The organism is Streptomyces globisporus C-1027, from assembly GCF_000261345.2.
Lineage (GTDB): Bacteria > Actinomycetota > Actinomycetes > Streptomycetales > Streptomycetaceae > Streptomyces > Streptomyces pakalii.
Window position 1 is genome coordinate 6,731,933 of the sequence record NZ_CP013738.1, and the last position, 57,671, is coordinate 6,789,603.

The following is a 57,671-nucleotide window of genomic DNA, read 5'->3' on the forward strand; positions in this document are numbered from 1 at the left end:
GCGCGCGGCCCGGTTGGGCACATAGCCGGTGGTCGCCACCGCCTGCTCGACGACGGTGCGCAGGGCCGGGTCCACCGTGGTCGCCCCGTTGATCACCCGGGACACGGTCGCCCGTGACACACCGGCCACGGCCGCCACGTCCTCCAGGGTCGTGGGGCGTACGGGCTGCGGCACTTCGGCTGTCATGCAGCCCTTTATACCCGCAGGCAGGCCGCCCTGTTCAGCCGAGGGCCCGCACCGCGCCCGGCAGCCGTTCCAGCTCGGCGAGGGACGTCTCGCGCTCCGTCACGAGGGCGGCGGCCAGCTCGCGGGCGTCCGCCCGGCCGCCCGAGGTGATCTCGGAACGCGACACCTGCGCGGACTGCCGCAGATGGTCCCGGATCTGGACGAGGACGAGCCGGTCGAAGGCGGACCCCTCGGCGGCGCGCGCCGCCGCCAGGTCCCGTGCCGTCACCATGCCGGGCATGTCGTGCCCCGCGTGCACATCGGTCCCGGGCAGCCCCAAGTGGGTCAACAGGCGTCTCAGACGGACGAGTTCGGCCTCCTGCCCGGTGCGCAGCCGCACCGCGAAGTCACGCACCCGCGGTTCGGCCGCCCGCTCGGCGGCCAGGGCCAGGAGCTTCACGGCCTGCTGGTTCATGGGAGTCATCAGCTGGACCCAGCCGACATCGGTGGCGGTCGAGGTGGAGAGTGAGGTGGCTGCGGGGGTGCCGGCCGGTGGGGACTCGCGCGCCTGTGCCGTACGGGGCGTGGACTCCGCCGCCGGGGAGCAGCCGGCCGTGCCGCCGACAGCCAGCGCGCCGAGCAGGACGAGGGCGGCGGCCCGGTGGAGCGGCGGAAGCGTGAGGTCGATGGGGTTCATGGCGTGTCCTCGTACGGGGAGGGGGAGGGTCTCCGCCCCGGAGCCGACGCCCCGGGGCGGACACGGTGGTGCGTGGGGGGTGGGTCGAGCGCGGTGGTGACGGCCGGTCAGGGCTTGCCGTCGGAGCCGCACTTGATGATTGCGTTGATGCAGTCGCGGACGCGCTGCGCCATCTCCTCCTCCGGCCATACGTTGAAGAAGTCGCCGTGCATGGTGTAGCCGGGCCCGGACGCCAGCCGGAAGCGGGCCGGGTCACCGTTCACCGGGTAGCGCAGCACCTGCCGGAGCTTGGGCACCGGCACCGGGTGGGTGGACGGGCAGCCGCCGTTCACCGGGTACGCCATGTGGCTCTTGTGGTCGGGGGAGTCGAGGTCCGTACCGTTCCAGCACTGCGGGAAGTCCAGGTAGGACTCCATCATCGTGCCGGGCGGACAGTTCACGAAGTTCTGCGAGGGGTTCACCTCACCGGCGTGCAGGCACGACCAGCGGGCGATCGTGTTGTCCTGCGGGCCGGTCGCCTTCGCGTTGCCCGCCACGATGCGCAGGCCCCGGGGGAAGGGCTTGATCTGGCGGATGACGTCGTCGCGCACGCCCTCGCCCAGGTAGTAGAAGGTGGTCCCGGTGGGCTCCACCTCCTTGTCGCCGTCGTAGAGGGTGGGCACCCAGTACGACGACAGGTCGGTGTCGGGGGAGCACGACGTACGGCCCTTCTCCAGGGAGGCCAGGTCGGAGCCGGCGTGCGTGGTGTCGTTGCCGAAGAAGCTGTGCATGTGGGAGGCGCCCGGCAGCCCGGGGAAGACGATCGGGTCGTCGGGGAGCCGGTGGGTGTACGGGCACTCGGCGAGGAACTCGGCCACCCGCACGACATCCGCGGCGGCCTTCGGCGCGGCGTCGGCGGCGGCCCGCTCGCCCGCGGCGTTGCCGACGTTGCTCTGGAGGAAGGAGAGGGCGAGGGCCGCCGCGGCGAGCCCGGCGATTCTGTACCGCCAGGGCGGCAGGGACCGTTGGCGGCGGTGGTCGGGGTTGCGTCGGTGACGGAAGAGCACGGCACTCCTGTTCGGGGAAGTGGGGGATTCCTGGGTCAGTCAGAGAGCGCTCTCTCGAAGGAACGTAGAAGTGCCTCCTGTGCATGTCAAGGGATCGCGCAGGCTCGATAAATCAGCGCGAAGAAGGGCGAGTTGTATTCCATGGCGAGGGAGAGCGCTCTCCCTGAAGGGGGGCGGGAAGGTGATCGGGGCCGTTGTCAGTGGTGGGCGGAAGAATGGTGGCCATGACGAACTCAGCTGCTGTGCTCGCCGATGCCGCCGCCTACGCCGCCGCCGTGGAACAGGCCTCCGTCGCCGCCGCCGCGTACTACGCCACGGGCGAGAGCGCGTTGGACGACGACGCCTACGACCGGCTGGCGCGCGGCATAGCCGCTTACGAGGCGGACCATCCGGAGGAGGTGCTCGCCGCCTCGCCGACCGGCAAGGTCGCGGGCGGGGCCGCCGTCGGCGACGTGCCGCACACGGTTCCCATGCTCTCGCTGGACAACGTGTTCTCGGCCGAGCAGTTCGCGACCTGGACCGCTTCGCTGGAGCGGCGCATCGGCAGACCGGTGACCGCGTGGAGCGTCGAGCCGAAGCTCGACGGCCTGGCGGTCGCCGCGCGCTACCGCGACGGCCGGTTCGAACGTCTCATCACGCGGGGCGACGGCACGGCGGGCGAGGACGTCTCGCATGCGGCGGGCGCCGTCGTCGGACTGCCGGAGCGGCTGGCCGAACCGGTCACCATCGAGGTGCGCGGCGAGATCCTCATGACGAACGACCAGTTCGACCAGGGCAACGCGATCCGTACGGAACACGGCGGCGCCCCCTTCGCCAACCCGCGCAACGGGGCGGCCGGCACCCTGCGGGCCAAGGACCGCGCCTACCGGGTGGAGACGACCTTCTTCGCCTACGGCGCGCTGCCGCTGCCCGATTCCGGGGAGCTGGGCGAAACCCTCGCCGAACTGCCCCACGGCGAGGTCCTGTCGTACGTCGCCGGCCTCGGCGTGCACACGGCCGCGGGCACCGACGTCGCGCCGGTCCTGGCCGCCACGGTCGAGGAGGTCCAGGCGCGGGTGGACGCCATAGGCTCCCTGCGCGCGACGCTGCCGTTCGGCATCGACGGGATCGTGATCAAGGCCGACCTGGCGGCCGACCAGCGCGAGGCGGGCTCCGGCACCCGCGCGCCCCGCTGGGCCATCGCCTACAAGCTGCCCGCCGTGGAGAAGATCACCCGCCTGCTGTCCGTCGAGTGGAACGTCGGGCGCACGGGCATCATCGCGCCGCGTGCCGTCCTGGAGCCCGTGGTGATCGACGGCTCCACCGTCGGGTACGCCACCCTGCACAACCCGGCCGACATCACCCGGCGCGACCTGCGGCTGGGGGACCGGGTCATGGTCTACAAGGCCGGCGACATCATCCCGCGCATCGAGGCCCCCGTCGTCCACCTGCGCACCGGCGACGAGACGCCCATCGACTTCCCCGAGAGCTGTCCGCAGTGCGGCTCCGACATCGACACGAGCGAACAGCGCTGGCGCTGCACCCGGGGCCGCAACTGCCGTCTCGTCGCCTCCGTCTCGTATGCGGCGGGCCGCGACCAGCTCGACATCGAGGGCCTCGGCGCCACCCGGGTCGTCCAGCTCGTCGACGCGGGGCTCGTCGCGGACTTCGCCGATCTCTTCACCCTGGAGCGCGAGCAGTTGCTCGCCCTCGACCGGATGGGCCAGACCTCCACGGACAATCTCCTGGCGGCCATCGAGACCGCCCGTACCCGGCCGCTCTCCCGGGTCTTCTGCGCCTTGGGCGTACGGGGCACGGGACGCTCCATGTCACGCCGGATCGCCCGGTATTTCGCCACGATGGACCGGATCGTCGCCGCCGACGTCGAGACGCTCCAGCGGGTGGACGGCATCGGCAAGGAGAAGGCCGCAGCGGTGGTTGCCGAGCTGGCGGAGCTCGCTCCGCTGATCGACAAGCTCGTCACGGCCGGGGTGTCGATGACCGAGCCGGGCGCCACCCCGCCCCCGGAGCCCGGGACGGAGGAGGAAGCGGCGGCAGGGGCAGGCGCGGAGGCCGTCGGTGACGCCGGCACCGGCTCCACGCTGCCGCTGGCAGGGATGACCGTGGTGGTGACGGGCGCGATGTCCGGAGCGCTGGAGAAGCTGTCGCGCAACCAGATGAACGAGCTGATCGAGCGAGCGGGCGGCAAGTCGTCCTCCAGCGTCTCCAAGCGCACGAGCCTGCTGGTCGCCGGGGACAAGGCCGGATCCAAGCGCACCAAGGCGGAGGACCTGGGGGTCCGGATCGCGGTGCCGGAGGAGTTCGCGGAGCTGGTCGGCGCGTTCCTGGCGGCGAGGGAGGACGCCTGAGCCGTTGACGGCCGCACAGGGCGTGTCGGCGCGCCTGTGAATCAGCGAGGAAGTGGCGTTCCACCACCCCGTATTGCATAGTGAGGGCTCGGTCGTGCCTCACTATCAGTGGGCCGACGGGTGCGTGGGCGGCGGAGACGGCCGACCGGGGGTGAGGGACGATGCGTTCTGTGCACGACGGACAGCGACCGGCTCGCGCCGTCTCCCCGTGGTCCGGACCCGCCCGGAACGTTCCGGCCCTGAGTGCCGCTGTCCTCTCCGCGCCCCATCGTGAGCCTGCTCCGACTCCTGCTCCGGCCGTCCCGATCACTTCCGCAACCGGCGAGCGGCGAGGGCCGTTCCGCCCGGGGGCGGGCCCATGGGGGAAGGGCCCCGGACCGCTTCGTGACGGAAGCGGTGCCGGGGCGTTCGGGGCGGGACGTTCCCGGGATTCCCGAGGCGATCTCCGGACGCGTCACCAGCACGAGCGACGGCCTCAGTACGGTGCGGGAAACGGCGCCCCGGTCGCGCGGGGACTGGCCCTGGACCTCGGCAGCTCCCGCACCCGGGCCTGGGTGCCCGGCCGGGGGCTGCTCCTCGACCCGTTGCCCGGCTCCGGCCCCGACGGGGGTGCCGAGCGACCGGTCCGGCGCGGGCGCATCGTCGACCCCGAGTCCTGCGGCCGGCTGCTCGGCCGGATCGCCGACGCGGCCCTGGGGCCCGACCGCAGCGACAGCGTGATCGTGCTCAGCCACCCCGTGCTCGCCGGCGCCGAACACCGCACCGCCGCGCGCGCCCTGCTCGCCGGTCTCGGGACGACGCGCGTCCTGGTCCTCAGCAGCGCCCGGGCAGCCGCCGCGTATGCGGGACCGAGGGAGACGGGCCCCCTTCTCGTCGTCGACATGGGAGCCGAACTGACCGAGGTCACGCTCCTCGTGGGCGGCCTGGTCGCCGACGCCCGGCAGGCCGAGAGCGGACTCGACGACCTCGACGGCCTCGATCCGGCGATGCTCCCGACTGTCCTCGGCCGCACGGTGCTCGACATGATCACGTCCATGTGGCGGCACGACCGGCACGGCGCGATCCGGGGAGCCCTGCGCAAGGGGCCCGTGCTCGCGGGCGGCGGCGCGCTGCGGTCCGACGTCACCGATCACCTCGCCCGCTGCCTCGGCACCCGGGTGCGGCTGGCCGACGACCCGTCGACCACGGTCGTCCGGGGCGCCGGACAGATCCTCAGCTCCGTGCTCCGCCACCGGCCGACGCCGCCCGAGCGATCCGGCCACCCGAGGTGACGCCGTACCGGGGACGGCCCCGGGTGCGGTGTGTGGTGGCCGCGCTGCTCCTCGCCGTGCTCACCCTGGTCGGCGGTACGGCCACGGCGAACGGGGCGGCACCCGCCGCTCTGGCCACCCGAAGCCTCCCGCCCGCCGTCGCGGTCGCCACCGCTCCGCCGCCCGCCGCACCCCAGATCCACCGGACCGCGCATCGAGTGGGGTACGACAGCGCACCGGCGTCCCGGCACCGCACCTGCTTTGGCGGCGCACTCGACTCCCGGCACCAGGCCGGTCACGACGTCCGGCACCAGGCCGGTCACGGCATCGCACACGACGTCCGGCACCAGGCCGGTCACGGCACCGAGCACGACGTCCGGCATCTCGTGGCGCAGGCCACGCACGAGCAGCCCACGGCGGCGGCCGATCCGGCGCAGGCTCCCCGGGCGGGCACCGGCCGGGCGTATCTGCTCCTCCACGCGCCACCGCCTCCGCACGACGCGCTGACCCCCGCTCCGCCGGGGACGGCCGAGCCGCGCGGCGGCGTCCAGTACGTCGCCGCGGACTCCTTCGACGCACCGGGCAGCCGCCGGGGCGCGCTTCCCGGCGTCCGGGGACCTCCGGGCAGGACCACCGGTCCCACGACCGGTCATCCGCCGTCCTGTTCTGCCGTTCCGGCGTCGCGTCCTCGCTGAGGTGAGGGCGCTCGACGCCCCACCGGAGGATTTCCATGACTCGCGCCACCGCGGTGCGGGCGGTTCTGGCTGTCGCCGTGCTGCTCGCCTCCGTCTTCATCACCCTGACCATGTCGCCCAGACTCGGCCTCGATCTCCAGGGCGGCACCCGTATCGTGCTCCAGGCCCGGGACACCGCCACCGTCGAGGCGGACCGGGAGACCACCGACCGCACCCTGGAGGTGCTGCGGCAGCGGATCGACTCGCTGGGCGTCTCCGAACCGACGCTGACCCGTTCCGGCGAGGACCGGATCATCGTCGAACTGCCCGACGTACAGGATCCGCGCCAGGCCGCCGAGGTGATCGGCAGGACCGCCCAACTCACCTTCCACGCGGTGGAGGGCGAGGGGACGGACCAACCGGGGAAGAAGACCCCGGCTCCCGAATCCACCACCGCCCCCGACTCCACCCCCGAGCCCGCCCCCGACTCCACCACCGACCCCGACCCTGGTCCGGACTCGAACCGGCTGACGCTCCCTGACGAGCAGGGCCGTCTCCTCGCCCTCGGCGAACCCCGGCTCTCCGGCGCGGGCGTCGAGGACGCCACCGCCGCGTTCGACTCGCAGGGGGGAGCGGGCTGGACCGTCTCGCTGGAGTTCCGCAAGGGCGCCGGGCAGGACTGGAAGAAGCTCACCGGCGAGGCCGCCTGCCACCCCGCCGGGGACGACCGGCGGAGGGTCGCCATCGTCCTCGACGAGAAGGTCATCTCCTCGCCGCAGGTCGACCCCTCGGTCGGCTGCCGGGCCGGACTGCCGTCCGGGGCCACCCAGATCACCGGATCGTTCAGCGCGGACGAGGCGCGTGACCTGGCGCTGCTCATCAAGGGCGGGGCCCTGCCCGTGCCCGTCGAGATCGTCGAGCAGCGGACCGTCGGCCCGACGCTCGGCGCGGCGGCCATCGAAGCGAGCGCGCAGGCCGCCCTCATCGGAGCCGCCGCCACCGCGCTCTTCATCACCGTCGTCTACCGCCTCTTCGGCGCGCTGGCCGCCGTGGCGCTCGGTGCGTACGGAGTGATCTCGTACGCCGCGCTCGTCGCCCTCGGCGTCACCCTGACCCTTCCCGGGCTCGCCGGGTTCGTCCTCGCGATCGGGATGGCGGTCGACGCCAACGTCCTGGTCTTCGAACGGGCCAGGGAGGAATGCGCCGACCGGCCGGCACGCTCCCTGCGCTCCGCGCTGACCACCGGGTTCCGGAAGGCGTGGAGCGCGGTCGCCGACTCCAACGCGACCACGCTGATCGCGGCCGGACTGCTCTTCTTCCTGGGCTCGGGCCCGGTCAAGGGCTTCGGCGTCACGCTCGCCATCGGGGTCGTCGCCTCGATGTTCTCCGCCCTGGTCATCGCCCGCGCGCTCACCGAGATCGCGGCGAACTCCCGCTTCGTCAGCGACTACCGGGGCGTCAACGGCATCGGGCGACCCGGGGCCGTACGCACATGGCTGGTCCGCAGGGACCCGAAGCTCCTCCGGAGGTCGGCCCGATGGCTCGTCGTCTCGGCGGCGCTGGTCGTCGTCGCGGTGGCCGGGATCGTGGTGCGCGGGGTCGATCTGGGCGTCGAGTTCACCGGGGGCCGGCTGGTCGAGTACTCCACCAGCCGCCCGGTCGACGTCGAGACGGCCCGGGACAGCATCGCCGCCGCCGGGTTCGGGGACGCCGAGGTCACCACGGCGGGCGACGGCGACCTGTCCGTCCGCACGGGGAAGCTCGACAACGACGGCGAACACGCCCTGCGCGCCGCCCTCGCCGAGGAGGGCGGTGAGACGACGAAGGTACGGGACGAGCTGATCGGCCCGAGCCTCGGCGACGAACTGCGCCGCAACGCGCTGATCGCCCTGGGCGTCGCGGTGGCCGTGCAGTTGGCCTACCTGGCGGTCCGGTTCCGCTGGACGTTCGCGGTGGCGTCCGTCGTGGCGATGGTGCACGACGTGATCCTGGTGGTGGGGGCCTTCGCCTGGCTGGGGCGGCCGGTGGACGGCATTTTCCTGGCCGCCCTGCTCACCGTGATCGGCTACTCGGTCAACGACTCGGTGGTGGTCTTCGACCGGGTCCGGGAGCTGTGGGGGGCGAACCGGCGGACCCCGCTGGACACCATCGCCCGCCGGGCCGTCCTGCAGACCGTCCCCCGTACGGTGAACACCGGCATGGGCGCCCTGTTCATCCTGGCCGCCCTCGCGGTGCTGGGTGGCGATTCGCTGGCTGACTTCGCGCTCGCCCTCCTCATCGGCATCGTCGTCGGCACCTGGTCCTCGGTGTTCACCGCCGTACCCGGGGCCCTCGCCCTGGAGCGCAGCGCCAAGGCCCCGCCGCCGCCCGCACCGGGGAAGGGGAAGGGCACACCGCGCGGAAAGGCCCGTGCGGCACGCCGCGACCCGCTCGACAACGGAGCCCGCGTCTAGGGAGAGGGAGGGGAGCGGGAAGGGGCCGGGTCAGGACGGGACGCGGGCGTGCAGATAGGCGGCGGTCTCCCGGTCCGCCGGGAGGAACGTCTCGATGGCCAGCTCGGCCACCGTCACGTCCATCGGCGTGTTGAACGTCGCGATCGACGACACGAACGACAGGACCCGGCCCCCGTGTTCGAGCAGCATCGGCAGCGCGAACGCGGCGGCCCGGTCCCGCTCCCGCCCCGCCCCGTCCGCCCGGTCGGCGGCGGGGACCGCACCGCCCGTTCCCTCGGCGGTGCGGTCCGTGCCGTCGGCCCGGGCGGGGGGCGGATAGGCGGCCACCTCGTCGTACAGCTCGCGCAGGGCCGGTGAGCGTACGAGGGCGATCTGACGGTCCATCTGCGCCAGCAGGTCCGCCCGCCACTCGGGGAGGTTCAGGATGCGCGGGGCGAGCCCCTCCGGGTGGAGGGTGAGCCGCATGGCGTTCAGCGGCGGGGTCAGCAGCTTCTCCGGTACGCCTTCCAGCAGCAGCGCGACCCCGCGGTTGGCCGCCACCACCCCGTAGGTGCCGTCCACCACGAGGGCCGGATACGGCTCGTACGCCGCGAGCAGGCGCTCCAGGCTCTCGCGGAGGGAGGCCATCGCGGGGTCGTCGAGGGACGTCTGCGGGTAGCGGGGCGCGTAACCGGCGATCACGAGGAGGGCGTTGCGTTCCCGGACCGGGATGTCCAGCTGTTCGGCCAGCCGCAGGACCATGTCCTCGCTGGGCCGGGAGCGGCCCGTCTCGATGAACGAGATGTGGCGGGCCGAGGAGTCCGCGCGCAGGGCCAGCTCCAACTGGCTGATGCGCCGCTGTTCCCGCCAGTCCCGCAGCAGCGGTCCCACTTCCGTGTCGGGCAAGACAGTCGTCATGCTCAGACCGTAACGTCACCGGCGGGCCGGTCACGGTGCCGGTACGGGCCGCCCGGCCTTCGTGACGCCTACGCCGATCCACCGAGACCCACGGGAGCCGTCCCATGAGCGCCGAACCGCTGTCGCCGTCCGAGACCGAGATCCGGCTGGATAGCCTGCCCGGCTGGGCGCTGGAAGGGGACCGGATCACCCGGACCTTCCGGCTGCCCTCCCACTTCGCCGCCGCCGCGCTGACGGTCCACATCGCGCAGATCCAGGACGAGCTGAACCACCACTCCGATCTGACGCTCGGCTACAACACGGTGGCCCTCGCCGTCCACACCCACTCCGCGGGCGGCGCCATCACCGAGAAGGACCTGACGCTCGCCGCCCGGGTGGCGGCCGCCGCCCCGGCCCACGGAGCCGAATAGCCACCGGCCCACGGAGCGGAACAGCCACCGGCCCCACGGGGCCGAACAGCCACCGCCCACAGAGTCGAACAGCCACCGGTCCCCGGAGCCCAACAGCCACCGGTTCGCGGAGCCCAACAGCCGCCGGTCGGCGGAACGGCCCACCCGCCCCTTCCCGCTCAGGCCACCGTGCCGAACCGCGGGTGCGCGCCGAGCCACCGCGCGTAGCTCGGGCTGCGCGACACCGCCTCCGCGTACGCCTCGCGGGTCGCCCCCGCCACCGTCCCCGCCGCCGCGTCGGCGGCGGGGGAGTGCGGATGCCAGCCCACCAGATGACGCCAGCTGAGCGGGGCGCCCGCCAGCGGTCGGGTCACCACGCCCGGCGCCGGCGGGAACGTCGCCCGGCACAGCCCGATCGCCCGCCCCACCTGCACCAGATGGACGACGGACGAGGTGTCCGTCTCGAAAACCGACACCGGGGTGAAGCCCGACCGCGCGCAGGCCGCGGTGAAGCAGTCCGCGAAGCAGCCGTCGCCCGGCACATCCGCCCAGCTCTCGTCCGCGAGGGCGGCCAGATCCAATTCCGCTTCAGCGGTCAGGGGGTGGTTCTCCGGCAGCATCACGAAGACCGGGTCCACCCCGACGACCTCCCAGACCAGCCGGTCCGCCAGCGGCGGCGGGCTCTCGCCGCACGTCCCGATCAGCGCGAAGTCCAGCCGCCCGTCGACCACCAGCGAGGCGATCTCGTCGACCGACCACGAGGTGTACGTCGACACCGCCGCCGACGGGTGCGCGGCCGCCATCCGGTCCACCAGACCGCCGAGCAGCGGACCGTGCGTGCCGCCCAGCCGGAACCGGTCCAGCGCCCCCCGGGCATTGGCGAACCGCACGGCCTCGGCCTGCAGTTCACTGACCGCGGGCAGCACCACCCGGGCCCGCTCCAGCACCAGTTCGCCGAGCGGCGTGGCACGGGCTCCGGTGTGGTCGCGGTCGAAGAGAGCGCCGCCGAGGGCCTTCTCGATCCGCCGCAGCTGAGCGCTGAGAGCGGGCTGGGCGAGCCCCAGCGTGGCGGCGGCCTTGGTGAGGCTGCCCGTGTCGGCTATCGCACGGACCGTTCGCAGATGGCGCAACTCCAGCTCCATAAGGGCAAGTTATGGCCCCCAAGGCACCCCGGCAATACACGTGCTCCGCCTACCGTTCGGTCGGTGTACACGGCCCGTACGCCGCCGGGCCCGAGCGGCCCGGCGCGACGTTCCGTTTCAGCCGTGCCAGGCCCCGTCACCGGCACGTACCGCACCGGCCTGCCCGCCGCCCGGCCCAGCTGCTCCAGGACGACCCGGCGCACCCCTGGACCGTCGCCTCGCTCGCCGCCCGCGCGGGGGTGTCCCGGGCCGGCCTGGCCCGCCGGTTCGCCGAACTGGTCGGGGAGCCGCCGATGGCGTGCCTCACCGGCTGGCGGCTCGCCGTCGCGGCCGACCTGCTGCGCGAGAGCGATGCCACGGTGGAGGCCGTGGCCCGGAAGGTCGGCTACAGCGCCCCCTTCGCCTTCAGCGCCGCGTTCAAGCGGGTGAGGGGGGTGGGCCCGCAGGAGTACCTCGGCGGTACGCCGGGGGACCCGCTGGGCACGCCGGGGGACTCCCTCGGTCCGCCGTAGGACCCCCTCGATTTGCCGGATCGGCAACGAACCTTGCCGCACGACCGGCCCGTGAGGAGGCTGGCCCCATGAGCAGCCACGCCGGTCACGGCCACCACGACACGCACACCGCCGACATCGACTGGGACGTCCTGGGTCCCCTGTTGGAGCAGGAAGCCGAACTCAACGGTACGCAGTACGAGGAGGCGGCCCGCTGGATCGCCGCCCTGCCCACCGCGCCCGAGGTCCGCCGGGTCCTCGACATCGGCAGCGGCCCCGGGGTCGTCTCCTGTCTGCTGGCGGAGGTCTTTCCGGAGGCCGAGGTGGTGGCCGTCGACGCCACGCCCGCGCTCCTGGAACGCGCGAGCAACCGTGCGCGCCGCCTCGGGGTGATCGACCGCTTCCGGACTCTTGAGGCCGAACTCCCCGCAGACGTCGACCGGTTGGGCGAGGCCGATCTGATCTGGGCGGGCAACTCCCTGCATCACCTGGGCGACCAGCGCGCGGCGCTGGCGGGCTTCGCCGGGCTCCTGCGGGCCGGCGGAACGGTCGCGCTCGTCGAAGGCGGCCTGCCCACCCGGCGGTTGCCCCGCGACATCGGTATCGGAGAGCCCGGGCTGGAGGCCCGCATGGGCGCGGCCGCCGCTACCCGATTCGAGCACATGCGGTCCGAACTCCCGGGCGCGAAGCGGGAGACCGAGGACTGGGCCGCGCTCTTCACCGCGGTCGGCCTCGCCCCGCAGGGCACCCGCAGCTTCCTCCTCGACCTGCCTGCTCCCGTCTCCCGCCCGGTCCGCGACCACGTCGTCGCGAGCATCACCCGGGAGCGCGAGGTGCTCGGCGACCTGCTGACGGCCGAGGACAGCGCCGTACTGGACCGGCTGCTGGACCCCGAGGACCCCGAAGGGCTTCACCACCGCCCCGACGTCCACCTGCTCGCCGCCCGCACGGTGCACCTCGGCCGCCGCGGCTGAGCGGGCGACCTGGCCCCGGGCCGCTCAGCCGGACCTACGCCACTGGCTTCCCCCGACCTACGCCACCGGCTCCAACTGCCACCACTGGAAGGGGGAGTCGGTGTCCTCCCACTGCTGAACCGTGCCCCCGGCCTCGGTGGAACCGTCCGCGACCTCCATGACGAGCCCGCTGATGAAACTCACCAGTGTCACCGTCCCGGGAGTCTCCGGATGCTGTTCGATCAGCCACTCCTGGGCGCCGAAGTTGTTGGCCTTCCACTGCTGGATCCGGGTGCCGTTCGACGTGTCGGCGTTCGCCACGTCCAGCCGCTTACCGCTGTGCTCGTTGACCAGGTGGAAGAGGGCCGCGCCCTCGTGCACCGGGGACAGCCGCCACACCTGCGCGGCCGTCCCGTCGTCCGCGCCCTGCTGGACCCGGGCCCCGCTGCCCTTCGCCGCGCTGTACACCTCCAGCACCAGCTTGCTGCCGACGTTGCGCAGGCGGTACGGGCCCGCCTCGACGACGGGCGCGAGTTCGCCGCTCATGTTTCCAGTCTCCCCGATGGATGCGTGATGCGGGCTGCCGCCCGTCCGGGTGCCGACGACGGCGCCCCTACCATGATCGCGGTGGGGGCGCCGTCGTCGGCCGGGCGCGCTCAGGCGCCGGCGTTGAACTCCGCCGGGTCCGGGCCGAGGCGCTTGCCCTCGTCCAGGGCCGCGAAGGCGGCGAGGTCGTCGGCGTCCAGTTCGAAGTCGAACACGTCCAGGTTCTCCCTGATCCGCGACGGGGTCACGGACTTCGGGATCACGATGTTGCCGGTCTGCAGATGCCAGCGCAGCACCACCTGGGCGGGGGTGCGGCCGTGCTTCTGGGAGACGGCGACGACCGTCGGCACCTCCAGCAGGCCCTTGCCCTGGCCCAGCGGCGACCAGGCCTCGGTGGCGATGCCGTGTTCGGCGTGGAAGGCCCGGGCCTCGGCCTGCTGGAGCTGCGGGTGCAGCTCGATCTGGTTGACGGCGGGGACCACGGAGGTCTCGGCGAGCAGCCGCTTCAGGTGCTCGGGGTGGAAGTTCGACACGCCGATGGCCTTCGCGCGGCCGTCCGCGAGGATCTTCTCGAACGCCTTGTACGTGTCGGTGTACGCGTCCTTCGCCGGGACCGGCCAGTGGATCAGATACAGGTCGACGTAGTCCAGGCCGAGCTTGTCGAGCGAGGCGTCGAAGGCGCGCAGCGTGCTGTCGTGGCCCTGCTCGCTGTTCCACAGCTTCGTGGTGACGAAGAGCTCGTCACGCGCGACACCGGAGGCGGCGATGGCCTTGCCGGTGCCCTTCTCGTTCTCGTAGATCGCGGCGGTGTCGATGCTCCGGTACCCGGTCTCGATGGCCGTGGCCACCGCCTTCTCCGCCTCGTCGTCCGGCACCTGCCAGACGCCGAAACCGAGCTGCGGCATGTCAAGGCCGTTGTTGAGGGTGAGGGAGGGGACCTTGCTCACGAGCGGTCGATCCTAACGTCGTCGGTTGATAACTCCCCACGACAACGACCGGGCGGGTCCAGGCATTCCCGTTGTCGCCGGTCAGTGGTAGAGCGCGTCGACCTCGACCGCGTACGCCGTCTCGATCGCCTTCCGCTTCAGCTTCAGCGAAGGCGTCAGCAGCCCGAGGTCCTCGGTGAAGGGATGGGCCAGGATCCGGAACGTACGGATGGACTCGGCCTGGGACACGGCCGTGTTGGCGGCCACCACCGCCCGGCGGACCTCCATCTCCAGGTCCGGGTCCCGCACCAGCTCGGCCGGGCCGAGTGGGGAGCGGCCCTGCATCGACAGCCAGTGGTCCACGGACTCCTGGTCCACGGTGACGAGCGCCGCGATGTACGGGCGGTCGTTGCCGACGACGATGCACTGCGCCACCAGCGGATGCGCCCGTACGCGCTCCTCCAGACCGGCCGGGGAGACGCTCTTGCCGCCGGACGTCACCAGGATCTCCTTCTTCCGTCCGGTGATCGTCAGATAGCCGTCCTCGTCCAGCGCACCGAGATCCCCGGTCGCCAGCCAGCCGTCCTGGAGCACCGCCCGGGTGGCCTCGGGGTTGCCGAGGTAGCCGGAGAACACGTTCGGCCCGTGCACCCACACCTCGCCGTCGTCCGCGATGTGCACCGACGTCCCCGGAATCGGCTGCCCGACCGTCCCGTACCGGGTGCGCTCGGGCGGGTTCGCCGTCGCCGCCGCGGTCGACTCGGTCAGCCCGTACCCCTCGAAGACCGTCACCCCGGCGCCCGCGAAGAACAGCCCGAGCCGGCGGTCCATGCCGGAGCCGCCCGACATCGCGTGCCGCACCCGGCCGCCCATCGCGTCGCGGACCTTCTTGTACACGACCTTGTCGAAGAACTGGTGCTGCATCCGCAGCCCGGCCGACGGGCCGGGACCGTCCCCGAACGCCTTGAGCTCCATGGCCTCGGCGTACTTCACCGCGATGTCGACGGCCTTGTCGAACGGCCCCGACCTGCCCTCCGTCTCGGCCTTGCGCCGGGCCCCGTTGAACACCTTCTCGAAGATGTACGGAACCGCCAGGATGAACGTCGGCCGGAACGACATCAGATCCGGCATCAGCGCGTTCGCGGACGGCTCCGGCTGATGGCCGAGCTTGACCCGGCCACGGATCGCGGCGATCTCCACCATCCGCCCGAAGACATGGGCCAGCGGCAGGAAGAGGAGGGTGGCCGCCTCGTCGCCCGGCTTGGAGTGGAACACCGGCTCCCAGCGGCCCACCATCGTGTCGCTCTCGAACATGAAGCTCGCGTGGGTGATCACGCATCCCTTGGGGCGGCCCGTCGTTCCCGAGGTGTAGATGACGGTCGCCACGGAGTCGGGCGTCACCGCGCGCCGGTGCCGCTGCACCACCTCGTCGTCGATGTCCACGCCTGCCCCGAGCAGCTCGTCCACCGCCCCGGCGTCCAGCTGCCACAGCCGCTTCAGATGCGGCAGCCGGTCGATCACCGAGCCGACCGTCATCGCGTGGTCCTCGTGCTCGACCATCACCGCCACCGCCTCGGCGTCGTGCAGCATCCACAGGACCTGCTCGGCGGAGGAGGTCGGGTAGATCGGCACCGACTGGGCCCCGACGGTCCAGAGCGCGAAGTCGAAGAGCGTCCACTCGTACCGCGTACGGGACATCAGCGCGACCCGGTCGCCGAACCGCACGCCGTGCGCGATCAGCCCCTTGGCCAGGGCCAGCACAGCATCGCGGAACTCCCCGGAGGTCACATCGCGCCACTGGCCCCCGGCGTCCTTGCGGCCGAGCGCGACGTGGTGCGGATCATCCTCCGCGTGGTCGAAGACCACATCGGCCAGACCGCCGACCTGAGGCGGCGCCGCCATGGGTGGGACAGTGAATTCGCGCAATGACATGCTCCTCGTGGCGCTCCGCACAGCGCCGCGACGCTACCCCAAGCGGGGGCCCGGCGGGAGAGGTCCGGAACCTCCGCACACCAGGACAAGCCCCCAGGTCAACCGTCGAAATCCGGCCAGATGGGCAAGGCTCGGGCGCACGGGGGCCCAGTTCTGCCGGAGGGGTAAGCGGCTCGCGCCGGAATCTCCACCGAATCCGACCCCCGCGAGCACCGGGGCCGATGCAGGCCCGCGGAGCGGCCGGGGGCCTGGCCGCGCCGGGCTGGGCCGGGCTGCGTCACCGCCGGCCCCGCCACGGCAGCCACCAGCGGTCCGGCGACCCGCTACGGTCCGTCCGCGCCGCTACGGCACCTCCGCACCGCCCGTACCGCGGTGCAGCCGGTCGCCGCCCGCCAGGATCGCCGAGGCCAGCGCGTCGGCCGCCTCCTGGGCCGCGCCCCGCCGGTCCCCGTGCAGCAGGACGAAGTCGACCCCGCCGAGCTCCGGCAGCCCCGCCCTGGCCGGAACCGGCACCAGACCCGGCGGGATCATCCCACGGGAGTGCGCCATCACCCCCAGGCCCGCCCGCGCCGCCGCGACCAGGCCGCTCAGGCTCGTACTCGTACAGGCGATCCGCCAGGCCCGCCCGTGCTCCTCCAGCACCTCCAGGGCGCGGGCCCGCGTGATGGCCGGCGGCGGAAAGACGACCAGCGGTACGGGGCGCTCCGGATCGATGCGCAGCTGCGGCGCGCCGATCCAGTCCAGGGCGTCCTGCCACATCAGTTCTCCGTGGGTGTCCCCGGTCCGCCGCTTGGCCAGCACCAGGTCCAGCCGGCCCGCTGCGAGCTGCCGGTGCAGCGTCCCCGACAGCTCCACGGTGAGCTGGAGCTCGACCTCGGGGTGGTCGCGGCGGAAGGACTCCAGGATCTCGGGGAGCCGGGTCAGCACGAAGTCCTCGGAGGCCCCGAACCGCAGCCGCCCGCGCAGCCGGGTGCCCGCGAAGAACGCCGCGGCCCGCTCGTGGGCCGACAGGATCGACCCCGCGAAGCCGAGCATCGCCTCTCCGTCGTCCGTGAGGTCGACGCGATGGGTGTCCCGGGCGAACAACTGCCGCCCGGTCGCCTCCTCCAGCCGGCGTACATGCTGGCTGACCGTGGACTGACGGATCCCGAGTCTGCGCGCCGCCTGCGTGAAGCTCAGCGTCTGGGCGACGGCGAGGAAGGTCCGCAGCTGGGCGGGGTCGTACGTGGCGTCCGTCCGGTGCACGATCATCCGGTCCGCGCTCGCCCTGTCCGCGTTGTCCATGGCTGCACGTTATCGGGAAGTGTGATGACAGTCAGAGCGGTGTGCGGGATTCCCGATGGTGCCGTACGGGAGCAGGATGGACGCCGAAACGGATCCCCGACCGCCGGAGCGCCCCCGCACATGTCCCGCCGTATCCCGCGTCTGCCGTCCTGGCTGCCGTTCGACGCCTACCTCCTGGCGCTGGCCGCCACCGTGGCCCTCGCGGCACTGCTGCCCGCCCGCGGCACCGCCGCCGACGTGGCGGGCGGGGCCTCCACCGGCGCCGTCGCCCTGCTGTTCTTCCTCTACGGGGCGCGGCTCTCCACCGCCGAGGCGCTCGACGGGCTCAAGCACTGGCGCCTCCACCTCACCGTCCTGGCCTGCACCTTCGTCGTCTTCCCGCTGCTGGGGCTGGCGAGCGGCGGGCTGGTGCCGTACGTGCTGACGCCCGAGCTCCAGGCGGGCTTCCTCTTCCTGTGCCTGGTCCCGTCCACGATCCAGTCCTCCATCGCCTTCACCTCGATCGCCCGGGGCAACGTGCCCGCCGCGATCTGCGCCGGGTCCTTCTCCAGCCTCGCCGGGATCCTGGTGACCCCGCTGCTCGCCGCCCTGCTCCTCGGATCCACCGGGGGCGGGTTCTCCGTGGACTCCCTGCTGAAGATCGTGTTCCAGCTGCTCGTCCCGTTCCTGGCCGGACAGCTCCTGCGCCGCTGGGTCGGCGGTTTCCTCACCCGGCACAAGAAGGTGCTCGGCCTGGTCGACCGGGGGTCGATCCTGCTCGTCGTCTACACCGCGTTCAGCGAGGGGATGGTCGCCGGTGTCTGGCACCAGGTCACCCCCGCCCGGCTCGGCGCGCTGCTCGCCGCCGAGGCGGTCCTGCTGGCGCTGATGCTCACCCTGAGCTGGTACGGGGCACGGAAGCTCGGGTTCGGCCGGGCGGACCGGATCGCCATCCAGTTCGCCGGGTCGAAGAAGAGCCTGGCGGCCGGGCTGCCGATGGCGAGCGTGATCTTCGGGGCGCACACGAGCCTGGCCGTGCTGCCGCTCATGCTGTTCCACCAGATGCAGCTGATGGTCTGCGCGGTGATCGCCAAGCGCCGTGCGCGTGACCCCGAGGAGCCGCCGGCCCGGGACGACTCGGCAGGGGCCGCCGCCTCCGGCCCCCTGTCCGACCCGGCCGTTACGGTTGGCCGGTAGCGGGTAGCCCAGGTGGAGCCACAGCGAGGACGTGTCATGAGTGACCAGGGTGGGACGCCTGCCGACGACTTTCCGCACGGGGCGGGCAACCCGGCCCGCGGCGCTCTGCGCGCGGCGGGCTACACCCGCCTCGCCCAGCTCACCACCGTGACCGCTGCCGAGGTGCTCGCCCTCCACGGGGTCGGCCCGAAGGCGATCCGGGTGCTCCGCGAGGCGCTGGCCGCCGAGGGCCTGGCCTTCGCGGGGGAGTGAGCGAGGGACCCGTACGACGCCCCGCGTGCGAGCGGCCTTGGGCTCAGCCCCGCGGGGCCGCCGCCTCCAGCGCGATCCGGTGCTCACCGGCGTACACGTTCATCGAGGGGCCGCGCAGGAAGCCGACCAGCGTCAGTCCGCTCTCCGCCGCCAGGTCCACGGCGAGCGACGACGGTGCGGAGACCGCCGCGAGCACCGGGATGCCCGCCATCACGGCCTTCTGCGCCAGCTCGAACGAGGCCCGCCCCGACACCAGCAGCACCGCCCGGGACAGGGGCAGCCGCCCGTCCGTCAGCGCCCGGCCCACCAGCTTGTCGACCGCGTTGTGCCGGCCGACGTCCTCCCGTACGTCCAGCAGCTCGCCCTCCTCGGAGAACAGGGCCGCGGCGTGCAGGCCGCCTGTCCGGTCGAACACCCGCTGCGAGGCCCGCAGCCGGTCCGGGAGCGCGGACAGCAGCTCGGGCGTGATCCGCACCGGCGGAGCGTCGGCCACCGGGTGCCGGGTCGTGGTACGCACCGCGTCCAGGCTGGCCTTGCCGCACAGGCCGCACGAGGAGGTCGTGTAGACGTTGCGCTCCAGCGTGATGTCGGGGACCTCGACCCCGGGCGCGAGCTTCACGTCCACCACGTTGTAGGTGTTCACGCCGTCCGCCGTCGCCCCGGCGCAGTAGACGATCGACTGGACCTCGTCCCCCTCGGCTATCACCCCCTCGCTGACCAGGAAGCCCGCGGCCAGCGCGAAGTCGTCGCCCGGCGTCCGCATGGTGATGGCCAGCGGCTTGCCGTTCAGCCGGATCTCCAGGGGCTCCTCCGCCACCAGTGTGTCCGGCCGGGAGGAGACGGCACCGTCCCGGATACGGAGGGTGCGGCGGCGTTCGGTGACCCGTCCCATAAAACTGAACCCGATTCTGTCCGTGTGCGGCTGTTCGTTTCCCCCGGGTCATTGTCCGGCACGCGCACCGGCGTGTCGCAGCGAGCTGTTCAGCACGCTGACCAGGCTGTTGTCAATGCTCCAACGTGTGGGCCCGATTCCTGTGGGATCACGTGCCCTCGTACCCGGCGGTAGCGACCAAGACTGTGTTTGTTTCCTGCCCCCACCCGACGATGGGAACCCGTATGACCGGCTCACGTGTCGTGGCGCTCGGCCACTACCAGCCCGCCAAGGTGCTCACCAACGACGATCTCGCGGCGATGGTCGACACCAGCGACGAGTGGATCACCAGCCGGGTCGGCATCAAGACCCGTCACGTGGGTGGACCCGACGAGCCGGTGGACGAGATGGCCGCGCACGCGGGAGCCAAGGCGCTGGCCACGGCCGGTCTCGGGGCCTCGGACATCGATCTGGTCCTCGTGGCCACCTCCACCGCCATGGACCGGTCCCCGAGCATGGCGGCCCGGGTCGCGGCCCGGCTCGGCATGGGCTCGCCCGCCGTCATGGACATCAACGTCGTCTGCTCCGGCTTCACGCACGCGCTGGCCACCGCCGACCACGCGATCCGGGCCGGTGCGGCGACCCGGGCGCTGGTCATCGGCGCCGACAAGATGGCCGACATCGCGGACTGGACCGACCGCTCCACCTGCGTCCTGCTCGGCGACGGCGCGGGCGCCGCGGTCGTCACCGCCGACCCGTCCGCCGACGACGCCCCGGGCGGGCCCGGCATCGGACCGGTGCTGTGGGGTTCCGTACCGGAGATGGGCAACGCCGTCCGGATCGAGGGGACGCCGCCGCGCTTCGCGCAGGAGGGGCAGTCCGTCTACCGCTGGGCCACCACCCAGCTCCCCCCGATCGCCCGCCGGGTCTGCGAGAAGGCGGGCATCGCCCCGGAGGACCTGGGAGCGGTCGTCCTGCACCAGGCCAACCTGCGGATCATCGAGCCGGTCGCCCGCAAGATCGGCGCGGTCAACGCCGTCATCGCCCGGGACGTCGTGGACTCCGGCAACACCTCCGCCGCCTCCATCCCGATGGCCCTGTCCAAGCTGGTCGAGCGCGGCGAGATCGTCTCCGGCGCGCCCGTCCTGCTCTTCGGATTCGGCGGCAACCTCTCCTACGCGGGCCAGGTCATCCGCTGCCCCTGACCACCCTCCGGGGATCTCCGTGACCCCTTCCCGCCGGTCTCCGTGACACCTCCCTGCCGGGTCCCGTGACACCTCCCTGCCGACCTTTGTCCTGAGTGTGGAAAAAGTTGGGGCGGATTCCTGCGCAACTTCTTCCCACTCCGGGAAAGCGCTGCTACGTTCCCCTCGAAAGCCCGACGGACTGGCCGATGTGGCGGGGAGGGACGCGTGAGACGTATGACGGCACGACCCGCGAACGCGCATCAGGCGCGGCTGCTCCGGCTGTTGCGCGACGGGGGTCCCAACTCCCGCGCACAGCTGGGCGATCAGGTCGATCTGTCGCGCTCGAAGCTCGCCGTCGAGGTGGACCGGCTCCTGGAGACCGGTCTGGTGGTGGCCGACGGACTCGCCGCATCGCGCGGCGGGCGCCGCTCGCACAACATCCGGCTCGCCCCCGAACTGCGCTTCCTCGGCGTCGACATCGGCGCCACCTCGGTCGATGTGGCCGTCACCAACGCGGAGCTGGAGGTACTGGGACACCTCAACCACCCGATGGACGTGCGTGAAGGGCCTGTCGCCGTCTTCGAGCAGGTCCTGTCACTCGCCGCCAAACTGCGGGCCTCCGGGCTCGCCGAAGGCTTCGACGGCGCGGGCATCGGGGTCCCCGGCCCCGTCCGCTTCCCCGAGGGCGTGCCGGTCGCACCGCCGATCATGCCCGGCTGGGACGGGTTCCCGGTCCGCGAGGCGCTCAGCCAGGAGCTGGGCTGCCCCGTCATGGTCGACAACGACGTGAACCTCATGGCGATGGGGGAGCAGCACGCGGGCGTGGCCCGCTCCGTGGGCGACTTCCTGTGCGTCAAGATCGGTACGGGTATCGGCTGCGGCATCGTCGTCGGCGGCGAGGTCTACCGCGGTACGACCGGCAGCGCCGGGGACATCGGGCACATCCAGGTCGACCCCGACGGCCGGCCCTGCGCCTGCGGCAACAAGGGCTGCCTGGAAGCCCACTTCAGCGGCGCGGCGCTCGCCCGCGACGCGGAGGACGCCGCCCGGGAGGGCCGCTCACCCGAACTCGCCGTCCGGCTGGAGACGGCGGGCCGCCCCACCGCGGCCGACGTGGCGGCGGCCGCCGCTGCCGGGGACGCCGCGGCGCTCGACCTCATCCGCGAAGGCGGCAACCGGCTCGGCCAGGTGATCGCGAGCCTGGTCAGCTTCTTCAATCCCGGTCTGGTGGTGATCGGCGGCGGGGTAACCGGCCTCGGTCACAACCTCCTCGCCAGTGTCCGCACGCAGGTCTACAAGCAGTCCCTGCCTCTGGCCACCGGCAATCTCCCCATCGTCCTGGGCGAGTTGGGGCCCACCGCCGGAGTGATCGGCGCGGCCCGGCTCATCAGCGACCACCTCTTCTCCCCGGCCTGACCCCAGGCCGTACGCACCCCGCTCCACGGAACCACCCCGTCAGCAGCCGTTTGCTCCACGCGTCTCGCAAGCACCTCCTGTCAGCAGCCGTTCGCGGTGCCGCCGGCTCCACGGCACCTCCAGCCCTGCGCCCTGTCCGCTCACCGGCCCTCCCCGGCCCTCGGCACCCGCCCGAGCAGGGGAGACCCCATTCGCCGAGGGGATTCGTCATGGCACCAGAACCACCCCTGCTCACCATGTCCGGCATCACCAAGCTCTTCCCGGGCGTCCGCGCCCTGGACGGCGTCGACCTGGAGGTCCAGGCCGGCGAGGTCCACTGCCTCCTCGGCCAGAACGGTGCGGGCAAGTCCACCCTCATCAAGGTGCTCGCCGGAGCCCACCAGCCCAACGACGGCGAGATCACCTGGCGCGGCGACAAGGTCCAGCTCAAGTCGCCGATCGCCGCCATGCGCCTGGGCATCGCCACCATCTACCAGGAACTCGACCTGGTCGAGGACCTGTCGGTCGCCGAGAACGTCTTCCTGGGCCACGAGCCGACCAGCGCCGGATTCATCGTCCGTACGGGCGAGGGGCGCGCGGCTGCCAAGGCGCTGCTGGCCCGTCTCGGGCACCCGGAGATCGACCCCGCCCGGCACGTCGGGGACCTCTCCGCCGCCCAGCAGCAGATCGTCTCCATGGCGCGGGCGCTCTCCCACGAGGTCCGGCTCATCGTGATGGACGAGCCCTCCGCCGCCCTCGACCCCGACGAGGTCGACAACCTCTTCCGCATCGTCGAAGGCCTCACCGCCGACGGGGTGGCCGTCGTCTACATCTCGCACCGTCTTGAGGAGATCCGCCGCATCGGCGACCGGGTCACTGTCATCAAGGACGGCCGGACCGTGGCCGTCGGGCTGCCCGCAGCGGACACGCCCACGCGCGACATCGTTGCCATGATGACCGGCCGAGACGTCGCCTATGTCTTCCCGCCCCGTCCCGAGGAGCCGGCCGCCACCACCGGCGAACCGGTGCTCCGGGTCCAAGGTCTCTCCCGCAAGGGCGAGTTCGCCCCCGTCGACCTCGAACTGCGGCCCGGCGAGATCGTCGGCCTGGCGGGACTCGTCGGCTCGGGCCGCTCGGAGATCCTGGAGACGATCTACGGGGCCCGCAAGGCGAGCACCGGAACCGTCACCGTCGCGGGCAAGCAGCTCCGCCCCGGCAGCGTCCGCGCCGCCGTCGCCGCCGGGATCGGCCTCGCCCCGGAGGAACGCAAGGCGCAGGCCCTGCTGATGACCGAGTCGGTCACCCGTAACGTCTCCGTCTCCTCCCTCTCCCGCTTCGCCCGCATCGGCTGGATCGACCGGGGCGGGGAGCGGAAGGCCGCACGGAGCGCCACCCGGGAACTGCAGATGCGGCCCGACAACCCGGACGCCGCGGTCCGCACCCTCTCCGGCGGCAACCAGCAGAAAGCCGTCCTCGCCCGCTGGCTGCTGCGCGGCTGCCGGGTCCTGCTGCTGGACGAACCCACCCGTGGCGTCGACGTCGGCGCCCGCGCCGAGCTCTACGCCGTGATCCGCCGGCTGGCCGATGAAGGCCTCGCCGTCCTGCTCGTCTCCAGCGAAGTGCCCGAAGTCCTGGGCCTCGCCGACCGGGTGCTGGTCCTCCGCGAGGGCGAAGTGGTCCACACGGCCCCCGCCCAGGAGCTCGACGAGCACCGCGTACTCGACCTCGTGATGGAAGGGAGCCCGACGCCATGACACAGCCCGCCCCGTCGGCGCAGCACAACGGGCCGGACAAGGGGGCCGTCGCGGCCCCCTCCGACACGCCGCCCTCGAAGTCGGGCGGGGGCATGCCGGCCCTCGGTCTGCGGCTCGACGTCCGGATCCTGTCCCTGCTCGGCGTCCTCGCCGCGCTGGTCCTGGTCGGCGGCATCACCGAACCGGACGCCTTCCTGGACACCGGGAACCTCCAGCTGATCCTGACCCAGGCGTCCGTCATCGGCGTCGTCACCGTCGGCATGACCTTCGTCATCATCAGCGGCGGCATCGACCTCTCGGTCGGGGCGATGGTCGCCCTCGCCTCGGTGTGGGCGACGACCCTGGCCACCCAGGAGTACGGCTTCGCGGGCATCGCGTTCACCGCGGTGATCGTCGGCCTCGCCGCGGGACTCGTGAACGGCGTCCTCATCGCGTACGGGAACATGGTCCCGTTCATCGCGACGCTGGCCATGCTCGCCTCGGCCCGCGGACTCGCCCTCCAGATCACCGACGGCAAGACCCAGATCGTCACCGTCGACTCGGTCCTGGACCTCGGTCTGCCGGACTCCTACATCCTCGGGATCCCGCCGCTGGTCATCATGTTCGCGGTGGTCGTCATCGTCGGCTGGCTGATTCTCAACCGGACCACCTTCGGCCGCCGCACGGTCGCCGTCGGCGGCAACGCGGAGGCCGCCCGGCTCGCCGGGATCGACGTCCGCCGCCAGCGCCTGTACCTCTACCTGCTGTCCGGGCTCTGCTGCGGCATCGCCGCCTTCATGCTGATCGTGCTGGCCGGCTCCGGCCAGAACACCAACGGCAACCTGTACGAGCTCGACGCCATCGCCGCCGCGATCATCGGCGGAACCCTGCTCAGCGGCGGCCGGGGCACCATCGTCGGCTCCGTCCTCGGCGTCCTGATCTTCACCACGATCACCAACATCTTCGCGCTCAACAACCTCCAGAGCGACGTCCAGCAGATCGCCAAGGGCGCCATCATCGTCGCCGCCGTCCTCGTCCAGGGCCGCACCATGCGCGGCCGGGAGACCTGAGCGGCCCCGACCGACCGGACACCCCGGCACCGATACGAACCCCCCGCACCCGCACCTCGTACGCACCCACCGGATGAAGGGTCAGACCGCCATGCCAGAAACCAGCCGCAGAGGGCTGCTGTTCGGAACCGCCGCCGTCTCCGCGGGCGCGCTCCTCACCGCCTGTACCAGCAACGAGCCCAAGAAGACCGAGTCCGCGGCCAACAGCGCCCCGGCCGACGACAAGCCCGGCAAGGCCGTCACCATCGGCTTCGCCGGACCGCAGGCCGACCACGGCTGGCTCAACGCGATCAACGTGAACGCCAAGTCCCGGGCGGAGACGTACTCCGACGTCACCCTGGAGATCACCGAGGGCTCCAACGACACCGCCGCCCAGATCGGCCAGGTCAAGACCCTCATCAACAAGAAGGTCGACGTCCTCGTCATCCTCCCCGCCGACGGCAAGGCGCTCACCCAGGTCGGCCTGGAGGCGATGAAGGCGGGCATCCCCGTCGTCAACCTGGACCGCATCTTCGCCTCCCCGCAGGCGTACCGCTGCTGGGTCGGCGGCGACAACTACGGCATGGGCCTCAACGCCGGGCACTACATCGGCGAGCAGCTCAAGGACAAGCCGAACGCCAAGGTCGTCGAGCTCGCCGGGATCGACAACCTGGAGCTGACCAAACAGCGCAGCCAGGGCTTCGCCGACGCCCTCAAGAACTACTCCAACATCAAGCTGGTGGCCCGTCAGGCAGCCGACTTCACCGTCGAGTCCGGCCAGGCGAAGATGGCCCAACTCCTCCAGGCGCAGAAGCAGTTCGACGCCCTGTGGAACCACGACGACGACCAGGGCGTCGGCGCGCTGCGCGCCATCAAGCAGGCGGGCCGCGACGAGTTCATCATGGTCGGCGGCGCCGGCGCCAAGTCCGCGATGGACGCCATCAAGGCCGACAACTCGGTCATCAAGGCGACCGTCCTCTACCCGCCGACGATGGCCGCGTCCGCCATCGACCTGGCCCGGGCGCTCGGCCAGTCCAAGGGCATCAGCGGGCTCTCCGAGATGGAGATCCCGACCTCCCTGACCCTGTACTCCGCGGTCGTGACCAAGGACAACATCGACCAGTACCTGCCGACGGGCTTCAACTGACCGGGACTCCGGGGGAGGCGGAGAGCGCGTCCCCCGGCCCGTTACCGCACACCGATGAGGAGGAAGTCCGCATGGCCCGTAGTCAAGAGACGGAAACGCACACCCCAGCACCGCCGCCGCGGCAGGCGCCGGGAACGCTCGGGGTCGGCATGGTCGGATACGCGTTCATGGGCGCCGCCCACTCCCAGGGGTGGCGCACCGCAGGACACGTCTTCGATCTGCCGCTGCGGCCCGCTCTCGCCGCGATCTGCGGACGCGACCGTGCGGCGGTCGACGCCGCCGCCGCCCGGCACGGCTGGGCGGCGGCGGAGACCGACTGGCGGGCCCTGATCGCCCGGGACGACGTCCAGCTGATCGACATCTGCACCCCCGGCGACAGCCACGCGGAGATCGCCATCGCCGCCCTGGAGGCCGGCAAGCACGTCCTGTGCGAGAAGCCGCTCGCCAACAACGTCGCCGAGGCCGAGGCCATGGTCCGCGCAGCCGAAGCGGCCGCCGCTCGCGGCCAGGTGGCGATGGTGGGCTTCAACTACCGCAAGGTGCCCGCGATCTCCTACGCCCGGCAGCTCATCGCCGAGGGCCGGCTCGGCCCCCTGCGCCATGTGCGGGCCACCTACCTCCAGGACTGGCTGGTCGACCCGGCCTCCCCGCTCACCTGGCGGCTCAAGCGCGAGCACGCCGGCTCCGGCGCGCTCGGCGACCTCGGGGCGCACATCGTCGACCTCGCGCAGTACCTCGCGGGCGAGCTGCTCACCGGAGTCTCCGCCGTCAGCGAGACCTTCGTACGCGAGAGGCCCCTGCTCGCCGGGGCGTCGGCCGGGCTCTCCGGCAGCGCCGACACGGTGGAGCGGGGCGAGGTGACCGTCGACGACGCGGCGATCTTCACCGGCCGCCTCGCCTCCGGCGCTCTCGCCTCCTTCGAGGCGACCCGGATGGCTGCCGGGCGCAAGAACGCCCTGCGCCTGGAGATCAACGGGGAGCTGGGCTCGCTCGCCTTCGACCTGGAGCGGCTCAACGAGCTGTCCTTCCACGACCACACCGAACCCGCCGCCACCGCGGGCTTCCGCCGCATCCTCGTCACCGAACCCGAGCACCCCTATCTGGAGGCCTGGTGGCCGCCGGGCCACGGCCTCGGCTACGAGCACACCTTCGTCCACCAGGCCCGCGACGTGGTCCGCACGATCGCCGAAGGGGCCCCGCCCGTCCCGTCGTTCGCGGACGGCCTCCAGGTGCAGCGGGTGCTCGCCGCCGTCGAGGAGAGTGCCGCCAAGAACTCCGTCCACACCCCGGTCCCGTCCTCGTCCTAGGAGACTGCCGCCCATGCCCCGCCCCTTCACCCTCTTCACCGGCCAGTGGGCCGACCTCCCGCTGGAGGAGGTCTGCAAGCACGCCCGGGACTTCGGCTATGACGGGCTCGAACTCGCCTGCTGGGGAGACCACTTCGGGGTCGACAAGGCCCTGGCCGACCCCGGCTACCTGGACACCCGGCACCAACTGCTCGACAAGTACGGGCTGAAGTGCTTCGCGATCTCCAACCACCTGGTCGGACAGGCCGTCTGCGACAGCCCGATCGACGAGCGCCACCAGGGGATCCTGCCCGCCCGTATCTGGGGCGACGGCGAGCCCGAAGGCGTACGGCAGCGGGCCGCCGCCGAGATCGCCGACACCGCGCGGGCCGCCGCCGCCTTCGGGGTCGACACGGTCATCGGGTTCACCGGTTCGTCGATCTGGCACCTCGTCGCGATGTTCCCGCCCGTCCCGCCGCACATGATCCAACGCGGCTACGAGGACTTCGCCGAGCGCTGGAACCCGATCCTGGACGTCTTCGACGCCGAGGGGGTGCGCTTCGCCCACGAGGTGCATCCGAGCGAGATCGCGTACGACTACTGGACCACCAAGCGCGCGCTCGAAGCGGTGGACCACCGGCCCGCGTTCGGCCTGAACTTCGACCCGAGCCACTTCGTCTGGCAGGACCTGGACCCGGTCGGCTTCCTCTACGACTTCCGCGACCGGATCTACCACGTCGACTGCAAGGAGGCCCGCAAGCGCCTCGACGGCCGCAACGGCCGCCTCGGCTCGCATCTGCCGTGGGGTGACCCCCGGCGCGGCTGGGACTTCGTCTCCGCCGGCCACGGCGACGTCCCCTGGGAGGACGTCTTCCGGATGCTCCGGTCCATCGGCTACGAAGGACCGGTCTCGGTCGAGTGGGAGGACGCCGGGATGGACCGGCTCACCGGCGCTCCGGAAGCGCTTGCCAGCCTCAAGCGGTTCGACTTCGACCCGCCGTCCGCCTCCTTCGACGCGGCCTTCGGCGGCGGCGAGTAGGGCGGACTGCCAAGCCCCGGGGGCCTGATGCGCCGCACCGGCCCCGCCCCCGGGGCTGCCTCGCCCTGCCCGGAAATCTCTTTGTCCTGCCGGAAGCAGAAGTTCGACTTACCTGTTGCACAAGGGCTTTCCGTCGAGGACGAACAGGTCTACCGTCCACCACGTGTACACGACATGACTCGCGTCACCGGGGTCGCTCCCGTCTCCGGTGACGCACGCGCGGCAGTCCCCGCGCGGCACGGCACGGCTACACCCGCCCGTACAACCGGCACTCTCCGGAGGACCAACGTGCACAGAACCAGAAAGCGGCTCCTGGCCCGGACCCGCGTCCGTAAAACCCTCGCGCTGTTCACCGGCGGCCTGCTCGCCGCCGCCACCCTGACCCTCGGCTCCGCCCCCGGCGCCACCGCCCACCCGGGCCACCCCGGGCACGAGGAGCCCGTGGCGGAGGACTTCCAGCAAGTCACCCTCGCCAAGGGTGCCGAGGAGACCGGCGAGCCCATGTCGCTCGCCGTCCTCCCCGACCGCAGCGTGCTGCACACCTCGCGCGGCGGCGAGCTGCGGATCACCGACAGCGCCGGCAACACCAGGATCTCCGGCACCCTCCCCGTGTACACGCACGACGAGGAAGGCCTCCAAGGCGTCGGCGTCGACCCGGACTTCGCCGAGAACCGGGCGATCTACCTCTTCTACGCGCCCCCGATGGACACCCCGGCGGGCGACGCCCCGGAGACCGGAACCGCCGCCGACTTCGCGAAGTTCGACGGCGTCAACCGGCTCTCCCGCTTCGTCCTCAACGAGGACGGCACCCTCGACACCGCCAGCGAGAAGAAGGTCCTGGACGTCCCCACCTCGCGCGGCATCTGCTGCCATGTCGGCGGTGACATCGACTTCGACAAGGACGGCAACCTCTACCTCTCGACCGGCGACGACACCAACCCCTTCGCCTCCGACGGGTTCACCCCGATCGACGAACGCCCCGACCGCAACCCGGCGTTCGACGCCCGCCGCACCTCGGGCAACACCAACGACCTGCGCGGCAAGATCCTGCGCATCAAGGTCGCCGACGACGGCTCGTACACCGTCCCCGACGGCAACCTCTTCGAGCCGGGCACGGACAAGACCCGCCCCGAGATCTACGCGATGGGCTTCCGCAACCCCTTCCGCTTCTCCGTCGACCAGGCCACCGGCACCGTGTACGTCGGTGACTACGGCCCCGACGCGGGCGCTGCCGACCCCAAGCGCGGACCGGCCGGGAAGGTCGAGTTCGCCCGTGTGACGAAGGCCGCCAACTTCGGCTGGCCCTTCTGCGTCGGCGACAACGAGCCGTACATCGACTACGACTTCGCCACCAAGGCATCGGGTGCGGCCTTCGACTGCGCCGCCCCGAAGAACGAGTCGCCGCACAACACCGGACTCGTCGACCTGCCGCCGGCCGAGGCCGCGTGGATCCCGTACGACGGAGGATCGGTGCCCGAGTTCGGCTCCGGCTCCGAGTCCCCGATGGGCGGACCCGTCTACCGCTACGACGCGGACCTCGACTCCCCGGTCAAGTTCCCCGAGGCCTACGACGGCGACTTCTTCGCCGGTGAGTTCGGCCGCCAGTGGATCAAGCGCATCGAGCAGGACGCCGACGGCGGAGTCCAGTCCATCAACGACGTGCCGTGGTCCGGCACCCAGATCATGGACATGGCCTTCGGCCCGGACGGGGCGCTGTACGTCCTCGACTACGGCCTCGCCTGGTTCGGCGGCGACGAGAACTCCGCGCTCTACCGCATCGAGAACGCCACCGGAGGCCGCTCGCCCATCGCCGAGGCCTCGGCGAACAAGACCTCGGGCACCGCGCCGCTGAAGGTGAAGTTCTCCTCGGCCGGCACGGCGGACGGCGACGGCGACCCGCTGACCTACTCCTGGGACTTCGGTGACGGCGGCACCTCCACCGCCGCCAACCCCACGTACACGTACAGGAAGAACGGCACGTACGTCGCGACTCTGACCGCCGAGGACCCGACCGGCCGCACCGGCTCCGCCAGCGTCCACGTCACCGTCGGCAACACCGCCCCGACCGTGGAGCTGGTGCTTCCCGAGGACGGGCAGCTCTTCGAGTTCGGCGACTCCGTGCCGTTCAAGGTGAACGTCAGCGACCCGGAGGACGGGACCATCGACTGCACCAAGGTCGAGGTCAAGTTCACCCTGGGCCACGACAGCCACGGCCACGACATCACCACCGAGCACGGCTGCGAAGGCACCATCAAGACCGCCATGGAAGGCGGCCACGACCCCAACGCCAACATCTACGGCGGCATTTCGGCCTCCTACACCGACAACGGCGGTGGCGGCCAGGCCAAGCTGACCGGCAAGGACGCCTCCCGGCTCCAGCCCAAGCACCGCCAGGCCGAGCACTTCGACGACTCCTCCGGCGTCACCACGCCGAGCAAGGCCGGCGCGCACGGCGGAAAGACCGTCGGCGACATCCACAACGACGACTGGATCTCCTTCGACACCTACGTCCTCGGTAACACCACCAAGCTCACCGCCCGGATCTCCTCGGCCGGCTCCGGCGGCTTCCTCGAAGTCCGCGCGGGCTCGCCCACCGGCAAGATCCTCGGCTCCGGGCCCGTCCCGGTGACCGGCAGCTGGGACACCTTCCAGGACGTCGACATCCCGCTGCGCGGCGCGCCCAAGAAGCAGACCGAACTCTTCCTCGTCTTCAAGGGCGGCGACGGAGCGCTCTACGACGTCGACGACTTCGAACTGTCCAACACCCCCGTCGACAAGACCGCCAAGCGCGTCCTGGTCTTCTCCAAGACCGCCGGCTTCCGCCACGACTCGATCCCCGCGGGCATCGAGGCCCTGAAGGAGATCGGCAAGGACACCAACATCACGGTCGACTCCACCGAGTCCGCCGCACAGTTCACCACCAGCAACCTGGCCCGCTACGACGCCGTCGCGTTCCTCTCCACCACCGGTGACGTGCTCAACGCCGAACAGCAGAAGGCGTTCGAGAACTACGTGGCCACCGGCGGCGGTTACGTCGGCATCCACGCGGCCGCCGACACCGAGTACGACTGGGAGTTCTACGGCGGCCTCGTCGGCGCCTACTTCGACTCGCACCCGCAGATCCAGCCCGCCACCGTCCGCGTCGAGGACCACGACCACCCCGCCACCGCCCATCTGGACGAGGAGTGGGAGCGCACCGACGAGTGGTACAACTACCGCACCAACCCCCGGGACAAGGCCAAGGTTCTCGCCACACTCGACGAGACCACCTACACCGGCGGCAACATGAAGGGCGACCACCCGATCTCCTGGTGCCAGACCTACCAGGGCGGCCGCTCCTTCTACACGGGTCTCGGCCACACCAAGGAGTCCTACGCCGAACCGGCCTTCCGCAGCCACGTCCTGGGCGGGCTGCGCTACGCCACCGGCCAGGTCAAGGCCGACTGCAAGCCGGACACCGACTACCGGCCGATCTTCAACGGCAAGACGCTGGAGGGGTGGAAGCAGGCGGGCCCGGGGAAGTTCTCCGTCAGTGACGGCGCCCTGCACTCCGAGGGCGGCATGGGTCTCCTCACCTACCAGGCCAAGGAGCTGAAGTCGTACTCGCTGAAGCTCGACTGGAAGATGGCCGGCGACGACAACTCCGGCATCTTCGTCGGCTTCCCGGAGTCCGACGACCCCTGGTCGGCGGTCAACAACGGGTACGAGATCCAGATCGACGCCACCGACGCCGCCGACCGCACCACCGGCGCCGTCTACACCTTCAAGTCCGCCAACATCAAGGCCCGCGACCGCGTCCTGCGGCCGCCGGGACAGTGGAACAGCTACGAGATCAAGGTCCAGGGTGAACGTCTGCAGATCTTCCTCAACGGAGTGAAGATCAACGACTTCACCAACACCGACCCCGCCCGCAGTCTGAAGGACGGCTACATCGGCCTCCAGAACCACGGAGCCGACGACCAGGTGTCCTTCCGCAACATCCAACTGAAGGAGCTGCCCTCGAAGTAGGGCAGCCGCCTCTGCCGACGACGGGCGGGGGAAGCACGCACCTTCCCCCGCCCGTCGTCCTCCACCCCGACCCATCCCCAGGAGGCAGGCCGTGACCGCACACGCCGATCGTGAAGGCCGAACCGACGCCCCAGGCCGCACCGACGCGCCGCTCACCTCCGAGGCCCCCGGCCTCGCGGGGGCCGCGGGCCGCACCGGCGTCTGGTTCATCGGAGCACGCGGCTCCGTGGCGACCACCGCCACCGCGGGCTGCGCCGCCATCGCCGCGGGCCTCCACCCGCCGACCGGCATGGTCACCGAGACGCCCCCCTTCGCCGACAGCGGCCTGCCCGCCCTGACCGACCTGGTCTTCGGAGGCCACGACACCCTGGACTGCCCGCTGTCCAAGCGAGCCGAGGCGCTCGCCGACGGCGGCGTGCTCCCGCACGGGCTCCCCTCGGCCGTACGCGCCGAACTCGACGCCGCCGACGCCGAGATCCGCCCCGGCGGCCCCCTCCCCGGCGACGCCCGCACCGACCAGGACCTCATCGCCGCGTTCGCCGCCGACCTGACCGACTTCGCCCACCGCCACGACCTGGCCCGCACCGTCGTGATCAACGTCGCCTCCACCGAACCCGCCCCCGGACCCGGCGACACCCGGCTGCCCGCCAGCTCCCTCTACGCGGCCGCCGCCCTGCGCGCAGGCTGCTCCTACGCCAACTTCACCCCGTCCACCGGGCTGCGCATCCCCGCGCTCACCGACACCGTCGCCTCCAGCGGACTTCCCCACGCCGGACGCGACGGCAAGACCGGCCAGACGCTGCTCCGCTCCGTGCTCGCCCCGATGTTCCTCCAGCGCGCCCTCGCCGTACGGGCGTGGTCCGGGTCGAACCTCCTGGGCGGCGGGGACGGGGCGGCGCTGGCCGATCCGGCGGCGGCCGCCGCCAAGAACGCGGGCAAGGAACGCGTCCTCGCCGACACCTTCGGCACCGCCCCCGAGGGCGAGGTGCACATCGACGACGTGCCCGCCATGGGCGACTGGAAGACCGCCTGGGACCACATCGCCTTCGACGGCTTCCTCGGCTCCCGCATGATCCTCCAGACCATCTGGCAGGGCTGCGACTCCGCCCTCGCCGCCCCGCTGGTCCTGGACCTGGCACGGCTCCTCGCCCGCGCCCACGAGGCCGGGATCAGCGGCCCCCTGCCGGAGCTGGGCTTCTACTTCAAGGACCCGGACGGCGGCACATCGGCGGCACTCGCCGAGCAGTACGCCACCTTGCTCACCTTCGCCGAGCGGCTGCGGGACCAGGCGTGAGGCGGCGGGGGCGAGCCCTTCCGGGCGCGCTGGCCGTGGCCCTGGCCGCCCTGGCGGCCCTCCCGGCGGGGCCCGGGCGACGGAACGGTTTTGTGCACGGCGTGCGGAAGGACGCCGTGACCCATGACAGCCTGTCCGGCGCGGGTGGGACTGCGCCCGCACCGGACAGGCCCGGACCGCCCCCCACGGGCCGGAACGGGGAACAGGGCGCGGAAGCGGGCCCGGGCCGGCCGGCCGCGGACTCAGGGCCGGGTGCCGGATCGGGCACGGGGCCGGGTGCCGGCTCGGTTGCCGGACCCGGCAGCGGCTCGGTTGCCGGAGCGGGTACAGCCCCGGGCGCGCCCCGGCAGCGCCTGCGGGCCTGGGCGGAACTGCTGCGTGTCTCCGCCCTGTTCTCCGTGCCCGGGGACGCCCTGGCGGGCGCGGCCGCAGTGGGCCGACGGCCCGGCCGGGGCACCGCGCTGGCGATCGGCGCGTCGCTCTGCCTGTACGAGGCCGGGATGGCCCTGAACGACTGGGCCGACCGCGACGAGGACGCCGTCGACCGCCCGCACCGCCCGATCCCCTCGGGCCGCATCAGCCCGGCGGCGGCACTGGGCGCGGCCGGGGTGCTGACCGCCGCGGGCCTCGCCCTGGCGGCCCGGGCGGGCCGCCCCGCGCTGGCGGTCGCCACGGGCCTGGCCGCCACGGTCTGGGCCTACGACCTGCACCTGAAGCACACGCAGGCGGGCCCGGCGGCCATGGCGGCGGCCCGCTCGCTGGACCTGCTGCTGGGCGCGACGGCCACGGCCACGTGCACCGGTACGCCGGGCGGGGGAGGTCGACCCGACAACGTTGCCGGAGCGTCGGCCACCGCACGAGTGATACCGGCACCGGGCACGCCGAAGTCATCCCCGACCGCCCTGCCCGGCCTGGCCGCGCTCCCCGCCGCCCTGGTGCTCGGGGCGCACACCTACGGTGTCACCGCCGTGTCGCGCCACGAGACGCAGGGCGGCTCCACGGCGACGCCGCTCGCGGTCCTGGCCACGACGACGGCACTCGCGGCAGCAGTGCCGGGGGAGTGGCGGGGGCGGAGCCCCGGCGGCCCCGCCATGACGGCGACGAGCCCCGCCGCCCGAGGAACGGCCCCGCACCCTATGGCACGCCTCGCCAGTGTGGTCGGCCCCACCGCCGGCACGGACCCTGCGGAACGGCCCGGAAGCCTGCTCGGCCGGACCGTCGCCGACCCCACCCGCCTCCTGACCCTCGCACTCACCGGCGCCTACCTCCGTACCGCCGGACCACCCCTCCTGCACGCCGCGCTGAACCCGTCGCCGCCCCTGACACAGCGGGCGGTCGGCGGCGGCATCCGGGCCATGATCCCGCTCCAGGCCGCGCTCGCCGCCCGTGCCGGATCACCCGTCACCGGTCTCGCCGTCATGGGGCTCGTCCCCCTCGCCCGCAGCCTCGCCCGGAAGGTGAGCCTCACATGACCCTCCACCTCGGATACGGCACCAACGGGCTCACCGACCTCCGCCTCGACGACGCCCTCGGCCTGCTCGCCGACCTCGGCTACGAGGGCGTCGGCCTGACCCTCGACCACATGCACCTGGACCCGATGGCCCCGGACCTCACCGAGCGCACCCGCCAGGTCCGCCGCAGGCTCACCTCCCTCGGGCTCCGGGTCACCGTGGAGACCGGCGCCCGCTATGTCCTCGACCCGCGCCGCAAGCACGGCCCCTCCCTCCTCGACCCGGACCCCGACGCCCGGGCCGCCCGCACCGCGCTGCTGGTCCGCGCCGTCGACGTGGCGGCCGAACTCGGCGCGCACGCCGTCCACTGCTTCAGCGGCATCACCCCGCCCGGCACCTCGACGGACACCGCGTGGAAACGGCTCACCGAAGCGCTCACCCCCGTCCTCGAAGCCGCCGACCGTTCCGGCATCCCCCTCGCGATCGAACCCGAACCCGGTCACCTCCTCGCCACCCTCGCCGACTTCCACCACCTGCGCGGTCTCCTGGGCGACCCGGGACCGCTCGGCCTCACCCTCGACATCGGCCACTGCCAGTGCCTGGAGGACGCCTCGCCCGTCGAGTGCATCAGGGACTCCGCCCCCTGGCTCCGGCACGTCCAGATCGAGGACATGCGGCGCGGAGTCCACGAGCACCTGCCGTTCGGTGAGGGGGAGATCGACTTCCCGCCCGTGCTCGCCGCCCTGGCCGCCTCGGACTACCGGGGACTCACCGTCGTCGAACTGCCCCGCCACTCCCACGCCGGCCCCGAGCTGGCCCGCGCGTCGATCGACTTCCTGCGCGACGCGATGACGCGCGGTACCGCGACGAAGGGAGCCGCACCGTGCTGAAGTCCCGCAAGGAACTGGACGCCGAACTCGGCGGGGCCGCCCGCGCCTGGCTGGACGAGGCACTCGCCGAAGCCGCCCACGACGCGGTCCGCGCGCCAGCCGCCTCCGGCACCCCCCGCCCCGAGGTGAGCCCGTACGCCTCCCCGCCCTGGGAACTTCGCTACGCCGCCGCCGGCCGGCACTGCGGCCAGGAGAACGCCGACGCCGTACGCTCCCTCCTCCTCGTCGAGGCCCGCGCCTCCCTGCCCTCCCTCACCCGGCTCTACGAACAGGGCACCGCCGCCGAACGCCGCGCCGTCCTGCTCACCCTGCACCTCCTCGACCTCGGCGACACCGCCCTCCCGCTCGTCGAGGACGCACTGCGCGCCAACGACCCCCGGCTGGTCGCCGCGGCCGTGGGCCCCTACGCCGCCGAGCACCTGGACGCGCACGCCTGGCGGCACGCCGTACTGAAGTGCCTGTTCACCGAGGTGCCCGTCACGGCCGTGGCCCGGCTCGACGACCGCGCCCGCGGAGACGCCGAACTCGCCCGCATGCTCGACGACTTCGCCGCCGAACGCACAGCGGCGGGCCGCCCCGTCCCCGAAGACCTGCGCACGGTCCTGGGGCATGCCCGGGCCCTCACCGCCCCGACCGGCGAGGGCGGCCACCCGGCCGACCCGACCGCAGCTCCCGCAGCCCCCGCCCTCACGGAGGAGTCCTGATGCGCATCTTCGACCCCCACATCCACATGACCTCCCGCACCACGGACGACTACCAGGCGATGTACGACGCGGGCGTCCGTGCGCTCGTCGAACCCTCCTTCTGGCTCGGCCAGCCCCGCACCTCGCCCGCCAGCTTCTTCGACTACTTCGACGCGCTGCTCGGCTGGGAGCCCTTCCGCGCCTCCCAGTACGGCATAGCCCACCACTGCACGCTCGCCCTCAACCCCAAGGAGGCGAACGACCCCCGCTGCACTCCCGTCCTGGACGCGCTGCCCCGCTATCTCGTGAAGGACTCCGTCGTCGCCGTCGGCGAGATCGGCTACGACTCCATGACCCCGGCCGAGGACCACGCGCTCGCGGCTCAGCTCCAGCTCGCCGCCGACCACGCTCTGCCCGCCCTCGTCCACACCCCGCACCGCGACAAGCTCGCGGGTCTCCACCGCACCATCGACGTCATCCGCGAATCGAACCTCCCCCCGGAGTTCGTCCTGCTCGACCACCTCAATGAAACAACCGTAAAGGCCGCCACCGACAGCGGCTGCTGGGCCGGGTTCTCCATCTACCCGGACACCAAGATGGACGAGGACCGGATGGTCACCATCCTTCAGAACCACGGCACCGAGAAGATCCTCGTCAACTCGGCCGCGGACTGGGGCAAGAGCGACCCTCTGAAGACCCGCAAGGTCGCCGACGCGATGCTGAAGGCCGGGTTCACGGAGGACGACGTCGACCAGGTCCTGTGGCGCAACCCGGTCGCCTTCTACGGCCAGAGCGGCCGTCTCCAGCTGGACGTGCTCACCCCCGACCCGCTCCACGAGGGCAACTCCATCCTGCGCGGCGGGGAGTGAGGCGGCCATGCGCTTCCGCCACCCGGACGGCTCGACCGTCCACCTCGCCTACTGCACCAACGTCCACCCCGCCGAAACCCTCGACGGCGTCCGCGCCCAGCTCCGCGACCACTGCGAACCCGTCCGCCGCCGACTCGGCCGGGACCGGCTCGGCATCGGCCTCTGGCTCGCCCGGGACGCCGCCCGCACCCTGATCAACGACCCCGCGGAACTGCGCGCCCTGCGCTCCGAACTCGACAGCCGCGGCCTGGAAGTGGTCACCCTCAACGGCTTCCCTTACGAAGGGTTCGGCGCCGACGAGGTCAAGTACCGGGTCTACCGGCCGGACTGGACCGACCCCGACCGCCTCGCCCACACCACCGACCTCGCCCGCCTCCTGGCCGCCCTGCTCCCCGACGACGCCACCGAGGGCACCATCTCCACCCTGCCCCTCGCCTGGCGCACTCCCTACGACGGCGACCCCGAGGCGGCCCGCACCGCGCGCTCCGCCCTCACCACCCTCGCCCAGCGCCTCGACGCCCTGGCCGAGATGACGGGCAAGTCCATCCGCATCGGCCTCGAACCGGAACCGGGCTGCACGGTCGAGACCACCGCCGACGCGATCGCCCCGCTCACCGACGTCGGCCACGACCGCATCGGCATCTGTGTCGACACCTGCCACCTCGCCACCTCCTTCGAGGACCCCGCGACCGCGCTCGACGCCCTGGCCGCCGCCGGTGTCCGCATCGTCAAGTCCCAGCTCTCCGCCGCCCTGCACGCCGAGGACCCGCATCTGCCCGAGGTCCGCACGGCGCTCGCCGCGTTCGCCGAACCCCGTTTCCTGCACCAGACCCGCACCAGCACCGCCGCCGGACTGCGCGGCACCGACGACCTCGACGAGGCCGTCGCCGGCCGGGCGCTCCCGGACTCCACCCCCTGGCGCGCCCACTTCCACGTACCGCTGCACGCACCCCCGGCGCCCCCGCTGACCTCGACGCTCCCCGTGCTCCGGGACGCGCTCGCCCGGCTCGTCGGCGGACCCGCGCCGCTGACCCGGCACCTGGAGGTCGAGACGTACACCTGGCAGGCGCTGCCCGCGGAGCTGCGGCCCCGCACCCGCACCCAGCTCGCCGACGGCATCGCCGCCGAACTCACCCTCGCCCGCGACCTCCTGGTCGACCTCGGCCTCAAGGAACTGCCATGAGCACGCCCGAACCCGGCACGGAAACCGCACAGGGGACCGGCGGCCCCACCCCCCTCCTCGTCCTCGACGTCGTCGGCCTCACCCCGCAGCTGCTGGCCCACATGCCGAACCTCCGGGCCCTGGGGGAACAGGGCGCGCAGGCCCCGCTGTCCACCGTGCTGCCCGCCGTCACCTGCGCCGCCCAGTCCACCTTCCTCACCGGCGCGATGCCCGCCGAACACGGCATCGTCGCCAACGGCTGGTACTTCCGGGAACTCGGCGACGTCCTTCTCTGGCGCCAGCACAACGGACTCGTCGAGGGCGACAAACTCTGGGACGCCGCCCGCCGCGCCCACCCCGGCTACACGGTCGCCAACATCTGCTGGTGGTACGCGATGGGCGCCGACACCGACTGGACCGTCACCCCGCGCCCCGTCTACTACGCCGACGGCCGCAAGGAACCCGACTGCTACACCCGGCCGCCCGCCCTGCACGACGAACTGACCGACAAACTCGGCACGTTCCCCCTCTTCCACTTCTGGGGCCCCGGCGCCGACCTGGTCTCCTCCCAGTGGATCATCGACGCCACCCGGCACATCATCGCCACCCGCACCCCCGACCTCGCCCTCTGCTACCTGCCGCACCTGGACTACGACCTCCAGCGCTTCGGCCCCGACGACCCCCGCTCCCACCGGGCCGCCGCCGACCTCGACCGGGCCGTCGCCCCGCTGCTGGCCGACGCCCGCGCCGAAGGCCGTACGGTCGTGGCGCTCTCCGAATACGGCATCACCCGCGTGAACCGCCCGATCGACATCAACCGGGCCCTGCGCCGGGCGGGCCTGCTGGAGGTCCACACCCAGGACGGCATGGAATACCTGGACCCGATGGCCTCACGCGCCTTCGCCGTCGCCGACCACCAGCTCGCCCACATCTACGTACGCCGCCCCGAGGACCTGGAGGCGACCCGGGCCGCCCTCGCGGACCTGCCCGGCATCGAGCAGCTCCTCGACGACGAGGGCAAGAAGGAGCACCACCTGGACCACCCCCGCTCCGGCGAACTGGTCGCCGTCGCGGAGAAGGACGCGTGGTTCACGTACTACTACTGGCTCGACGACGCGCGCGCCCCCGACTTCGCCCAGCTCGTCGAGATCCACCGCAAGCCCGGCTACGACCCCGTCGAGCTCTTCATGGACCCCGAGGACCCCTACGTCCGGGTCAAGGCCGTCTCGGCGGTCGCCCGCAAGAAGCTCGGCATGCGCTACCGCATGGCGGTCGTCCCGCTGGACCCCTCACCTATTCGCGGCAGCCACGGCCGCCTCCCCGAGAGCGACGACGAAGGTCCGCTCATCCTCTGCTCCACCCCCCACGCGTTCACCGACCGGGTCAGGGCCACCGAAGTGAAGTCCCTGCTCCTCCAGCTTGCCGGACTGCACTGACAACGCCCCGGCACCGCACTGCTCACCCCACGTCACCCAAGGGAGTCACGCGAAAATGAGCCGCCCCTCCAAGGACACCGAACTCGCCCGCAGACTGAGCCGCCGCAACATCCTCGGTGTCGCCGCCGGAGCCACCGCCGCCACGATCATCGGAACCGCGAACGCCCAGGCAGCCGACCGGGGTCAGGGCCACGGCCACGGCGACGACCACGGCCATGGGCACGGCCACGGCCACGGCAAGGGCAAGCCCGTCCTGCCCCCCGGCCGCCTCGGCATCCAGCTCTACAGCCTCCGCGACCAGATCTCCACGCTGGGCTTCGCGCCGGTCTTCGCCGAACTGGAGAAGTACGGCTACGACGAGATCGAACTCGCGGGCTACACCCAGGGCTCGGCCGGCCCCATCACCCTGGACCGGCTCAAGCGGCTGGCCCGGGACCACGGCCTCAACCCGATCGGCAGCCACGTCGGCTACTACGACGACAACAACCCCGGCGCGTACACCTTCGCCCAGAACCTGGAGAAGGTCCTCGACGACGCCCAGGCGCTCGGCCTCAAGCACATCGGCACGGCCTCAGGACCGTTCCGCTACGGCTCCACGGTGGACGGCTGGAAGCGCGCGGCCGACGACTTCAACAGGTACGGCGCCGCCGCCCGCAAGCGGGGCATGAAGTTCTACCAGCACAACCACGCCGAGGAGTTCTCCTTCGCGACCGACAAGCCGAACGTCCGCCTCTACGACGTCCTGCTCGCCGAGACCGACCCGGACCTCGTCTACCTGGAGATGGACATCTACTGGGCGTACTGCGCCCAGTTCCGCTTCAGCAAGCGCGTGGACGGCACCCGGGCCCCGCTCGACCCGCTGAAGTACGTCCTGAAGTACCCCAGCCGCTACCCCCTCTTCCACGTGAAGGACGGGGTCCGCGACGAGACGACCCGCGACGGCTACCGCATGTCGGACGTGGGCGACGGGGACATCGACTACAAGACGTTCCTGTCCAAGGTCACCAAGCGCACCCACCACGGCCGGACCTACCACCACTGGCAGGCCGAGCACGACAACCCGGTCGAGTCGCTCGCCTTCGCCCGCAAGTCCAGCGAGCACCTGCACTCGCTGCGCGAGGGCCGCTGCGGCGACTGATGCGCCAGGCCCGGCCCGCCGGAGGGATCTCGGCGGGCAGGGCCGCACCGCCCCCGTGCCTGCGCCCCTACCCGATGCCCTGCCGGTCCGGAAGCAGGGCGAACGCGCGGTCGGCGGCCACCGGAACGCCCCGCTCCATGGTCTGGACGAGCAGCTCACGATGTCTGGCCAGGGATGTCCTCCGGTCCTCGGGAACGATCAGCAGCAGATCGTCGAGCCCCGCCATGAGCCGCCGCGAGACCTGAGGGCTCCCGGCGAGACACCAGCGGATCTCCTCGAAGGCGAGATCCACCAGGTCGTCCCAGCCCGGACCGTCCTGCACGAGCCGCACCCGCCCGCCCCGGTCCCGGTGATACACGGTGCCGAGCGGCAGATGCGCCACGGCCGCGAGGAACTGCACGATCCGGTCCAGGCACTGCACAGCGGTGGTCGGATCGTTCACGGACGTGGAGAGCGCCCGCAGCGCGATGTCCACGAGCTGACGCAGCCCGAACGCCAGATCCTGGTGCAGCGTGCGCTCCACCGATACGGAGACGGCGTACCGCAGCCGGAGGCGGGGCGGCACGGCCCCGCCGTGAACGGCGAGCATCGGCGTCCCCGGCACGACGAAGTCCCCGATCCGGGGGATCACCCGCAACACCACGCCCTGCCGCCGCGCGGCCCGGACCAGCCGCGCCGTGTTCACGTCCCGCAGCACCCCGGCCCGCCCCTCGTACACCACGCGCGCCGTCTCGGGCCCCACCTCGTCGTCCCCCTGAGGCCCCCGCGGCATCCTGCCGAGAACCCGGAACGAGTCCCGCGCGATCCGGTCGACGACCGGCCCCACCTGCATCAGCCGCAGCGTCGAGCTCACGTAGACGACGAAGAGCAGCAGACTCATCCCGACGAGCACCAGGATCAGCAGGCTCTGCACCAGGGGGACCGACACCACCCGGCGCGGGTCCGTCTCGCTCTCGTACGAGGAGAGCACCAGCAGCGACACGAGGAACGTCGCCAGGAACACCGTCATCGTGAGCTTGCTGATCCGGCTCCTGACGAAGATCCGCACCACGCGGGGGGTGAGCTGGCCGCTGGCCATCTGCACCGCGACCAGCGAGATACTGAAGACCACACCGATGAAGGTCATCATCGCCGAGCTGACTGTGGTCACCACGGTCTTCGTGTCCTGGGAGAAACCGATGAGGTCCCCCAGCTCGTCGTAGGCCTCCTCCCGCTGGAACAGCCGGACGATCGCGTCGTCGAGTTCGGTGGCGACGAACCACAGGACGAACACGCAGACGAACCCCATGGTCGGGGCGAACCAGAACGTGTCGCGCAGATGCTCGCGCAGAGGGGACAGCGGGCGGGGCCGGCGGTAGCCGCGATCACTCATGAACGCGAAGGTAGCCCCGCGACCCCCACGGACCGGGCAGGCCGACCGCCCATCGGCCCGCCGCACCGCACTGACCACCGGATATACGGGTGAAGGGCACGCCGAACCCCTGGTATTGTTTTCCATGTCGCCGCGGGGAACACACCGCGAACGACAGACACCTTGTCCGGGTGGCGGAATGGCAGACGCGCTAGCTTGAGGTGCTAGTGCCCTTTATCGGGCGTGGGGGTTCAAGTCCCCCCTCGGACACCAGCTGAGACCCCTGTTGATCAGGGGTCTTTCGCTTTTCCGGACGGTGGCGCGGCCGGCCGCGCCACCGTCCGGCCCCGCGATGGCGCAGCCCGGGCGTCATGGCGGGGAGCGTGGCGACCGCCAGGCCAGGGTGACCGGGCTGGCCAGGGCTCCGAGGCGAATCGTTTGCCCCGGCCCGCACCGAGTAGGGGCCGGCCCGGCGCCCGGCGCCCGGCGCCCGGCGGGTCAGCGGCTCCGCGTCGACGGCGCGGGGTGCGGGGGACCGGAGACCCCGTCGCGCCGATGGTGGGATCCGTCGAGCGGCTGGGGCCGGGGGCCGGAGGCGGTCCGCTCCGCCAGGGGGGCGATGCCCGCGGCAAGTGTCCGGCCCCAGGCCCGGTAGCCCTGCGGCGAGAGGTTGAAGCGGTCCGCCGCCAGCCATTCCGCGGGGATGCGGGGAGGCAGTCCCGCAGGCAGGTGATACGTAGCGGTGTGATGGGCCGCCACGGCCATCAACTGCCGGTCCAGGAGCCACAGGTAGCCCCTCATGATGCGGTCGACGCCCGGCTCCGCGTCCTCGGAGGGGTCGAGGGAGGGCAACCCGGCGAACACGACGGGCACGTGGTGGCCCAGGCGCAGGCGGATGTCGCGCACCAGGCGTGTCACATCGCGCCGGAAGGCGATGGGACCGCGCAGTTGCCGTGCGTCGGCGATGCCCACCGCCACCAGGACGAGGTCGGGCGTCCAGCGTGTCAGCGGATCGGTCAGCTGCGGTACCAGACCTCGGCGGACCGCCTCCGCGGTGGCTCCGGCCTTCGCAGTCACCCGCCAGGACACGCCCTGGCCGGTCAGTGCCGTCAGCGCGGGGGCGAGTTGCCCGGCGAGCGCCTCCCGGTGGCTGAGCGCGCCGACGCCGGCGGCCGCCGAGTCGCCGAGGACGGCGAGGCGCATCGGAGGCCCGTGGCCTTCGGTGGTCCCGTGGACGTCACCGTCGGCCTCGGCGAGCGGCGTCCCTCTTCGCGGTGGCAGCTCGAACATTCCCCACACCCTTCTCCGGCCCATAACGGCGTTATGTGTCCGCTTCATAACAGCGTTACAGTGGGCTGGTGTCAACCCCCAAGAGAGACCCTTCCGAGGTGCGCCGCCGCCTGCTGAACGAGGCGGCCCGCGTTCTGTCCGAGGGAGGTCCCGCCGCACTCAGCGCCCGTAGGCTGGCCAAGGAGGCCGAGACCTCGACCATGGCCGTCTACACCCATTTCGGTTCGATGCCCGAACTGGTGCGGGCCCTGACGCGAGAGGGGTTCGACCGCTTCCTGGTGCGCGTGGAGGCCGTGCCCCGGAACGACGACCCGGTGGCCGAGCTGGCCGAACTCTGCGGTGTCTACCAGGCGTTCGCCCGGGCCGAACGCGACGTCTACGCCGTCCTCTTCGGCGGGTCCACCCTGCTCGGCTTCACACTCACCGACGAGGACCGCGCGATGGGCGTGGCCGTTCTGCGCCACCCGCGGGACGCCATCCGGCGCTGCATCGCCGCCGGGCGCTTCCGCCGGAACGCCGACCCCGACCTCCTGGTGCGCCAGCTCTTCTGCCAGATGCACGGGCTGGCTCAGCTGGACCACGTCGGCTACCTGGTGGGGGTGCACGGTCCGGACCGGGTGCTGGCCGCCATGATCCAGGACTTCGCCGTCGCGGCCGGTGACCCCGCCGCCGCGGCGATGCGGTCGGTCGCGGCCGGACTGGGCCGGGGGGATTCCCCCGGCTGAGGCCGGCAGGATCTCCCGGGCCGGGGCATGCGGCACTTCCCGGGCCGAGGCGCGCGGAACTCGTCGGCAGGGGGCCGCGGTAGCTCTCGGCCCCCGAGCGGTCTCGCTTTTGATGATGTACCGGACCACGGTGCATTGATCACATTAATGTTGCGTACGTTCCGGCGTGACAAGTGAGGGGACTGCACGGTGGGTTCAACGGGATCGATGCGCGACGACATCGCGATCGTGGGGATGGCCTGCCGGTTCCCGGGAGCGCTGAACGTGAATCAGTACTGGCGGCTCCTGATGGACCCGCGCGCGCAGTTCGGCAGGGTGCCCGACACGAGGTGGCGCAGGGCCGCTCTGTTCAGCGACGACCCCCGCGACGCGTCCGCCGCCTATACGGACACGATGGCACTTCTGCCGGACGTGGGCCACTTCGACGCGGAGCACTACGGGGTGCCGCCACGCCGGGCCAGGTCGCTGGACCCACAGCACCGGCTGCTCATCGATCTGGCGCGCGAGGCGATCCAGGACGCGGGATGGGAGACCGGCGGGTTCGACCGGGAGGAGACGTCGGTGATCACCGCGCTCACCGAGTCCGGATACCGCCAGCTCAGCACCATGGGGATCCGGATGCGCCAGCTCGCCGGTGGCGAGTTCGGGGCGCGGGCCACGGGCACGAAGTGGCAGGAGAGCGTCGGGGCGGTGGACGAGCTGCACGGTTCGTCCGCGGCCGGGCTCCTCCTCAACATGGGGCCGAACAGCATCAGTTCGATCTTCGGCCTGCACGGCGAGAGCTTCGCGCTCGACTCGGCCTGCTCCGGAGGTCTCACCGCCGTGGCCAACGCCGTGTACGCGCTGCGCGCGGGGCGCTGCCGTATCGCCCTGGCCGGTGGCGCGCAGTTGATCCTCACGCCCGACCTGCTCGTGGGGCTGTGCCGGATCGGGGCCGTCTCGCGCACCGGACGGTGCCTGCCGTTCGGCGCGCAGGCCGACGGGTTCGTCCTCGGCGAGGGGGCGGGCCTCCTGGTCCTGCGCCCGCTGGCCGACGCACAGGCGGCCGATGACCGGGTCTACGCCGTGATCCGGGGTGTGGGAGCCGCAAACGACGGAGCCGTCCCGGGAGGCATGCGTCCGCAGGCGGCCGGTCAACTGCGCGCCCTGCGAAGGGCCTACCGTGACGCGGATCTGGCCCCGGACTCCGTGGGCTACCTGGAAGCGCACGGGACCGGGACCGAGGTCGGTGATCCCGTCGAGAGGGACGCCCTGCGGCAACTGCGGGCAGGGTGGCACGCCCCGGCCCATCTCGGCGCCGTGAAGGCGGTCCTGGGGCACTCGCTCGCGGCGGCGGGGATGGCCGGACTCATCAAGACGGTCCTGGCGGTGCACCGGGGCGTGATACCTCCGCAGCCGCCGTTCGAGACGGCGGAGCCCGCCGGACTTCGGGCCGCCGGTCTTGTCGTTCCCCGGGCGCCGACCGAGTGGGGCGGCGCGGGGCAGCCGCGCCGAGCGGGAGTGAGCGCGTTCGGGTTCGGCGGCATGGGTGTGCACCTGGTGGTGGAGGAGAGCCCCCCTTCCCCGGTGGCGGCCCACGGGCCCACGGCCGGCGCTGCGGCGGAGCGGGGCGACCAGTTGCTGGTGCTCGACGCCCGCGACCGGGCCGGGCTGGCCCGCTTCGCCCGGGAGGTGGCCCACACCATCGGCGCCGACGGACTGCCCGCGGCCCAAGTGGCGGACACCCTGGCGCGGCGCGCGCCGCTCACGGAGCGCCTGGCCGTGGTGGCACGGGACGCCGCGACCGCCGCCGACGCGCTTCTGTCGGCGGCGGCCGCCCTGGAAGCGGGCCGCAGCGGAGAGCTCGGCCCCGGGCAGGCGGCTGGTACGGCGCCTGCCGGCGGCTGGTCCGCCGATACCGTGCTCCCGGCCCCGCCGACGCCCGACCGGGGCGGCGCGATGCCACCGGCCGATCTCGCGCTGCGGGCCGTCACCGGTCAGGGGCTTCGCGCGGCGCCGGGGCCGCTGAGCCCGTGCACGCTGCCGCCGAGCCCCCTCGCTCCCCGCCACCACTGGGTGGTGGACCTGTCGGCCCGGGATCTCGGGGAGGCCCCGTGCCCGGCGCCCGTCCCCCGCGGCCCGGCCGCCGGGGACGGGCCCGCGGTGTCGGTCGTCCTCGAGGAGGTCTCGCGCACGAGCGTTCTCCCCCTCCACGATCTGAACCGCCGGATGGCGCTGACGAGCGACCTCGGGTTCGACTCCCTCATGCTCCAGGAGCTGGAGGCCGGCCTCGGCAAGAGAGTCCCGGGCTTCACCACCGACGAGATGTACGCGACGGGCCTGACCGTCGAGCGGCTGATCGCGCTGGTCGAGGCCCACGGGGTGCCGGACTCGGTTTCCGGTTCGCCACCGCTCCGCCCGGCTCGGACGGAGGGGGAGGCCGCACAGCCCGAGCCGTTCACGTCCGAGGAGCCGGGACGCTGGAGCGCGGCGACCGCGTGCATCGACGACTTCCCGGAGGTGGCCCGGTTCGAGGAGCGGGCGGACGCCCTCCTCCGCGGCGGCGCCGACTTCCCGTACTTCCGGGTCCACGAGGGAAACATCCTGGACAGGACTGTGGTCGGGGGCCGGGAGTTCCTCTCCTTCGGCAGCTACAACTACCTCGGCCTGTCGGGCCATCCGGAGGTCGGCGAGGCCGCGCGTCGTGCGGTGGACCGGTACGGCACGTCGGTCTCGGCGAGCAGGGTGCTGTCCGGCGAGCGGGAGCTGACCGTACGACTCGAGCGGACTCTCGCCGATTTCCTCGGGGTGGAGGACTGCCTCGTCCTGGTGAGCGGCTACTCCACCAACGTGACGGCGCTGGGGCACCTCCTCGGACCGGACGACCTGGTGCTGCACGACGCGCTCGCGCACAACAGCATCCTGCGGGGCTGCGCGCTGTCGGGAGCGGCGCGGCGTCCCTTCGCGCACAACGACACGGCTGCGCTGGAGCGCCTGCTCCGGGCCAACCGGGCCCGGTACCGGAGAGTGCTCATCGTGGTCGAGGGCGCCTACAGCATGGACGGTGATCTGGTCGATCTGCCCGCCGTCATCGAGCTGAAGAAGCGTTACGGTGCCCTGCTGATGGTGGACGAGGCGCACAGCGTCGGCACGGTGGGGGAGTGCGGGCGCGGCGTGGGGGAGTTCTTCGGCGTCGAGCGTTCCGATGTCGACCTGTGGATGGGCACGCTCTCCAAAGCGTTCGCCAGCTGCGGAGGGTACCTGGGGGGCTCGGCGCGGACGGTGCGCTGGCTGCGCCACACGCTGCCCGGTTTCGTCTACAGCGTCGGGCTGAGTCCGGCCAACGCCGCCGCGGCGCTGGCGGCGGCCGAGGTGATCGTCGCGGAGCCCGGACGGGTGCGTGCCCTGCGGCACAACGCGGACCTCTTCCGTGACCTGGCCGTATCGGCCGGTCTGCCGATCGGGACCAGCCGCCACACGCCGATCGTGCCGTGTGTCCTCGGCGACTCGGACCGGACGCTGCGCGTCGCCGACCGGATCTACGCCAGGGGGGTCATCGCCGACGCGATATTCCATCCGGCGGTCGAGGAGGGGCAGGCGCGGCTGCGGTTCTTCATCACCAGCGAACACCGTGTGGACGACATCGGCCGAGCGGTGCGCATCCTGGCCGAGGAGGTGGCTTCCCGTGGTGACTGATGTCGTCGGCGGCGGCCCGGGGAGAGCCGCCCGACGGTTTGGCGGGGCGCCTGCCTCAGAACAGCGTCCGTTCGACGCGCAGCAGCGCGGCGGACTGCCCGTGCGCGCCGCTGTCGGCGGGGACCGGGCCGTCACCGAGGCGTTCCCCGGCGCCGGTGCTCGGCCGGGAGAGGAGGTAGGCGATGAGCTCGGCCTCCTGTTCCTGCACATCGTCGTAGGTGGTGCGCTGAAGCATGTCCCGTACGAGATCGGGGTCGAGGTTGGGGAAGAGCGAGCGGGCGCTCGCCTCGTCCAGCCAGCCGGCCCCTCGGTGGCAGCAGATGATGTGGCCCAGTTCGTGCAGGATGATGTGGTCCTGATGGGCGCTGTTGGTGTTGGCGTCGTAGAAGATCAGGTCCTCGTCGCAGGCGGCCACCCACATGCCGCAGGGGTGGAAGGCGGGCATGCGCATCCGGATCAGTTTGATGGGGCGGTTGCGGATCTCGCCGAGGTGGCGGCAGAGCTCGGAGACCCCCGCTCCCGCCGGAAGGCCGAGTTCGGCTATGCGCCGTGCGCCGTCCTTGCGGAGCCTCCTGAGCTGGCTACGCCGCTTGCGGTCCGAGGCCCTCATTCGGCCTCCGCGACGTCGGTGACCGGCGGCAGCCCCTGCATCTTGCGGTACTGGTCCATGACCGCCATGACGGCCTGAAGGCTCTCCTTCTCCATGCCGGCGGCTCGCATGGCCACGGAGCGGACGCCGGCCTGTCGGAGCGCCTCGATGGCGGCGGCCTCGGACAGAACGGATTCCGCGACCTTGTCGTCGAAGAAGTACGCGACGGAGACACCGAAGAACCGGGACAGAGCGGCCAGCAGGTCGGGTGAGGGGTTGGAACGCGCACCCGTCCGCAGCTGCGACAAGTACACGCCGCCGACCTTGAGTGCCGGGTTGATCTGCTTCAGCTCCGCCGCGACCTCGGCATTCGTCCAGGTTCTGCCCTTGGGGCGCACCGACTTGAAGATGTCGTCCAAGCGCACGGCCAGGACGGGGCGTTCATCTGTTTTCGACACCGATCATCTCCTTCCGCCTAAGTAGTTTAGCGGACAGTTACTCACGGGTTTCCCGGATTAGCTGTCAGTTGACAATCCAGCGAGATTCCGCCAATCTTGGGCCTGCGAGTAACTGTCAGTGACTCCCTTGATGAGGGCCGAAGTTGACAGCGAACCGTGAAGGCCAGGGGGGCCGTCACGGGGTGGGCCGGACGAGAGAGCGCTCGTCGGCGCAACGGGGGGAAAGCACCGTGGGAATGGCAGTGGACCAGCCTGACCTGAACGTGGCGGGAAACCGGGTGGAAAGTGAACACGCGGTTCAAGTGGAACAGGCACTGCTTCAAGCCAGAACTCTGATCGAGTCCACCGTCGTGCTGCACCGTCGCCGCTCGGTGGCCGACACGGTTGCGGTCGCGCGGAACGGCGCGGCACACCTGGGCGAGTCCGTCGAGCGCCTGATCGCCCGGGGACGCCACGCGGTCTCGGTCACCCTGGTCGGGCACGGCGAGTTCACCGAATCGGTTCTGCGGGTGCTGGGCGAAAAGCCGGGCCGGGCGGTCGTACGCGTGCTGTGCACGGCCGAGATCGCGTCGGACGTGGCCGAGAGGCTGGCCGGTCTCCCGGCCGAGCGGACGGAGGTCCGGGTCTCCGACAGCGCTCTGCGCGCCGTGCTCGTCGTCGACGGTTTCGCGGCCCTGATGCCGGCCAACTGCGTCGGCGGCGGGGAGCAGTTCGCCGTCGTCAACGACATGGCCACGGTCCGCGCCCTGGAGCTCCTCTTCGCCGGTACCTGGGGCGCGGCCCGCAGGCTGGAGGACCATCTGCGGCTCAGCCCGCGCCTGCGCCTGGAGCTCGTCCGGACGATCCTGGAGCGGCTGCGCGCGGGGCACACGGACGAGGCCGCCGCCCACGAGATCAATGTGTCGCTGCGCACCTACCGGCGATACGTCGCGGAGATACTGCGTGACCTCGACGCCATTTCCCGGTTCCAGGCCGGTGCTCGCGCGGTGCAGCTCGGCCTGCTGCCCGCGTGACCGAGTGGGCCCGGCCGCCCGGCCGCCCGCCCGTGAATCGCACTGAACAGGGTGCGCCGCCCAGGCGTGGGGCGCATCGGGAAAGGACGCGGAGACGTGCTGGACCGACGCGAGGACAAACTCGAACTGGCGTTGCTCGAGGTGCAGGCGCTCATCGAGTCGTCCGTCGCCATGCACCGTGCGCACACGGCCCAGGAGCAACTGATCGCATCGGTGGCCGGTGAGTACGGTGCGGTGCTGGAAACCGCCCAGAACCTGATCAACGGGGCCACGCGCAGCATCGACATCGTTCACGCACGCCGACCGAGCGCGGCGGACCAGGCCGCGCGCCGGTCGGACCGGGTCGAGCGAGAACTGCTCCGCACGGCGGCCGACGGCATCGCGATCCGTCTGCTCACCACACCGGCCCTCCTCGACGTCGACTTCGTACGCGAACAGGTCGGCAGGGAAAGGCCGGTGGCGGTCCGCGTCGCGCGGATGCCTCCGCTGCAGGCGCTGATCGTCGACGGCGCCGCCGCCTTCGTGGTCACCGAGTCCGCCGTGGGCCGCAGGTGCTCGGTGGTCCGGGAACCGGAGGTGCTGCGCACGCTCCAGGCCTTCTTCCAGAGCGTGTGGAGCGACGCGACACCCGCCGGGGACAGCACCGCCTTCGACGGACGGGGCTGGCCGGCCCTCGTCCACCGTGTTCTGGCCGCGCTGGAGAGCGGAGTCACCGACGAGATAGCGGCCCGTGAGAACGCCGTGTCCGTGCGGACCTACCGGCGCCATGTCGCCGAGGTGATGGCGTTTCTCGGGGCGACCTCCCGTTTCCAGGCCGGAGTGAGGGCCGCCGAACTCGGCCTGCTCCCGGCCCCGCAGTCCTACGCCAACCGCCCTTCGCGCAGCCGCCCGGACAGCTGAATCCGCCGGGCCCACGGAGGCCCGGCCTGCCCGGACCACCCGGCCGACCGGCCGGGAGCGTGCCGCGGCCGCTCCCGCGACCGGTCGGACGTCGCGACCCGCCCCCTCGTGGCGACGGCTCGGCACGGCCGGCCGGCGGTCGCGCCGAGGGGGAGAACACCGAGATCGACTGAGCCACGTGCCCGTGCGGCACCGGTCGGGAGCCATGCTGTGAACACCGTGAAAACGCTCTGCTTCGTCGTCGCGGCGCTCTCCTCCTACGCGGCCCTGGCCTACCGGTCGGTGCAGCTGCGGCGCTGCCGCCACGACAGCTCCCGCCGCGTCCTGGTCGTCACTCTGCTGTTGCAGTGCCTGACCTTCTCGATGGGCATCGTCGCCACAGTGGGCGACAGCTTCCTGGGAGTCCCGAACCTGGCCGTGCTGGTGATGCACGTGTCGGCGGTCGCGTTCTGCGTGGGCGCCCAGATCATCCTGCTGCGCTGGGCGACGGAACAGCGGGAGGCCAGGAGCGGGGCCCGCCGCTGGATGGCCACGGGCCTCGTCCTCGGCGCGCTTCTGACCGGGCTGTTCCTCCTCGCCGACGGCCCGGGCCGCCCGGCGTCGGACTTCAACACCGGCAGCGGACATCCCTGGGTACTCGTCTACCTCCTGGTGTTCATCGGGTCCCAGACAGTTCCCTGCGTCACCATCCTCCGGCAGTTCCGGGTCTACACCCGTTCGACGCCCAAAGCCCAGGTGCGGCAGGCGCTGCGCCTGCTCTCGGCGGCCGCCGCGATCCTGTTCCTCTACTGCGTGGCCAGGGCCGTCAACGTGCTGACCTCGGCCTGCGGGATCGACATCGGGGCCTGGCAGGGCGCGGCCTCCGTCCTCAGCGCGGCGGGCATCGTCGTCCTGTCGCTGGGGCTGACCACGCCCGCCTGGGAGGGCATGGCGGCCAGCGCGGCCCAGTGGCGCTCCCGCTACCGTTCCCACCGCACCCTGTACCCCCTCTGGCGGGACCTGTACGAGTCCTTCCCGGGCATAGCGCTGGAACCGCCCCGCTCCGCCTCGCTCCTCCACCTCCGCTACCGGCTGCACCGCAGGACCGTGGAGATACGGGACGGCCGGAGGGCGCTGCGGCCCTACACCGGCCCCGCCCCCGAAGGCGCGGCCGGAGCGGAGGCCGACGACGAGGAACGGCAGGCCTTCGCCGAAGCGGCGCGGATCAGGCGGGCGCTGCAGGTCAGACGGGCCGGCGCCCGTCCTCACGACAGCAAGGACCCTGGGGACCTGGGCCACCCCGACACGGTCAGCTTCGCCGCCGAGGTGGCCTGGCTCACCAAGGTCGCATCGGCGTACCGGGAACTCGGCAGGTCGGAGGAACGGCCGACCGGGTGACGTCCGCACCGCTCCTCCTTCTTCTGGGAACCACCCCCGCACTCCTGGAGACCACCGGACGCTCTCAGGACTCGATCAGCCGAACGAACCGCACCGTGTCGAAGATGTCCTCCATCCGGATGGCTCTGCCGTCGCGCAGCGTCCAGGAGTGGACGAAGTCGAGCGTCTCGGTGCGGCCGCTCAACGACGTGACCTGACGTACACCGAACACGACCACGCGGTCGCCCGAGCTGATGAACTCCCGCGGTTCCAGGCGCATTCCGCCCAGCACGGCCGGGACTCCGGCCAGGAACTCCCGTACGCCGGCGTGGCCGGTCCTGGTCCCGCCGAGGCCGTGGTCCGCCAGTCCGGCGGGGTGCACCCACTCGACCGCAGGGTCGAGCTGCGCCAGCAGAGCCTCCACATCGCGGCGGTGGAAGGCGCGGTACGCGGCGTGAATCGTTTCGAGATGGTCCGTCCGGTGCGGCACGGGCCGGTCTGCCCTTGCGTTCATCACCGCTCCAGGTGTTCGGGATGGAGCGCGCCGAGGGTGCGCCGTATGCCCTCGCGCCAGGTCGTCGTGCAGGGGCCGGTCAGGCTGCGGCGCAGTGTCGGGTCGAACCGGTAGGTCTCCCGGGTCACTTCGCTCTCCACGAGCTTGGCCGGGACGCCGGTCAGGCGCTCCAGGTGCCGCAGGCAGTCGGTCATCCCCACCGATTCGTCCCCGCCCCAGTTGACCAGCGTGGTCGCGACCGAAGCCGCCTCCCACAGTGCGGGGACCTGGGCCACGAGGTCGTCCGTGTACAGCGGGGAGAACCAGTTCTGCTGTCCGTCCAACGGCACGGGGATGGTCTCGCCGGCGAGCATCCGCTTGAAGTACAGCATCGGGACGCCACCGTAACCACCGGGCCCGTAGGCGATGTTCAGCCGGGCGATGGTGGTGGGCAGGCCGAGCATCCTGGCGAACGTGCGCACGGTGCCCTCGGTCGCGATCTTCCCGACCGGGTAGGCGGGCAGCCAGTCGGCCACCCCGTCGACGGGATCGGTCTCGGTGTACGCGTGGTCCAGGGTCTGCCGGGCGTAGACGGCGCCGCTGGAGATGTACAGGAACGCCTCGGCGGTCCGGCAGTGCGCCATCAGCCGCCCCGCGGCGAGCGAGTTCACTTCGATGGCGGCGTTGAAGTCGCCGTCCTCGCCGCGGCGGACCGCGGAGTGCACGACATGGGTGAAGTCCCGCGGCAGGCCGATGAGGCCGTCCCGGGCGACGTCGTCCATGTCCCAGCGCCAGGTGTTGATCCCCAGGACGTTCAACTGGCGCTCGACGCCCGGTGTGCCGAACCTGCCCAGACACCAGACTTCGTTCCCGGCGGCGAGCGCTTCGGCCAGGGGGCGGGCCACCTGGCCCGTGCCGCCCGTGACGAGGATCTTCTTCGCGTTCACGGCCGTCCCTCCGCATCGCCCATGGACCGGTCGAGTTCACGGCGCAGGACCGCCTGGAACGCGGCCACGTGGCGGGGGCCCATGAGCGTGTAGTGCTCACCCGGCACGTCGACGTAGCGGTTGTTCCCGGTGGCGTGCTCGTCCCAGCGGCGCAGTTCGTCGCGCAGCCAGTCCTCCTTGGAGCCCCGCAGGGGGATGGCGTAGAAGACGGTCATGGACCGGACGCTGCCGCTCGGCTCGTAGTCGCGGCCGAGACGCGTGAGGTCGGCTGCCAGTCGCGCCCAGGCACCGAACTTGCCCGGATCGAGGTCCAGTTCGGTGATCCTGCCCGGTGGGGCGAGATCGAGGAGACGGGAAAGCTGCTCCTTCTGTGGCAGTCCCCGCAGCCGCCCGGGCAGTTCGACGGACCGCTTCCTGTCGATCAGGCCCAGGAAGAAGGCGAGGTTCACCGCCGTCTCGACGAAGTCGAGTTCGTTCATGCGGCGTCTGATGTGCGGGGGGAGGTTGAAGCTGCCGACGAAGTCGACCCGTTCGCCGGCGGCCTCCAGGACCTTCGCGATCTCGAAGGCCACCGCGCCGCCGAAGGAGTACCCGGCGACGGCGTACGGGCCGTGCGGCTGACGCTCCCGGATGGCCGCCACGTACGTCTCGACCATCTCCGCGAAGGAGGTGAAGGGCTTCTCGCCCTCGTTGAGGCCGCGGGCGCGCAGCGCGTAGAAGGGGCGGTCGCCCACGAAGTACTGGGCGAGGTTGACGAAGACCAGTACCTCGCCGACCCCGGGGTGCACACAGAACAGCGGGGTCTTCTCGCCGCTGAGCTGCATCGGCACGACGGGGTCGTACGGCTGTTCCTCCGGCCGGACGTCCTCGGACAGCTGCGCGGCGAGCGCGCGCACGGTGGGGGCCCTCAGCACGTCGATGATCCGCAGTCCGTGGGCGCCCAGGCGCTGGGCGACCCTGGTGCGCAGCCGCAGGATGTCCAGGGACGTCCCGCCCAGGTCGAAGAAGTTCGCATGGGCGCTGACCGAGCCCGGGCCGGTGTCGAACAGTTCGGCGTAGATCTCGGCCAGCGCCTGCTCGGTCCCGCCCTCGGGCGCCGTGTAGCCGCCGAGTCTGCGCCGGGTGAGCTCGGCCACCTGCCGTACGACGTCGTCGTAGGCGCCCGCCTCCAGCCGCTCACGCATCAGCGCGCGCCGGATCTTGCCGAGGCTGGTCTTGGGGAAGGCGTCCTTCGGCAGCGGGAGGATCAGGGACGGCCGGAACCCCCAGTGCATGACCGCGGTGGCGCGCACAGCGGCCAGCGCTCGGAAGAGGTGCGTGTCGTCGTCCTCGTCGGCCATCTCCCGCGCGTGGTGGAAGGCGATCACCAGATGTTCCGTGTCGCTTCCGGTGGGCCGGGTCGGGAAGGCGGCGACGTACGAGCGCGACACCCCGTCCAACTCTTGGAGAGCGGCTTCGAGTTCGTGGCTGAAGTAGCTGACCCCGTTGACGACGACGCTGTCCTTGCTGCGGCCCACCAGGGTCAGCCGGCCGTTGTCGATACGCCCGAGGTCGCCGCTGCGGAACCAGCCGCCCTCGGCGCGTGAGTCCGCGGTGGCCCGTTCGTCCTGGTGGTAGCCGGGGCTGATCATGGGGCCGGACAGCTGGAGCTCGCCGACATGGCCCGCGGGCACCGGCCGGTCCTGCTCGTCGACGACGCGGATGCTCAGCCCTTCGACGGGTGCCCCGAGGTTGGCGAACTCCGCGTCGGAGTCCGCTTGGGGGAAGTGCAGGGAGTAGATGCTCCCCGCGCAGGTCTCGGTCATCCCGAAGGCCGGCCACAGGGCGTCGGGCGCGAGACCGTGGGCCGCGAAGCGATCCAGGAAGGCGCGGCCGGTGGCGACGACGACGGCCTCGCCCCCGCTGACGATGTGCCGTACCCGGCTCAGGTCGAAGGTTTCGGCGCCGGGGCGGGAGGCGGTCAACAGGCCCAGCAGGAAGTTGGGGGTGAAGGTCATCGTCACGCCGTGCAGCGAGACGAGCCGCAGGAATTCCAAGGGCTCGCCGAGTATGACGGCCGATTCGACGTGCAGTTGGCGGCAGCCCGCGTAGATCGGCAGCAGATGGCATTCCAGCAGGGCCGCCACATGGTCGAAGGAGATCCAGTTGAGGGTGGTGTCCGCCGCGGTGAGCCGGTGGTAGCCGTTCTTGCCCGCCATGGCCGCCAGCAGATTGGCGTGCGTGAGGGTCACCGCCTTGGGGCTGCCGGTGGAACCCGACGTCAGGACCAGTACGGCCGTGTCGCCGGGCGCCGCCTCGTGCAGCTCGGCGGCCGGCTCATGCCCGTACAGCGCGTCCAGCGTGATCACACGGACGCCGTCCACCCGGGGGAGTTCGGCGGCGAGCACGGCGTCGGTGAGCACCAGAGGGCGGTCCAGCAGCCGGTCCACATGGCGGAGCTGCGTGGTCCAGCGGTCCGGGTCGCCGTGCACGGGAGCGAGCGGGCAGGGAATGAGGCCGCCCAGCACGCACGCCCAGAACGCGGTGAGGAATTCCTGCGGATTCTCCAGACACAGTACGACCCTGTCCTGTGCGACGGCGCCCAGGGAACGCAGTGCGGCGAGGAATTCGCGGGACCTGGTCAACAAATCCGCATAACTCTGGGAGACATACGGACCCCCTGCACCGCCCTGACAGTAGTCAAGGCCTGAATCCGGTCGGTTCCGCGCAGCCCGGGTCAGAAGGCCGGCGATATTGCGTGGCGGCGAATCGGTCACTTTCTCTCCGGTCCTCTCCGTTCCTGTCGCACGTCGGCCGGTCGTGCGGGTCTCGGGGAGAACAGTAGGTCCCACTCGCCGCGAACGGCGCTAGATGGCATTGAGTGGACACATCCTGACATCTAGTGGACACAGGCTCCTCCGGTCCGCCGCCACCGATCGTGGCACCTTCCTGAAAGACCCCTTGCGGAGGGCCGGTTACAGGACCTTTCATGAACGGCCAGCAACCCAATGCCAGCCCCTTTCGGGCAGGCCGGTCAGAAGGCGGTTCCATGAATGATCAGCCCATCGGTCTGGTATTTCCCGGCCAGGGCACCCAGCGGCAGGGTATGGGTGAGGTGTGGCGGGAAACCCCGTCGTGGGAGCTCACGGAGCGGATATCCGAAGCCACCGGGGAGAATGTCCCCGAGCTACTGCTGAGTACGCCCACCGAGCAGCTGAGGCGCACCGATCTGGCGCAGCTCGCGGTCTTCTCCGTCGCGGTAATGGCCCATGCCGAAGCGGTACGGTGCGACGCCCTCGGCCCCACCGTCGTCGCCTGCGCCGGACACAGCCTGGGCGAGTACGCGGCCCTCACCGCGGCCGGCGCACTGACCGTGAGCGACGCCGCCGTCCTGGTGGCCGCCCGGGGGCGGGCCATGAGGGACGCTGCCGAGCGGCGACCGGGCGCCATGGGGGTCCTGGTCGGAGCGCAGCTGGACGAAGTGGAGGACCTGGTCGCCGTCGTGCGGGCGGCCGGCCCCGAGGTGTGGGTCGCCAACGTGAACGCCCCGGGCCAGACCGTGGTGTCCGGGTCGCCCGAAGGCGTCGCCCTGGTGGAGGAGTACGCGCACTCGATCGGTGCGAAGATGATCCGGCT

General features: G+C 72.0%; 47 protein-coding genes, 1 tRNA gene and 1 pseudogene (2 of these 49 running past the window's edge). 32 read left to right on the top strand and 17 right to left on the bottom strand.

The window, feature by feature from the left end:
* The 3 genes from WQO_RS29705 to WQO_RS29715 form a co-directional block, all read right to left on the bottom strand.
* Nucleotides 1-186, bottom strand: the 5' end (the start) of a protein-coding gene (locus WQO_RS29705; RefSeq protein ID WP_029182075.1) for a LacI family DNA-binding transcriptional regulator. The gene continues 867 nt to the left of window position 1, outside the view; the window shows 186 of its 1,053 coding nt (coding positions 1-186); its start codon is at nt 184-186; its stop codon lies beyond the left edge, outside the window.
* A 34-nt stretch (nt 187-220) separates the two neighbouring features.
* Nucleotides 221-862 (bottom strand): DUF305 domain-containing protein, encoded by a 642-nt coding sequence (locus tag WQO_RS29710; RefSeq protein WP_010058311.1) that lies wholly within the window; start codon nt 860-862, stop codon nt 221-223.
* Nucleotides 863-969: 107 nt separating this feature from the next.
* The gene (locus tag WQO_RS29715) at nt 970-1,908 is read right to left on the bottom strand and encodes a DUF1996 domain-containing protein (protein ID WP_010058310.1); all 939 of its coding nucleotides are present in this window, start codon (nt 1,906-1,908) and stop codon (nt 970-972) included.
* 215 nt (nt 1,909-2,123) lie between these two features.
* On the opposite strand from WQO_RS29715, the gene ligA reads away from it, so the two are divergent.
* The 4 genes from ligA (at nt 2,124) to secD (ending at nt 8,633) form a co-directional block, all read left to right on the top strand.
* Entirely contained in the window at nt 2,124-4,256 is a 2,133-nt protein-coding gene (gene ligA, locus WQO_RS29720; RefSeq protein ID WP_032747915.1) for an NAD-dependent DNA ligase LigA, read from the top strand.
* A gap of 554 nt (nt 4,257-4,810) precedes the next feature.
* Complete coding sequence (locus WQO_RS29725; protein ID WP_010058308.1) at nt 4,811-5,527, top strand: rod shape-determining protein; 717 nt, start codon at nt 4,811-4,813, stop codon at nt 5,525-5,527.
* Between the two features lie 32 nt (nt 5,528-5,559).
* A complete protein-coding gene (locus WQO_RS29730; RefSeq protein WP_010058306.1) occupies nt 5,560-6,201 on the top strand; it encodes a hypothetical protein in 642 nt (213 codons plus the stop codon).
* A 35-nt stretch (nt 6,202-6,236) separates the two neighbouring features.
* The gene (gene secD, locus WQO_RS29735; RefSeq protein WP_010058305.1) at nt 6,237-8,633 is read left to right on the top strand and encodes a protein translocase subunit SecD; all 2,397 of its coding nucleotides are present in this window, start codon (nt 6,237-6,239) and stop codon (nt 8,631-8,633) included.
* Nucleotides 8,634-8,663: 30 nt separating this feature from the next.
* On the opposite strand, the gene WQO_RS29740 is transcribed toward secD, so the two are convergent.
* Nucleotides 8,664-9,530 carry a helix-turn-helix domain-containing protein gene (locus WQO_RS29740; RefSeq protein WP_029182073.1) on the bottom strand — a complete coding sequence of 289 codons (867 nt, stop codon included), beginning with the start codon at nt 9,528-9,530 and terminating at the stop codon, nt 8,664-8,666.
* Nucleotides 9,531-9,634: 104 nt separating this feature from the next.
* Between WQO_RS29740 and WQO_RS29745 the strand changes: the two genes are divergently transcribed.
* A complete protein-coding gene (locus WQO_RS29745) occupies nt 9,635-9,940 on the top strand; it encodes a 4a-hydroxytetrahydrobiopterin dehydratase (protein WP_010058301.1) in 306 nt (101 codons plus the stop codon).
* Between the two features lie 158 nt (nt 9,941-10,098).
* Here the strand turns inward: WQO_RS29745 and WQO_RS29750 are convergent, their stop codons facing one another.
* Complete coding sequence (locus tag WQO_RS29750; protein ID WP_058954146.1) at nt 10,099-11,061, bottom strand: LysR family transcriptional regulator; 963 nt, start codon at nt 11,059-11,061, stop codon at nt 10,099-10,101.
* Nucleotides 11,062-11,237: 176 nt separating this feature from the next.
* Here WQO_RS29750 and WQO_RS29755 point away from each other — a divergent pair.
* Nucleotides 11,238-11,645: pseudogene (locus tag WQO_RS29755) on the top strand (helix-turn-helix transcriptional regulator); the annotation flags it as partial.
* The gene (locus WQO_RS29760; RefSeq protein ID WP_010058295.1) at nt 11,642-12,526 is read left to right on the top strand and encodes a class I SAM-dependent methyltransferase; all 885 of its coding nucleotides are present in this window, start codon (nt 11,642-11,644) and stop codon (nt 12,524-12,526) included. The pseudogene WQO_RS29755 and the gene WQO_RS29760, both read left to right, overlap by 4 nt.
* Nucleotides 12,527-12,583: 57 nt before the next feature.
* On the opposite strand, the gene WQO_RS29765 is transcribed toward WQO_RS29760, so the two are convergent.
* The 4 genes from WQO_RS29765 to WQO_RS29780 form a co-directional block, all read right to left on the bottom strand.
* Nucleotides 12,584-13,051 carry an RICIN domain-containing protein gene (locus tag WQO_RS29765; protein ID WP_010058294.1) on the bottom strand — a complete coding sequence of 156 codons (468 nt, stop codon included), beginning with the start codon at nt 13,049-13,051 and terminating at the stop codon, nt 12,584-12,586.
* Nucleotides 13,052-13,161: 110 nt separating this feature from the next.
* Nucleotides 13,162-13,998 carry an aldo/keto reductase gene (locus WQO_RS29770; RefSeq protein WP_010058293.1) on the bottom strand — a complete coding sequence of 279 codons (837 nt, stop codon included), beginning with the start codon at nt 13,996-13,998 and terminating at the stop codon, nt 13,162-13,164.
* Nucleotides 13,999-14,079: 81 nt separating this feature from the next.
* Nucleotides 14,080-15,879, bottom strand: a complete 1,800-nt coding sequence (locus WQO_RS29775) for an AMP-dependent synthetase/ligase (protein ID WP_029182072.1) — start codon at nt 15,877-15,879, stop codon at nt 14,080-14,082.
* Between the two features lie 372 nt (nt 15,880-16,251).
* Entirely contained in the window at nt 16,252-17,193 is a 942-nt protein-coding gene (locus WQO_RS29780; protein ID WP_010058290.1) for a LysR family transcriptional regulator, read from the bottom strand.
* 120 nt (nt 17,194-17,313) lie between these two features.
* Here WQO_RS29780 and WQO_RS29785 point away from each other — a divergent pair, with 120 nt between their 5' ends.
* Together WQO_RS29785 and WQO_RS29790 are read left to right on the top strand one after the other, a co-directional pair.
* On the top strand, nt 17,314-18,369 hold the full coding sequence (locus WQO_RS29785; protein ID WP_010058288.1) for a bile acid:sodium symporter family protein: 1,056 nt from the start codon (nt 17,314-17,316) through the stop codon (nt 18,367-18,369).
* Between the two features lie 36 nt (nt 18,370-18,405).
* Nucleotides 18,406-18,621 carry a helix-hairpin-helix domain-containing protein gene (locus WQO_RS29790; protein ID WP_010058286.1) on the top strand — a complete coding sequence of 72 codons (216 nt, stop codon included), beginning with the start codon at nt 18,406-18,408 and terminating at the stop codon, nt 18,619-18,621.
* Nucleotides 18,622-18,664: 43 nt separating this feature from the next.
* Here WQO_RS29790 and fdhD read toward each other — a convergent pair whose 3' ends face one another.
* Complete coding sequence (fdhD, locus tag WQO_RS29795) at nt 18,665-19,513, bottom strand: formate dehydrogenase accessory sulfurtransferase FdhD (protein ID WP_010058285.1); 849 nt, start codon at nt 19,511-19,513, stop codon at nt 18,665-18,667.
* Nucleotides 19,514-19,737: 224 nt separating this feature from the next.
* On the opposite strand from fdhD, the gene WQO_RS29800 reads away from it, so the two are divergent.
* From WQO_RS29800 to WQO_RS29875, 16 genes are all read left to right on the top strand, one after another.
* Nucleotides 19,738-20,697 (top strand): beta-ketoacyl-ACP synthase III, encoded by a 960-nt coding sequence (locus tag WQO_RS29800; protein ID WP_010058284.1) that lies wholly within the window; start codon nt 19,738-19,740, stop codon nt 20,695-20,697.
* Between the two features lie 216 nt (nt 20,698-20,913).
* Nucleotides 20,914-22,095: an ROK family transcriptional regulator gene (locus tag WQO_RS29805; RefSeq protein WP_058954147.1), complete on the top strand. Its 1,182-nt coding sequence runs from the start codon at nt 20,914-20,916 to the stop codon at nt 22,093-22,095.
* Nucleotides 22,096-22,304: 209 nt separating this feature from the next.
* Nucleotides 22,305-23,828, top strand: coding sequence for a sugar ABC transporter ATP-binding protein (locus WQO_RS29810; protein WP_029182069.1), 1,524 nt, complete (start codon nt 22,305-22,307; stop codon nt 23,826-23,828).
* A complete protein-coding gene (locus WQO_RS29815; protein WP_010058278.1) occupies nt 23,825-24,877 on the top strand; it encodes an ABC transporter permease in 1,053 nt (350 codons plus the stop codon). The genes WQO_RS29810 and WQO_RS29815 overlap by 4 nt, the downstream gene beginning before the upstream one ends.
* A gap of 91 nt (nt 24,878-24,968) precedes the next feature.
* Nucleotides 24,969-26,003 carry a substrate-binding domain-containing protein gene (locus WQO_RS29820; RefSeq protein ID WP_010058276.1) on the top strand — a complete coding sequence of 345 codons (1,035 nt, stop codon included), beginning with the start codon at nt 24,969-24,971 and terminating at the stop codon, nt 26,001-26,003.
* Between the two features lie 71 nt (nt 26,004-26,074).
* A complete protein-coding gene (locus WQO_RS29825) occupies nt 26,075-27,310 on the top strand; it encodes a Gfo/Idh/MocA family protein (RefSeq protein ID WP_032747911.1) in 1,236 nt (411 codons plus the stop codon).
* A 13-nt stretch (nt 27,311-27,323) separates the two neighbouring features.
* A complete protein-coding gene (locus tag WQO_RS29830) occupies nt 27,324-28,328 on the top strand; it encodes a sugar phosphate isomerase/epimerase family protein (RefSeq protein WP_010058272.1) in 1,005 nt (334 codons plus the stop codon).
* A gap of 288 nt (nt 28,329-28,616) precedes the next feature.
* Entirely contained in the window at nt 28,617-32,336 is a 3,720-nt protein-coding gene (locus WQO_RS29835) for a ThuA domain-containing protein (protein ID WP_010058271.1), read from the top strand.
* Between the two features lie 91 nt (nt 32,337-32,427).
* Nucleotides 32,428-33,630 (top strand): inositol-3-phosphate synthase, encoded by a 1,203-nt coding sequence (locus WQO_RS29840; protein ID WP_010058270.1) that lies wholly within the window; start codon nt 32,428-32,430, stop codon nt 33,628-33,630.
* Nucleotides 33,627-35,102 carry an SCO3242 family prenyltransferase gene (locus tag WQO_RS29845; RefSeq protein WP_032747909.1) on the top strand — a complete coding sequence of 492 codons (1,476 nt, stop codon included), beginning with the start codon at nt 33,627-33,629 and terminating at the stop codon, nt 35,100-35,102. Before WQO_RS29840 ends, WQO_RS29845 begins: the two co-directional genes overlap by 4 nt.
* Nucleotides 35,099-35,971: a sugar phosphate isomerase/epimerase family protein gene (locus WQO_RS29850; RefSeq protein ID WP_010058268.1), complete on the top strand. Its 873-nt coding sequence runs from the start codon at nt 35,099-35,101 to the stop codon at nt 35,969-35,971. Before WQO_RS29845 ends, WQO_RS29850 begins: the two co-directional genes overlap by 4 nt.
* Nucleotides 35,965-36,675: an EboA domain-containing protein gene (locus WQO_RS29855; RefSeq protein WP_010058266.1), complete on the top strand. Its 711-nt coding sequence runs from the start codon at nt 35,965-35,967 to the stop codon at nt 36,673-36,675. Before WQO_RS29850 ends, WQO_RS29855 begins: the two co-directional genes overlap by 7 nt.
* A complete protein-coding gene (locus WQO_RS29860) occupies nt 36,675-37,523 on the top strand; it encodes a TatD family hydrolase (protein WP_010058264.1) in 849 nt (282 codons plus the stop codon). Before WQO_RS29855 ends, WQO_RS29860 begins: the two co-directional genes overlap by 1 nt.
* 7 nt (nt 37,524-37,530) lie before the next feature.
* Nucleotides 37,531-38,706, top strand: a complete 1,176-nt coding sequence (gene eboE, locus WQO_RS29865) for a metabolite traffic protein EboE (RefSeq protein ID WP_010058263.1) — start codon at nt 37,531-37,533, stop codon at nt 38,704-38,706.
* Nucleotides 38,703-40,121: an alkaline phosphatase family protein gene (locus WQO_RS29870; RefSeq protein WP_010058262.1), complete on the top strand. Its 1,419-nt coding sequence runs from the start codon at nt 38,703-38,705 to the stop codon at nt 40,119-40,121. Before eboE ends, WQO_RS29870 begins: the two co-directional genes overlap by 4 nt.
* Nucleotides 40,122-40,176: 55 nt before the next feature.
* The gene (locus tag WQO_RS29875; protein ID WP_010058261.1) at nt 40,177-41,259 is read left to right on the top strand and encodes a sugar phosphate isomerase/epimerase family protein; all 1,083 of its coding nucleotides are present in this window, start codon (nt 40,177-40,179) and stop codon (nt 41,257-41,259) included.
* Nucleotides 41,260-41,326: 67 nt separating this feature from the next.
* Here the strand turns inward: WQO_RS29875 and WQO_RS29880 are convergent, their stop codons facing one another.
* Nucleotides 41,327-42,631 carry a DUF2254 domain-containing protein gene (locus WQO_RS29880; protein WP_010058260.1) on the bottom strand — a complete coding sequence of 435 codons (1,305 nt, stop codon included), beginning with the start codon at nt 42,629-42,631 and terminating at the stop codon, nt 41,327-41,329.
* Between the two features lie 164 nt (nt 42,632-42,795).
* On the opposite strand from WQO_RS29880, the gene WQO_RS29885 reads away from it, so the two are divergent.
* Nucleotides 42,796-42,883: transfer RNA gene (locus WQO_RS29885), tRNA-Leu, on the top strand.
* 225 nt (nt 42,884-43,108) lie between these two features.
* On the opposite strand, the gene WQO_RS29890 is transcribed toward WQO_RS29885, so the two are convergent.
* Nucleotides 43,109-43,900 carry an SGNH/GDSL hydrolase family protein gene (locus WQO_RS29890; RefSeq protein ID WP_010058259.1) on the bottom strand — a complete coding sequence of 264 codons (792 nt, stop codon included), beginning with the start codon at nt 43,898-43,900 and terminating at the stop codon, nt 43,109-43,111.
* A gap of 68 nt (nt 43,901-43,968) precedes the next feature.
* On the opposite strand from WQO_RS29890, the gene WQO_RS29895 reads away from it, so the two are divergent.
* A complete protein-coding gene (locus WQO_RS29895) occupies nt 43,969-44,625 on the top strand; it encodes a TetR/AcrR family transcriptional regulator (RefSeq protein ID WP_029182067.1) in 657 nt (218 codons plus the stop codon).
* Nucleotides 44,626-44,832: 207 nt separating this feature from the next.
* A complete protein-coding gene (locus WQO_RS29900; RefSeq protein WP_010058256.1) occupies nt 44,833-48,300 on the top strand; it encodes an aminotransferase class I/II-fold pyridoxal phosphate-dependent enzyme in 3,468 nt (1,155 codons plus the stop codon).
* A 55-nt stretch (nt 48,301-48,355) separates the two neighbouring features.
* On the opposite strand, the gene WQO_RS29905 is transcribed toward WQO_RS29900, so the two are convergent.
* Nucleotides 48,356-48,910, bottom strand: coding sequence for a hypothetical protein (locus WQO_RS29905; protein ID WP_010058255.1), 555 nt, complete (start codon nt 48,908-48,910; stop codon nt 48,356-48,358).
* Nucleotides 48,907-49,347, bottom strand: a complete 441-nt coding sequence (locus tag WQO_RS29910) for a helix-turn-helix domain-containing protein (RefSeq protein WP_010058254.1) — start codon at nt 49,345-49,347, stop codon at nt 48,907-48,909. The genes WQO_RS29905 and WQO_RS29910 overlap by 4 nt, the downstream gene beginning before the upstream one ends.
* Before the next feature lie 302 nt (nt 49,348-49,649).
* Between WQO_RS29910 and WQO_RS29915 the strand changes: the two genes are divergently transcribed.
* From WQO_RS29915 to WQO_RS29925, 3 genes are all read left to right on the top strand, one after another.
* Nucleotides 49,650-50,360 (top strand): helix-turn-helix domain-containing protein, encoded by a 711-nt coding sequence (locus WQO_RS29915; RefSeq protein ID WP_010058253.1) that lies wholly within the window; start codon nt 49,650-49,652, stop codon nt 50,358-50,360.
* A gap of 96 nt (nt 50,361-50,456) precedes the next feature.
* Nucleotides 50,457-51,260, top strand: a complete 804-nt coding sequence (locus WQO_RS29920; protein ID WP_010058252.1) for a LuxR family transcriptional regulator — start codon at nt 50,457-50,459, stop codon at nt 51,258-51,260.
* A gap of 210 nt (nt 51,261-51,470) precedes the next feature.
* The gene (locus WQO_RS29925; RefSeq protein WP_010058251.1) at nt 51,471-52,637 is read left to right on the top strand and encodes an MAB_1171c family putative transporter; all 1,167 of its coding nucleotides are present in this window, start codon (nt 51,471-51,473) and stop codon (nt 52,635-52,637) included.
* A gap of 64 nt (nt 52,638-52,701) precedes the next feature.
* Here the strand turns inward: WQO_RS29925 and WQO_RS29930 are convergent, their stop codons facing one another.
* Genes WQO_RS29930 through WQO_RS29940 form a run of 3 tightly spaced genes read right to left on the bottom strand, consistent with a single transcriptional unit; the run spans nt 52,702 to nt 56,680 of the window.
* Complete coding sequence (locus WQO_RS29930; RefSeq protein WP_050992258.1) at nt 52,702-53,130, bottom strand: nuclear transport factor 2 family protein; 429 nt, start codon at nt 53,128-53,130, stop codon at nt 52,702-52,704.
* A complete protein-coding gene (locus tag WQO_RS29935) occupies nt 53,130-54,056 on the bottom strand; it encodes an NAD-dependent epimerase/dehydratase family protein (RefSeq protein WP_010058248.1) in 927 nt (308 codons plus the stop codon). The genes WQO_RS29930 and WQO_RS29935 overlap by 1 nt, the downstream gene beginning before the upstream one ends.
* Nucleotides 54,053-56,680: an AMP-binding protein gene (locus WQO_RS29940; protein ID WP_010058246.1), complete on the bottom strand. Its 2,628-nt coding sequence runs from the start codon at nt 56,678-56,680 to the stop codon at nt 54,053-54,055. Before WQO_RS29940 ends, WQO_RS29935 begins: the two co-directional genes overlap by 4 nt.
* A gap of 404 nt (nt 56,681-57,084) precedes the next feature.
* On the opposite strand from WQO_RS29940, the gene WQO_RS29945 reads away from it, so the two are divergent.
* Nucleotides 57,085-57,671, top strand: the 5' portion of a protein-coding gene (locus WQO_RS29945; RefSeq protein WP_010058244.1) for an ACP S-malonyltransferase. It continues 352 nt past the right edge of the window; only the first 587 of its 939 coding nucleotides appear in the window; its start codon is at nt 57,085-57,087; the stop codon falls past the right edge of the window.

Coding starts and splice junctions, on each gene's coding strand:
- WQO_RS29710 (WP_010058311.1), bottom strand. CDS start 862: ATGAACCCCATCGACCTCACGCTTCCGCCGCTCCACCGGGCCGCCGCC.
- ligA (WP_032747915.1), top strand. CDS start 2,124: ATGGTGGCCATGACGAACTCAGCTGCTGTGCTCGCCGATGCCGCCGCC.
- secD (WP_010058305.1), top strand. CDS start 6,237: ATGACTCGCGCCACCGCGGTGCGGGCGGTTCTGGCTGTCGCCGTGCTG.
- WQO_RS29740 (WP_029182073.1), bottom strand. CDS start 9,530: ATGACGACTGTCTTGCCCGACACGGAAGTGGGACCGCTGCTGCGGGAC.
- WQO_RS29745 (WP_010058301.1), top strand. CDS start 9,635: ATGAGCGCCGAACCGCTGTCGCCGTCCGAGACCGAGATCCGGCTGGAT.
- WQO_RS29750 (WP_058954146.1), bottom strand. CDS start 11,061: ATGGAGCTGGAGTTGCGCCATCTGCGAACGGTCCGTGCGATAGCCGAC.
- WQO_RS29760 (WP_010058295.1), top strand. CDS start 11,642: ATGAGCAGCCACGCCGGTCACGGCCACCACGACACGCACACCGCCGAC.
- WQO_RS29765 (WP_010058294.1), bottom strand. CDS start 13,051: ATGAGCGGCGAACTCGCGCCCGTCGTCGAGGCGGGCCCGTACCGCCTG.
- WQO_RS29775 (WP_029182072.1), bottom strand. CDS start 15,879: ATGGCGGCGCCGCCTCAGGTCGGCGGTCTGGCCGATGTGGTCTTCGAC.
- WQO_RS29780 (WP_010058290.1), bottom strand. CDS start 17,193: ATGGACAACGCGGACAGGGCGAGCGCGGACCGGATGATCGTGCACCGG.
- WQO_RS29785 (WP_010058288.1), top strand. CDS start 17,314: ATGTCCCGCCGTATCCCGCGTCTGCCGTCCTGGCTGCCGTTCGACGCC.
- WQO_RS29790 (WP_010058286.1), top strand. CDS start 18,406: ATGAGTGACCAGGGTGGGACGCCTGCCGACGACTTTCCGCACGGGGCG.
- fdhD (WP_010058285.1), bottom strand. CDS start 19,513: ATGGGACGGGTCACCGAACGCCGCCGCACCCTCCGTATCCGGGACGGT.
- WQO_RS29800 (WP_010058284.1), top strand. CDS start 19,738: ATGACCGGCTCACGTGTCGTGGCGCTCGGCCACTACCAGCCCGCCAAG.
- WQO_RS29805 (WP_058954147.1), top strand. CDS start 20,914: ATGACGGCACGACCCGCGAACGCGCATCAGGCGCGGCTGCTCCGGCTG.
- WQO_RS29810 (WP_029182069.1), top strand. CDS start 22,305: ATGGCACCAGAACCACCCCTGCTCACCATGTCCGGCATCACCAAGCTC.
- WQO_RS29815 (WP_010058278.1), top strand. CDS start 23,825: ATGACACAGCCCGCCCCGTCGGCGCAGCACAACGGGCCGGACAAGGGG.
- WQO_RS29820 (WP_010058276.1), top strand. CDS start 24,969: ATGCCAGAAACCAGCCGCAGAGGGCTGCTGTTCGGAACCGCCGCCGTC.
- WQO_RS29825 (WP_032747911.1), top strand. CDS start 26,075: ATGGCCCGTAGTCAAGAGACGGAAACGCACACCCCAGCACCGCCGCCG.
- WQO_RS29830 (WP_010058272.1), top strand. CDS start 27,324: ATGCCCCGCCCCTTCACCCTCTTCACCGGCCAGTGGGCCGACCTCCCG.
- WQO_RS29850 (WP_010058268.1), top strand. CDS start 35,099: ATGACCCTCCACCTCGGATACGGCACCAACGGGCTCACCGACCTCCGC.
- WQO_RS29860 (WP_010058264.1), top strand. CDS start 36,675: ATGCGCATCTTCGACCCCCACATCCACATGACCTCCCGCACCACGGAC.
- eboE (WP_010058263.1), top strand. CDS start 37,531: ATGCGCTTCCGCCACCCGGACGGCTCGACCGTCCACCTCGCCTACTGC.
- WQO_RS29870 (WP_010058262.1), top strand. CDS start 38,703: ATGAGCACGCCCGAACCCGGCACGGAAACCGCACAGGGGACCGGCGGC.
- WQO_RS29875 (WP_010058261.1), top strand. CDS start 40,177: ATGAGCCGCCCCTCCAAGGACACCGAACTCGCCCGCAGACTGAGCCGC.
- WQO_RS29880 (WP_010058260.1), bottom strand. CDS start 42,631: ATGAGTGATCGCGGCTACCGCCGGCCCCGCCCGCTGTCCCCTCTGCGC.
- WQO_RS29890 (WP_010058259.1), bottom strand. CDS start 43,900: ATGTTCGAGCTGCCACCGCGAAGAGGGACGCCGCTCGCCGAGGCCGAC.
- WQO_RS29900 (WP_010058256.1), top strand. CDS start 44,833: ATGCGCGACGACATCGCGATCGTGGGGATGGCCTGCCGGTTCCCGGGA.
- WQO_RS29905 (WP_010058255.1), bottom strand. CDS start 48,910: ATGAGGGCCTCGGACCGCAAGCGGCGTAGCCAGCTCAGGAGGCTCCGC.
- WQO_RS29930 (WP_050992258.1), bottom strand. CDS start 53,130: ATGAACGCAAGGGCAGACCGGCCCGTGCCGCACCGGACGGACCATCTC.